The following is a 56,363-nucleotide window of genomic DNA, read 5'->3' as shown; positions in this document are numbered from 1 at the left end:
CTTGCTGCTGGGCGCGACCACGAAGACCGTGGCCAGCCCGTGCTTCTCGGCGTGCTCGCGCCACAGCGCGGACTCCTGGACCGGCAGGTCGGGCAGGATGCACCCGGCGCCCCCCGCCTCCGCCAGCTCGGCGGTGAACCGCTCCACGCCGTAGCGGTCGATCGGGTTCCAGTACGTCATGACGAGGATCGGCGCGCCCGTGGCCGCGTGCGCCTCGCGCACCGTGCGCATCACGTCGGCGATGCGCACCCCGCCGCGCAGGGCGATGTCGTCGGCGGTCTGGATGACCGGGCCGTCCAGGACGGGGTCGCTGTGCGGCAGCCCCACCTCGACGACGTCCGCGCCGCCCTCGATCGCCGCCTTGACCGCCTCGATGCCGCCGTCCACGGTCGGGAACCCGGCCGGGAGGTAGGCGATCAGGGCGGCGCGGCCCTCCTCCTTCGCCGCGGCGAGGGTGTCGCTCAGCAGCCGCACGTTCCCGCTCACTTGGCGTCCCCCTCGATCTCGGCGGTGCCGGAGGCGTTCTCCTCGACCTCGGCGTCCGTGTCGTACAGCCCGAAGTAGCGGGCCGCGGTGTCCATGTCCTTGTCGCCGCGCCCGGACAGGTTGACGACGATCAGCCCGTCCTTGCCCAGCTCCTTGCCGACCTCCAGGGCGCCGGCCAGGGCGTGCGCGGACTCGATGGCCGGGATGATGCCCTCGGTGCGCGACAGCAGGCGCAGGGCCTGCATGGCGGCGTCGTCGGTGACCGCGCGGTACTCGCCGCGGCCGCTGTCCTTGAGGTAGGCGTGCTCGGGGCCGATGCCCGGGTAGTCAAGGCCCGCGGAGATCGAGTACGGCTCGGTGATCTGCCCCTCGTCGTCCTGGAGGACGTAGGAGCGGGAGCCGTGCAGGATGCCGGGCTCGCCGGCGGTGAGGGTGGCGGCGTGCTCGCCGGTCTCGATGCCGTGTCCGGCGGGCTCGCAGCCGATCAGACGGACGTCCTCGTCGGGGATGAAGGCGTGGAACAGGCCGATGGCGTTGGAGCCGCCGCCGACGCAGGCGATCGCGGCGTCGGGCAGCCGGCCGGCCTGCTCCAGGAGCTGGCGGCGGGCCTCGACGCCGATGACGCGGTGGAAGTCGCGGACCATCGCCGGGAAGGGGTGCGGTCCGGCGACGGTGCCGAACAGGTAGTGGGTGCGGTCGACGTTGGCGACCCAGTCGCGGAACGCCTCGTTGATGGCGTCCTTGAGGGTGCGGCTGCCGGACTTCACGGCCACGACCTCGGCGCCGAGCATGCGCATCCGGGCCACGTTCAGGGCCTGGCGCCGGGTGTCGATCTCGCCCATGTAGATCGTGCACTCGAGGCCGAACAGGGCGCAGGCGGTGGCGGTGGCCACGCCGTGCTGTCCCGCGCCGGTCTCGGCGATGACGCGGGTCTTGCCCATGCGCTTGGTGAGCAGGGCCTGGCCGAGCACGTTGTTGATCTTGTGCGAGCCGGTGTGGTTGAGGTCCTCGCGCTTGAGGAAGATCCTGGCGCCGCCGGCGTGCCCGGCGAAGCGGGGGACCTCGGTGAGGGCGCTGGGACGGCCCGTGTAGTGCGCCAGGAGGTCGTCGAGCTCGCGGGCGAACTCGGGGTCGGCCTTGGCCTTGTCGTACTCGACGGCGACCTCGTCGACGGCGGCGACGAGGGCCTCGGGGATGAACTTGCCGCCGAAGGCGCCGAAGTAGCCCCCCGTGGAGGGGACTTGGCCCTCCGGGTCGGGGATGAAGAAGGTGCTGGGCATGCGTGTACCTCACGGTGAGTGTGTTGGACGACACTGAGCGCCGTGGGGGCGGGGTGTTCGGGCCCGTGCGGGCTCGTCGTGGTTGAGCGCGCGGTTCCCCGCGCCCCTTCCGGGGCGGGGGTCGTCAGGCCCGTGCGGATCCGTTGTGGCGTGTCGCGCTCACGCGGCGGAGCCGCGGATCAGCAGAGTCCCGCGCCCCTGTCGGGGCGCCGCTGCCATCGCCTGCCGTTCACCTGGCCGGGTTCGTCGCCGATGACGTAACGGACCCTGCGGCCGTGGACCCGGCGGGCCGGGGCGCGGCAGCCGCGGGGCCGGCAGCCTCGTGCGAGTCGGGAGAGCGTCATCGGGGGTCAGCCTAGCGAGGTCTCAGCGGCCGTGCCGGAGGGCCGGGTGCTCGCCCGCGGCCACCAGGTCGGCGACCGCCGTCTTCGGGTCCTTGCCGGTCACCAGGGACTCGCCGACCAGGACGGCGTCCGCCCCGGCGTTGGCGTAGGCGATCAGGTCGTGCGGACCGCGCACGCCGGACTCGGCGACCCTCACGAGGTGCGCCGGGATCTCGGGGGCGACCCGCTCGAAGGTGCCGCGGTCGACCTCGAGGGTCTTGAGGTTGCGCGCGTTGACGCCGATGACCTTGGCGCCGGCGTCGACCGCCCGCTCCACCTCGTCCTCGTCGTGCACCTCGACCAGCGGGGTGAGGCCGATGGACTCGGCGCGCTCGATGAGCGACTCCAGGGCGGACTGCTCCAGGGCGGCCACGATCAGCAGCGCCAGGTCGGCGCCGTACGCGCGGGCCTCCCAGAGCTGGTACGACGTGACGATGAAGTCCTTGCGCAGCACGGGGATGTCCACCCGGGCGCGGACGGCCTCCAGGTCGGCCAGCGAACCGCCGAAGCGGCGCTGCTCGGTGAGGACGGAGATGACGGCGGCGCCGCCCGCCTCGTAGTCGGCGGCGAGGCCGGCCGGGTCGGCGATCGCGGCGAGCGCGCCCTTGGACGGGCTGGAGCGCTTGACCTCGCAGATCACCTTGACGCCGTCACCGCGCAGGGCGGCCACGCCGTCCTTGGCTGCGGGGGCCTTGGCCGCGCGCTCCTTGAGCTCGTCGAGGCTGACGCGCGCCTGCCGCTCCGCCAGGTCGGCACGGACTCCGTCGATGATCTCGTCGAGCACACTCACGCGAGCGGCCCCCTTCCTGACGGTCGGGCTTGGCTGGTCCCTGCGATGGTATCCGGAGCAGGGCGAATGCCCCGCATCCGGCTGTTGCGACGTCCAGTACCTGGACGATCACCACTCGTTCACGGGTGCAGCCAGCCGCCGAACGGCGTGTTCCGCAGCACCGTGAAGGCCAGCAGCAGCCCGCCCGCCGACCACAGCACCGCGGGCGGCGGGTCGAGGCGCATCGGCCGACCGCGCGCCGCGCGGATCACCCAGAGGGTCCACAGCACGGCGAAGGCGGCGTAGCCGAGGACGGCGGGGGCGTTGGCCTGGAGGGCGGCGGCCAGGTCGCCGTGGGCGACGGCGTGGGCGCTGCGCAGTCCGCCGCAGCCGGGGCAGTACAGGCCGGTGAGGCCGAGCAGCGGGCAGACCGGGTAGTGCCCGGGTTCGTTGGGGTCGACGGCGGCGACGTAGGCGAAGGCCGCGGCCACGGCGGCGAGCAGGCCGGCGGGGGCGGCCAGCCGGGCCGCCCGGCCGGGGACCGTGTGGGGGCTCGGGGCGTTCACGGGAGGCATTGTCCCCCGGACACACCGCGGGGGCGGCTCCGGCTCACGGCCGGCCGCCGCCCCCGTACGGAGTGGTCCGCGGGGCTCAGCCCTGGGCGCGGGCCGGCTCGCGGTCGCCGGTGGTCCGGTGCACCGGGTGGTCGCTCTTCGGCTGGCCCAGGCCCATCGAGCGCATGACGGCGCCGACTAGGCCGCCGAGGAGGACGACGCCCATGCCGGCCCAGAAGCCCACGGGCTGGTCCATCACCATGAACGCGCCCGCGGCGCAGAAACCGATGAAGGCGATGATGACACCGGTCCAGGCGGCCGGGGTGTGACCGTGGCTGCTGCCCGCCATTGCTTGCTCCTCGTTGCCGTGTGCGTGGGTGAGCGGGACGCTCGTCCCCATTGTCCCGCACACGCCGGACCGCCGTGCGCCGGGGTCGGCCGTGGGCGGGTTGCGCGGCTCAGGCGCCGGTGGGGTCCTCACCTCGGTCGAGGGCCTTCCAGAGCTCCTCGGGACGGTCCGGGTCGGCGGGGGCGGCCACCCGGCGCGGACGGGGGGCGCCGCCCCGCTCGTAACGGCCGGACATGGCGGGCCACAGGCGTCCGTAGCGCAGCGCGAGCAGTCCGGCCACCAGCAGCAGCAGCCCGCCGACGGCGGCGACGTACGGCCAGGCGGTGTGGGAGAGGGCGCCGACGGTCGCGGAGGCGTCCCCGGAGGCCTGCGCTGCCTTCTCGTCGAGGGCGGTGGAGTCGGACGCGCCGAGCAGCGCGGCGGCGACCGTGCCGGCCCCGGCGAGGGCGAGCACGGAGGAGACGGCGAGCCGCCCGGCACGGCGCACGGCGAAGACGGCGACCAGGGCGGCGAGCCCGACGACGGCCAGGGCGGCGGGCACACCGGTGACGTCACTGCCGGTGGCGGTCAGCGGGAACGCGCCGCCGGCCACCGTCGCGGTGCCCTCCGACCACTCCTGCCGGGTGGCGAGCAGGGCCACGGCCGCGCCGAGGGCGCCGCTCAGCAGGGCGGCGGCGAGGCTCGTGCGGCCGGTCCGGGAGGGGCCGGCGGGCTCGGAACGGGGGCTGGGTACGGCAGTCACGCCCTCCACTATGGCCCGGATCCCGGGCCACGCGGCATCCGGGGGGCTGTGTCAGCCGTCACCCAGCCGGTTCGCGGTGTGGACGGCGCGCAGCACGGCGGCCGCCTTGTTGCGGCACTCGGTGTCCTCGGCGACCGGGTCGGAGTCGGCCACGACCCCCGCCCCGGCCTGCACGTACGCGGTGCCGTCGCGCAGCAGGGCGGTGCGGATGGCGATGGCCGTGTCGGAGTCCCCGGCGAAGTCGAGGTAGCCGACGCAGCCGCCGTACAGGCCGCGCCGGGAGGGCTCGAGCTCGTCGATGATCCGCATCGCGCGGGGCTTGGGCGCGCCGGAGAGGGTGCCGGCCGGGAAGCAGGCGGTGAGCACGTCGAAAGCGGTGCGGTCGGCGGCGACCCGTCCGGTGACCGTCGAGACGATGTGCATGACGTGCGAGTAGCGTTCGATCGACATGAAGTCGACGACCTCGACGGAGCCGGGTTCGCAGACCCGGCCGAGGTCGTTGCGGCCGAGGTCGACGAGCATCAGGTGCTCGGCGCGCTCCTTGGGGTCGGCGAGCAGCTCGTCGGCGAGCGCCTGGTCCTCCTGCGGGGTGGCGCCGCGGTGCCGGGTGCCTGCGATGGGGTGCACCATCGCCTGCCCGTCCTCGACCTTGACCAGCGCCTCGGGGGACGAGCCGGCCACGTCGAAGCCGTCGAACCGGAACAGGTACATGTACGGCGACGGGTTGGTGGCGCGCAGCACCCGGTAGACGTCCAGGGCGCTCGCCGTGCAGGGCGTCTCGAACCGCTGGGAGGGGACGACCTGGAAGGCCTCCCCGGCGCGGATGCGCTCCTTGACGTCCTCCACGGCCGCCTGGTAGTCGGGGCCGCCCCACAGCGCGGTGTACTCGGGCAGCTCGGACGGCGGCAGCACGGCCGGGGGCTGGGCGACCGGGCGGGCGAGGTCGGCCTCCATGGCGTCGAGGCGGGCCACGGCGTCCGCGTAGGCCTCGTCGACACCGGTCTCCAGGTCGTTGTGGTTGATCGCGTTGGCGATCAGCCAGACGGCGCCCTCCCAGTGGTCCATGACGGCGAGGTCGCTGGTGAGCAGCATGGTCAGCTCGGGCAGCCTCAGGTCGTCCCGTTCGCCGGGGCCGATCTTCTCCAGGCGCCGCACGATGTCGTAGCCGAGGTAGCCGACCATGCCGCCGGTGAAGGGCGGCAGGCCGAGGTCCTGGGCGAGGTCGCGGGGGGTGTGCAGGGCCTCGAGGGTGGCGCGCAGCGCGGCGAGCGGGTCGCCGTCGACGGGCACGCCGACGGGCGGGGTGCCCTCCCAGTGGGCCTGCCCGCCGCGCTCGGTGAGGGTGGCGGCGGACCGGACGCCGACGAAGGAGTACCGGGACCAGGACCTGCCGTTCTCGGCGGACTCCAGCAGGAAGGTGCCGGGGCGCTCGGCGGCGAGCTTGCGGTAGAGCGCGACCGGGGTGTCGCCGTCGGCGAGGAGCTTGCGGGTGACCGGGATGACCCGGCGGTCGGCGGCGAGCTTGCGGAACGTCTCGAGGTCCATGGCGGCAGACCTTACTGATCTTCGGCGGGGGCGTCCGCCACCGCCAGAACGTCGGCGTCGAAGCAGGTGCGGTCGCCGGTGTGGCATGCGGCGCCCACCTGGTCGACCTTCACCAGCACCGTGTCGGCGTCACAGTCCAGCGCGACCGACTTCACCCACTGGAAGTGGCCCGAGGTGTCGCCCTTGACCCAGTACTCCTGGCGGCTGCGCGACCAGTAGGTGCAGCGGCCGGTGGTGAGGGTGCGGTGCAGCGCCTCGTCGTCCATCCAGCCCAGCATCAGCACCTCTCCGGTGTCGTACTGCTGGGCGATCGCGGGCAGGAGTCCGTCCGGGGTGCGCTTGAGGCGCGCGGCGATCTCCGGGTCGAGGCGGCTGGGCGGCGCGCCGTGGCGCGCAGCGCCTCCTTGAGGGGCGGCGGCCGGGCGACGGGCGGGCGTGGTCATGGGGACCATTGTGCCGCGCGCCCCCGGCCCCCTTGCGCCGTCGTCCACTGTCCGGACGTGACGGCCCGCCGTAGGCTGGCTGGCATGTCGACCCATGCCAAGCGTGAACGACTCCTCCTGGCCGACCTGCTGGAGACCGCGGGGCCGGAGGCGCCCACCCTGTGCGAGGGCTGGACCACCCGGGACCTGGCCGCGCACGTGGTGGTGCGTGAGCGCCGTCCGGACGCGGCGGGCGGCATGCTGGTGAAGCAGCTGGCGTCGCGTCTGGAGCGGGTGACGGCCGAGTTCCTGGCGAAGCCGTACGACGAGCTGGTCCGGCTGATCCGCACGGGCCCGCCGCGGTTCTCCCCCTTCTCGCTCAAGCAGGTCGACGAGATGTCGAACGTGATCGAGTTCTACGTCCACGCCGAGGACGTCCGCCGGGCGCAGCCGGACTGGACGCCGCGCGAGCTGGACCCGGTGTTCCAGGACGCCCTGTGGTCACGGCTGGAGCGTTCCGCCCGGCTGATGGGCCGCGGGGTGCCGACCGGTCTGGTGCTGCGCCGTCCGGACGGGCAGACGACGGTGGCGCGCCGCGGTGCGCCGGTGGTGACGGTGACCGGGGAGCCGTCCGAGCTGGTGGTGTTCGCGTACGGCCGGCAGGGCGCCGCGAAGGTGGAGCTGGACGGCGACGAGAACGCCGTCGCCCAGCTGCGCGCCACCAAGCAGCTCGGCATCTGACCGGCTCCGGAAAGGCACGGCTCGTGATCAAGGTCGCCATGACGAGTGTGTACGTCGAGGACGTGGCGAAGGCGCACGCCTTCTACACCCGTGTCCTCGGCTTCGAGACCCGCACCCATGTGGACCCGGGCGGGGGCTCGCCGTTCGTCACCGTGGGGGCGCGCGAGGGCGCCCAGCCCGAGCTGGAGCTGCTGCTCGAGCCGGGCGACGGGCCGATCGCGGAGCCCTACCGCCGCTCGGTGCGGGAGGCGGGGCTGCCGGCGATCGTGTTCTCGGTGGACGACCTGCGCGCGGAGTTCGAGCGGCTGCGCGGGGAGGGCGTCCACTTCGTGCGGGAGCCGGAGAAGCAGGGCCCGGTGCTGACCGCTCTGCTGGACGACACGGTCGGCAATCTGATCCAGCTCACGCAGCCGCTCGGCTGAGGCTCACCGCACCGGGTGGCCGGCGTCCCTGAGGGTCTGCTTGACCTCGCCGATGCGCAGGTCGCCGAAGTGGAACACCGAGGCGGCCAGTACCGCGTCCGCGCCGGCGGCGACCGCCGGCGGGAAGTCGGCGAGCCTGCCGGCGCCGCCGGAGGCGATCACCGGGACCGTGACGTGCTTGCGCACGGCGGCGATCATCTCCAGGTCGTAACCGTCCTTGGTGCCGTCGGCGTCCATGGAGTTCAGCAGGATCTCGCCGGCGCCCAGCTCGGCGGCGCGGTGCGCCCACTCGACGGCGTCGATGCCGGTGCCGCGGCGGCCGCCGTGCGTGGTGACCTCGAAGGTCCCGCCCTCGGTGCGCCGGGCGTCGACCGAGAGGACGAGCACCTGGCGGCCGAACCGCTCGGCGATCTCCCGGATGAGGTCGGGCCGGGCGATGGCGGCGGTGTTCACACCGACCTTGTCGGCGCCGGCCCGCAGCAGCTTGTCGACGTCCTCGGCGGTGCGCACGCCGCCGCCCACGGTGAGCGGGATGAACACCTGCTCGGCGGTGCGGCGGACCACGTCGTAGGTGGTCTCGCGGTTGCCGGAGGACGCGGTGATGTCCAGGAACGTCAGCTCGTCGGCGCCCTCGGCGTCGTACACCTTCGCCATCTCGACGGGGTCGCCCGCGTCGCGCAGGTTCTGGAAGTTGACGCCCTTGACGACCCGGCCGCCGTCCACGTCCAGGCAGGGGATGACTCGGACCGCCAGGGTCATGAATCCACGGCTCCTCTGAATGCTTCGAGTTCCACTGACACCAGTACGCGCGAGTCGACGAAGCCCTCGACCACCAGCAGCGTGGTGACCGGTCGGACCGCGTCGAACAGCTCCTTGTGCGCACGGCAGGCCGCGTCGACGTCCCGCGCGTGGGCGAGATGGATGCGGGTGCGGATCACGGACGCGGCGTCGAGCCCGAACTCGGCGACCGCCTCCAGCGCGTTGGTGAAGGCCACCTTGGCCTGTTCGTACGGGTCGCCCTCCCCGTACAGCACGTCGCCCCGGAACGCGGTGGTGCCCGCGACCAGGACGAGGCCGCCGGCCGCCACGGCGCGCGCGGAGCCGAGGGTCTCCTCCCAGGGGTTCCCGCTCTGCACGCGCCGCACGGCTTCCGATGTCATCGGGACACAGCCTCCAGGGCCTCTTCCAGGGTGAACGCCTTGGCGTACAGGGCCTTGCCGACGATGGCGCCCTCGACGCCCAGCGGGACCAGCTCGGCGATCGCCCGCAGGTCGTCCAGCGAGGACACCCCGCCGGAGGCGACGACCGGGCGGTCGGTGGCGGCGCAGACGTTCTTCAGCAGCTCCAGGTTGGGGCCCTGGAGGGTGCCGTCCTTGGCGATGTCGGTGACGACGTAGCGGGCGCAGCCCTCCTTGTTGAGACGGTCCAGCGTCTCGTAGAGGTCGCCGCCGTCACGGGTCCAGCCGCGGCCGCGCAGGGTGGTGCCGCGCACGTCGAGGCCGACGGCGATCTTGTCGCCGTGCTCGGCGATGACCTTGGCGACCCATTCGGGGGTCTCCAGGGCGGCCGTGCCGAGGTTGACGCGGGTGCAGCCGGTGGCGAGGGCGGCGGCGAGGGTGTCGTCGTCGCGGATGCCGCCGGACAGCTCCACCTTGATGTCCATCGCCTTGGTGACCTCCGCGATCAGCTCGCGGTTGTCGCCGGTGCCGAACGCGGCGTCCAGGTCGACCAGGTGCAGCCACTCGGCGCCGGAGCGCTGCCAGGCGAGCGCGGCCTCCAGCGGCGAGCCGTACGAGGTCTCGGTGCCGGACTCTCCGTGCACGAGGCGGACGGCCTGGCCGTCGCGGACGTCGACGGCGGGGAGGAGTTCGAGGGTGGCCATGTCTCTACAGGGTTCCGATCCAGTTGGTGAGGAGCTGGGCGCCGGCGTCGCCGGACTTCTCGGGGTGGAACTGGGTGGCCCACAGGGAGCCGTTCTCCACGGCGGCCACGAACGGCTTGCCGTGGGTGGTCCAGGTGACGAGCGGAGGCTCCATGGCCGCGTTCGTCACCTCGAACGACCAGTCGTGGACGGCGTAGGAGTGCACGAAGTAGAAACGCGCGTCCTCGTCCAGTCCCGCGAACAGCCGGGAGCCCTCGGGGGCGTCCACGGTGTTCCAGCCCATGTGGGGGACGACGTCGGCCTGGAGCGGCTCGACGGAGCCGGGCCACTCGTCGAGGCCCTCCGCCTCGACGCCGTGCTCGATGCCGCGGGCGAAGAGGATCTGCATGCCGACGCAGATGCCCATGACGGGGCGTCCGCCGGCCAGGCGGCGGTCGACGATCCAGTCGCCGCGGGCCTCCTTGAGGCCCTTCATACAGGCGGCGAAGGCGCCGACGCCGGGCACCAGCAGCCCGTCGGCGTTCATCGCCTTGTCGAAGTCGCGGGTGATCTCGACGTCTGCCCCGGCGCGCGCGAGGGCGCGCTCGGCGGAGCGGACGTTGCCGAAGCCGTAGTCGAAGACCACGACCTTCCTGGTGGTGCTCACGGTCTCACACCTCCATCTGCAGCAGACCCGTGACGATGCACAGCGCGGCGCCGAGGGACATCAGCGTGATCAGGCTCGTGGGCATCTTCTGCTTGACGAAGGAGATGATCCCTCCGACGAAGAACAGACCGACGACGATCAGGACGGTGGACAGTCCGTTCACCGTGTCCCTCCGTTCGCTTCTCCGCCCACGCGGCGCAGAGGAGCTGCCATCGTCGTCGTCCGCGGCCCGGCGGCCGCGCGTGCGTCGCTCACAGCGCACCCTTCGTGGAGGGCAGGATGCCGGCCGCGCGCGGGTCGCGCTCGGACGCGTAGCGCAGGGCCCGGGCGAGGGCCTTGAACTGGCACTCCACGATGTGGTGGGCGTTGCGCCCGTAGGGCACGTGCACGTGGAGGGCGATCTGCGCCTGGGCGACGAAGGACTCCAGGATGTGCCGGGTCATCGTCACGTCGTACTCGCCGATCATCGGCGCCATGTTCTCGGGCTCGGTGTGCACGAGGTACGGGCGGCCGGAGAGGTCGACGGTGACCTGGGCGAGGGACTCGTCCAGCGGCACCGTGCAGTTGCCGAAGCGGTAGATGCCGACCTTGTCGCCGAGCGCCTGCTTGAAGGCGGCGCCGAGCGCGAGGGCGGTGTCCTCGATGGTGTGGTGGGAGTCGATGTGCAGGTCGCCCTCGGTCTTCACGGTGAGGTCGAACAGGCCGTGCCGGCCGAGCTGGTCGAGCATGTGGTCGTAGAAGCCGACCCCGGTGGAAATCTCGGTCTTCCCGGTGCCGTCGAGGTCGATCTCGACGAGCACGGAGGTTTCCTTGGTGGTGCGTTCCACGCGTCCTACGCGGGTCATGCGCTGTGCTCCTTCTTGATCTCACGTACCGCGTCGAGGAACGCGTCGTTCTCGGCCGGGGTGCCCGCGGTGACCCGCAGCCATCCCGGTACGCCGTTGTCCCGGACCAGGACGCCCCGGTCGAGGATCCGCCGCCACACGGCGTGGGAGTCCTGGAAGCGGCCGAACTGGACGAAGTTGGCGTCGGAGTCGGTCACCTCGTAGCCCAGGGAGCGCAGTTCGGCGACCAGCCGGTCCCGCTCCGCCTTCAGCTGCTCGACGTAGCCGAGCAGGGTGTCGGTGTGCTCCAGGGCGGCCAGCGCGGTCGCCTGGGTGACCGCCGACAGGTGGTACGGAAGACGCACCAGCTGGACCGCGTCGACGACCGCGGGGTGCGCGGCGAGGTAGCCGAGGCGCAGTCCGGCGGCACCGAACGCCTTGGACATGGTGCGGGAGATCACCAGGTGGGGGCGTCCGTCGAGCAGCGGCAGCAGCGAGTCGCCGTGGCTGAACTCCACGTACGCCTCGTCGACGACCACGACGGACGGCCGCGCGGCCTGCGCGGCGTCGTACAGGGCGCGCACCGTGTCGGCCGGGACCGCGTTGCCGGTGGGGTTGTTGGGGGTGGTCACGAAGACGACGTCGGGCCGGTGCTCGGCGATCGCCTTCTCGGCGGCGGGCAGGTCCAGGGAGAAGTCCTCACCGCGCGGGCCGGAGATCCAGCGGGTGCCGGTGCCGCGCGCGATCAGCGCGTGCATCGAGTACGACGGCTCGAAGCCGAGCGCGCTGCGGCCGGGTCCGCCGAAGGTCTGCAGCAGCTGCTGGATGACCTCGTTGGAGCCGTTGGCCGCCCACACGTTCTCCAGGGCGACCGGGTGGCCTGCGGTCTTCGTCAGGTACTCGGCCAGCCTGGTGCGCAGCTCGACCGCGTCCCGGTCGGGGTAGCGGTTGAGGTGCCGGGCGGCCTCGCGGACCCGCTCGGCGATCCGCTCGACCAGCGGCTCGGGCAGCGGGTAGGGGTTCTCGTTGGTGTTGAGCCGTACGGGGACGTCCAGCTGGGGCGCGCCGTAGGGGGACTTGCCGCGCAGTTCGTCCCGTACGGGAAGGTCGTCGATGCTCACGTCGCTCACTTGCTCTCCGGCACCTTCCAGCCGAACCTGGCCTTGATCGCCGCGCCGTGCGCGGGCAGGTCCTCCGCCTCCGCCAGCGTGACCACGTGGTGCGCGACCTCGGCGAGGGCGTCCTCCGTGTAGTCGACGATGTGGATGCCGCGCAGGAAGGACTGCACGGACAGGCCCGAGGAGTGGCAGGCGCAGCCGCCGGTGGGCAGCACGTGGTTGGAGCCGGCCGCGTAGTCACCGAGGGAGACCGGGGACCAGGGGCCGATGAAGATCGCGCCGGCGTTGCGCACCCGCTCGGCGACCGCGGCGGCGTCGGCGGTCTGGATCTCCAGGTGCTCGGCGCCGTAGGCGTCGACGACCCGCAGGCCCTCCTCGACTCCGTCGACCAGCACGATCGCGGACTGCTTGCCGCCGAGGGCGGGCGCGATCCGGTCCTCGACGTGCTTGCTGGCCTCGACCTGCGGCTTCAGCTCCTTCTCGACCGCGTCCGCGAGGTCCGTGGAGTCGGTGACCAGGACGGCGGCGGCCAGCGGGTCGTGCTCGGCCTGGCTGATCAGGTCGGCGGCGACGTGCACCGGGTCGGCCGTGGAGTCCGCGAGGATCGCGATCTCGGTCGGGCCGGCCTCGGCGTCGATGCCGATCTTCCCGGTGAAGTGGCGCTTGGCGGCGGCGACCCAGATGTTGCCGGGGCCGGTGACCATGTTGGCGGGCGGGCAGGACTCGGTGCCGTACGCGAACATCGCGACGGCGGTGGCGCCGCCGGCCGCGTACACCTCGTCGACGCCGAGCAGGGCGCAGGCGGCGAGGATGGTCGGGTGCGGCAGGCCGCCGAACTCGGCCTGGGCGGGCGAGGCGAGCGCGATCGAGGGGACGCCGGCCTCCTGGGCGGGCACCGCGTTCATGATCACGGAGGACGGGTAGACGGACCGGCCGCCCGGCGCGTACAGGCCGACGCGGTCGACCGGCACCCACTTCTCGGTGACCGTGCCGCCCGGCACGACCTGGGTGGTGTGGGTGGTGCGGCGCTGTGCGCGGTGGACGAGGCGGGCCCGGCGGATCGACTCCTCCAGGGCGGCGCGCACGGCCGGGTCGAGCTGCTCCAGCGCGCGCTCCAGCGCGGCGGCGGGCACCCGGACCTGGTCGAGCTTCACACCGTCGAAGCGCTCGGCGAAGTCGATCAGCGCCGCGTCGCCACGATGATGCACGTCCTCGCAGATGGGCCGCACCTTCTCCAGGGCGGCCGCGACGTCGAAGTCGGCACGGGGCAGCAGGTCACGCAGGGCGGGGCCCTCGGGGAGGGCGCCGCCGCGCAGGTCGATTCGCGAGATCACGTGGTCAATTCTCTCAGACCCGCCCCGGGGGACGTCCGCCCGTTCCAATGGCTGATACATCACGGTTGTCGTGACGGTCCGCACCCGTTTTCAACATCTTCTTCACTTTCCGTGTTCAGCGCGTCACCGTACCGGGCATGAACGGCTGTACGACGCGATGAACCGGTGAGTAATGAGGAGGAGGGGAGTTCCGTGGCCGAGGGGGCGGGACCGCAGGGCGGTGAGCCGCCGGAGGACCTGACCGCCGCGGAGGCGGGGATGTGGCAGGCCTTCCGCAACGGCAGCGTGTACGACCTGAGCTGCGGCGACGCGCTGGTCGACGATCCGCACGGAGGCCACCCCTGGGGTCCCGAGCGCACGGTGCGGGCCCGGGTGGTGTGCTGGCTGCTGCTGGACGGCCCGCCCGCGCTGGCCGGCCGCGTTCCCTCGCTGAAGCTCGTCGGGGTGCGGATCAGCGGCCCGCTGGACCTGGCCGGGGGCACGATCGTGCCGTACGTGGAGATGCGCGGCTGCCGTTTCGAGCGGGACGTGCTGCTGCCGGAGGCGCGGTTCACCACGGTGCGGCTGGTCGACTGCTCCATACCCCGGCTGGAGGCCGCCCGGCTGGCGACGGAGGGCGACCTCCATCTGCCGCGCTGCCGCTTCCTGGGCGGCATACGGCTCACCGACGCCCGCATCGGCACGGACCTGCTGCTGAACCAGGCGGTCGTGCACCGGGACCGCAGCGGCCGCTCCATGGCGGCGGACGGGATGAGCGTCGGCCAGGACCTGCAGGCGGAGATGCTGGAGTCGTACGGCGAGCTGAGCCTGCGCGGCGCGACCGTCGGCGTGTCGCTGAGCCTGCGCGGCGCCCGGCTGGTCAACCCGCACGCCCGGCTCGCGCTGAACGCGCCGCAGCTGACCGTGGAGCGCTCGCTGTACCTGACCCCGGCCGGGGTGGGGGCGCACGCCCGCAGCGGCATGACGCCCGCGCGTGGCACGCGCATCCAGCGGTTCGAGTGCGAGGGCGGGATCCGGCTGGACGACGGGCGGTTCGGGGACGCGGTCGACTTCGAGGGGGCCGAGTTCACCCTCACCGACGAGCAGGAGCTGTCGCTGCGCCGGGTGCAGACGCCGGAGCTGCGGTTCCTCGGGCAGCGGCCGGCGCGCGGGCGGGTGGTGCTGTCGGGGGCGCGGGTGGTGAACCTGATGGACCGGGCGGACAGCTGGCCGGGCCCGGGACGGCTGCACATGGGCGGCTTCACGTACGAGAACCTGGTGCCGCGCGGCCCGTTCCCGCTGGCGCTGCGGCTGCGCTGGGTGGACGCGGCGAGCGCCGAGTACACCCCGGAGCCGTACGAGCGGCTGGCGGCGGTGCTGCGGGAGAGCGGGGCGGACGAGGACGCCCGAGAGGTGCTGCTGGCCAAGCAGCGGCGGCGCCGCGAGAGCCTGCCGCTCGCCGCGAAGCTGTGGGGGTACGCGCAGGACTGGACGGTCGCCTACGGATACCGCCCGGGCCGGGCGGCGGTGTGGATGGCGGTGCTGTGGGCGGCCGGCTCGGTGGCCTTCGCGCGGGCGGACCATCCGCCGCTGAAGGCGGGCGAGCACCCGGACTGGAACCCGGCGCTGTTCGCGCTGGACCTGCTGCTCCCGGTGATCGACCTGGGCCAGGTGGGCTTCTGGCAACTGCGCGGCGGCTGGCAGTGGCTGTCGACGGCGTTCATCCTCCTGGGCTGGATCCTGGCGACGACGGTGGCGGCGGGCGCGACGCGCACACTTCGGCGCACATGAGGTGAGCGCCCTCAGAGGCGCGGGGAAGTGCGCGACGTCCTGCCGGGCACCGGGTGTGTGTCCGACATGCGTGCGACAGGTGTGGCCGAGGAGGCCGGTGCAGCCCCCGGAGCCCACCGTTTTTACCGGCCCTTGACCGGACCCCGTACAACTTTCCGCAAGTTGCGCGTGGGGGCTGGCGCCTCCGTGACCTGCGGTCTTTCAATGGTCGACACCATGGCTCTGCTGCACGCGTTCACCCGTACGTCCCGTGCCCGGGACAAGCGGACGGGCACCCCGCTGCCCCCCGCTCAGGCCGCGCTGCCCGCCGACGACGAGGTGCTCCTCGACGTGCCGGACGAGGCTCTCGGCCGGGCGCTGGTCGGAGCCGCCGCCGGCGACCACACCCCCGCGGCCGAACTGCTCGTCGCCACCCGCCGCCAGGCCGCCTGGGAGCACCGCGACCGCTATGTGCGCCGGCTCGCCGCGTTCGCGCGGTCGCGGCCCGAGTGGCTGGACGCCTGGCGGGCCCGCGCCCCGCGCGATGCGGACGCGCTGCTGGTGGACGCCCAGCGTGCGGTGGACCGGGTCTGGGACTCGCCGGCCCGCGCCGAGCTGCTGCGTGAGGTGAGCCCGCTGATCACCGCGGCCGCCCGCGCCGACCACCGCGACCCGGTGCCCTGGCGACTGGCGCTGGACCACGCGCGCGGCGCGCGGGCCGGTCACACGTACTTCGAGGAGCTGTGGGAGGCGGCGGTGCGCCGCGCCCCGCACCACCACGGCTGCCATGTGGCGGCCCTGCGCTACCTGGCGTCCTCCTGGCACGGCTCGCACCGCGAGTGCTTCGACTTCGCGGACACGGCCGCGCAGGACGCGCCGGAGGGTTCGCTCACCCAGGCGCTGCCGCTGCGGGCGGCGTTCGGCTACCTCACCGACGGCTGCGGCCCGGCGGTCGAGCGGGCACGGCTGGACGCGGCCGCCGACCGGGCGGCCGCCCTGTCCGCGCGGCTGCCGTCGGCCCAGCCGTGGCCGGCCGAGCTGCGCAACCTCCTCGCCCACGTCCTGGTCCGGCTCGGGCGCAGGCGGGACGCCCTTGAGCAGTTCCGGCTGACCGGTCCGTACGCCACCTCGTTCCCCTGGGACCGGGACGCCGACGACCCGCTCGGGCGGTTCCTGGAGGTCCGTCAGGAGGTGCTGCGGGCGGTCGCGTCGGGCGCCGACACGACCGGAACGGACGCCTTCGGCGCCGGGCCGGGGCGTCCGGTGAGCGAACGGCGCGGACGTTTGGAGCCCGGCGGCCATTAGGCTCTTGGGTCGTGACCACCGTCCGGCTTCCGCTCTTCCCCCTGAACACGGTGCTGTTCCCGGGGCTCGTGCTCCCGCTCAACGTCTTCGAGGAGCGTTATCGCGCCATGATGCGCGAGCTGCTCAAGACCCCGGAGGACGAGCCACGGCAGTTCGCCGTGGTGGCGATCCGGGACGGCCACGAGGTGGCGCCGAGCGCCCCGGGGCTGCCCGATCCCACGGCCGTGCCGGAGCGGGGCCCTGCGGCCGGCTTCGGCGCGGACCCGCTGCGCGCGTTCCACAAGGTGGGGTGCGTGGCCGACGCGGCGACGATCCGGGAGCGGCCCGACGGCACCTTCGAGGTGCTGGCGACCGGCACGACCCGGGTGCGGCTGCTGTCGGTGGACGCCTCAGGACCCTTCCTCACGGCCGAGCTGGAGCCGCTGGAGGAGGACCCGGGCGAGGAGGCGGAGCGGCTGGCGGAGGGCGTGCTGCGGGCGTTCCGGCAGTACCAGAAGCGGCTGGCGGGCGCGCGGGAGCGGTCGTTGACCTCGGACGCGGAGCTGCCTGACGAGCCCAGTGTGGTGTCGTACCTGGTCGCCGCCGCGATGATGCTCGACACGCCGACGCGGCAGCGGCTGCTCCAGGCGCCGGACACCGCGTCCCGGCTGCGGGACGAACTGAAACTCCTGCGCACGGAGACGGCGATCATCCGTAGTCTTCCGTCGTTGCCCGCGTCGGAGCTGACGCGGACGCCGACGAGTCTGAACTGACGCTTGCGGAGCAGCGACCGGCATGGCCAAGAAGTCCAAGAAGCAGCAGTCCAACGGCACGCCCGCCACGGTGGCGCTCACCGCGGCCGGGGTGCCGTTCACGGTGCACTCCTACGACCACGACCCTTCCCACCCGAGCTACGGCGAGGAGGCGGCCGAGGCGATGGGCGTCTCCCCCGACCGTGTCTTCAAGACGCTGGTGGCGGACGTCGACGGCGCCCTGACCGTGGCGGTGGTCCCGGTCGCGGGCCAGCTCGACCTGAAGGCGCTGGCCTCGGCGGCCGGCGGCAAGCGGGCGTCCATGGCGGACCCGGCGCTGGCGGAGCGCACCACGGGGTACGTGCGGGGCGGCATCTCCCCGCTGGGCCAGCGCAAGAAGCTGCCGACGGTGCTGGACGAGTCGGCGACCCGCCACGAGACGATCTGCGTCTCGGCGGGCCGCCGCGGCCTGGAGGTGGAACTCGCCCCCGCCGACCTGGCGACCCTGACGTCGGCGGTCCTGGCCCCGATCGGGCGGGGGTAGCGGGGGCCCGCTGACGCGGGACCCGCCGGCCACCGCCCGGCCGCGACACGCCCCTCGGCCCGGTCGACGAGACACCCGGCCCAGCGCGACGGTCCCGCGCCGTACGACGGCGCCCGCTCATCCCCGAACGCGCCGGTCCCCCCGCGACAGCACCCACGCCGATGGCCGGCCGCGACCCACTCCCCACACCGGACCCGCACAACGCGCCCAGCCCCGCCCGGCAGCCACCGAGGACCGGTCGACAAGACACCCGGCCCCCGCGGCCGGGCCTGAGCCGTACGACGGCGCCCCCTCATCCCCGAACGCGCCGGTCCCCCCGCGACAGCACCCACGCCGAGGACCGGCCGCGACCCACTCCCCACACCGGACCCGCACAACGCGCCCAGCCCCGCACGGCAGCCACCGAAACCCGCCGTCGACGACCTGGTCGGGCCGCGGCCGGGTGCGGTCCGCGGGCCCTCCTGCCCGGGCGCGATGCTCGTCCGCTCCGCCGGCGTCGGCCACCCGCCGCGCCGCGACGGCGTCACGAGCACCCGTCCGCGCCACGGGCCGACGACCGGCCGGGGATGCCCCGGGGACGAGGGCCGGGTTGGCGCCGTGGGTCCCGGCGAGGCCTGTTCCGTACCTCGACGGTCCTCGCGCCCTCGGCCATGTACGGAAGGCATGTCGAAGCGGACGCGCAAGCGCAGGTGGCGGATCAGGAAGCGGCGGGCCAACCACGGACGGCGCCCGGCCTGACGGGGGTGTGGCGCCGGGCGGCCGGCGCCCTTACCGGGGCTGCTGCCCGCCCGGCGCCGGCCACTCCTCCGGGTCGCGCGGGCCGAACAGCGCCGTCAGGCCCAGGTGGAACACCAGCGCCGCGAACGGCCACGCCAGCAGCGCGCCCTTCGCGTTCAGCTTCAGCGGGGCGTCGAACGTGACGCCCTTCCCCACGCTCTTCGCCTGCGCGATCACGTCCTGCGAGGGGCCCAGCCACACCCCGAGCCGCCAGGCCAGCACCGAGCCGAGCAGGCCGCCGACCGCCAGTGCCACCACCAGCGGGACGCCGCCACGCCGGCGGAAGAGGAAGACCGCCAGGGCGCTCAGCGCGCCGCAGCCCAGGGCGACGAGCGTGAACGTGCCGTCCACGCCGATGCTCTGCTCGCCCTCGGAGTCCTTGAGGTAGACCACCCAGGCGTCACCGGACGCGTCGCCGACCAGCGGCACGCGCGGCGCGAGCCACCACCAGAGCACCCCGAGCAGCACCCCGCCGAGGGCCACCGCCACGGCCACCACGGCCGCCTCACGGATCTCCTTCGCCATCCCGGGGCCGTCCTCGTCGTGCCACCAGCCGTGCCGCGGGTACACGGCGTGGCCGGGCTTCCCGTCGTAGCGGTGCGAACCGCCGGCGGGGGCGTCGGCGGGCGGCTGCCACGGATCGTGCGCGGAGGGGTCGTGCGGTGGCGGGGGTGTCAGAGGTGCGCTCACCCTGCCATCGTGCCAGGCGTGGCTGTGGGCCGCGTCACCGGACGGCGGCCCTGCGGTACGCCCAGGTCGCCACGGCCAGCGAGATCACCCCGACCACGCCGCACACGGCGAGGTCGCCGAGGACGTGGGCCCAGTCGGGGTGCGGGGCGAAGGTGCGCGCGAAGGCCTCGACGCCGTACGTCGACGGCAGCAGGTCACGGGCGAGACGGACCGCCTCCGGCATCCGCTCCGGCGGCAGCACGCCGAGCAGCAGCGCCGCCGACATGCCGAGCTGACCGAGGAGGGTGGCCAGTTCGGGCCGGGGCGCCAGCAGTCCGAGGGCCGCGCCGAGACCGGCGAGCGCGGCGCCCGCGAGGGGGATCACCGCCGCGAGGATCCACAGATGGGCGAGCGGCAGCCCGAACAGGGCGCAGCCGACGACGGCGGTCACGACGGTGCCGGGGACGGTGAACGACGCGTAGGCGCCGGCCGCGCCCAGCACCACGGCCGCGGGCGGCACGGGGAGGGTGGCGTAGTGGTCGAGTCCGCCGCTGGCGCGGAGCTGGCCGAAGTACTGCGCGAGCAGGTTCAGCGCGACGAAGGCGACGACCAGCACCGACGATCCGGCCACCACGGCGCGCGCCTCGCCGCCGCCGTCCACGACCCCGCGCATCAGGATCATGATGCCGACGGACTGGAAGGTCGCCACGAACAGCAGGGGGATCCGCGCCACCCGGGCCCGGGACAGCTGCGCCCGGTACACGGCCGCCAGGGACGGCCACAGCCGTGCCCGGGGGCCGAGCGGAGCGGGTCCCGGCGCGGCGGCCTCCTCCGCGGTCAGGACGCCGGCCGGCAGGGCACCGGCGGGTACGACACTCACGTCGTGCTGCTCCCCTTCGCTCGGAGATCCGTCCGGAGCCGCTCCGGAGGTCGCCCCGTTCCGTACGGATGACACGGCCCGTGTGCTCACGCCTTCACCAGTCCCTGTCGCACGGCGCCGCCCAGCGCCAGGTACACGTCCTCCAGGCTCGGTGTGGCCAGCGTGAAGTCGTCGAGGGCCGCGAACGCGGCGCCGCCGGTGACGGTGGCGACGACCGTGCGGGCCTCCTCGGGCGCCAGCCGCAGGGTCCAGCGCCGGCCGGACTCGACGGCCCGGTCGCGCAGCGCGGTCACCTCGGGCACGTGCAGCGGCGCGGCCTCCCGCCACACCAGCTCCACCCGGACCTCCCCGGCGACCTGTTCCTTCAGGCCGTTCGGGGTGTCGCAGGCGATGACCCGGCCGCGGTCGAGCACGGCGACCCGGTCGAGCACGGTCTCGGCCTCGATGACGTTGTGGGTGACCAGGAGCACCGTGGTGCCGTGCTCCGCGCGCCGCCGGTCGACGGCGGACCACACGGCGCGCCGGGCGACGGGGTCCATCCCGGTGGTGGGCTCGTCCAGCACCAGCAGGGGCCGCTCCCCCACCAGCACGGCGGCGAAGCAGGCGAGCCGGCGCTGGCCGCCGGAGAGCTTGCGCAGCGGGCGGGAGGCGAGGGCGGCGAGCCCCAGCTCGTCGAGCACGTCGTCCCGTTCGGCGCGGGCCTGCCGGGCGTCGAGCCCGCGCAGCCGGCCGGTGGTCTCGGCGGCCAGGGACACGGTCAGCTCGTCGAGGGCGCTGGACTCCTGCCCGAGGTAGGCGAGGATGCGGGAGGCCCGCTCGGGGTGGCGGACGATGTCGTGACCGAGGATCTCGACGCTGCCGCTGTCGGGCCGCATCAGGCCGGTCATCTGCCGGACGAGGGTGGACTTGCCGGCGCCGTTCGGCCCGAGCAGGCCGAAGATCTCACCGTGCCGGATGTCGAGCGCCACGTCGTCGGTGGCCCGCACCTCGGGCGTCGCCGGCACCCCGCGCCGCCCGCGCACCGCCGGATAGGTCTTGGTCAGCCCGCGCACCGCACACACGACGTCACCACCGTGCCGATGTGCCTGTGCCGCGCGCGTACTCACAAGGGACGAGCCTACGGGGTCGCCGCCGTCCCCCCGCTCCCGGGTCACCCTTCCGCCCGGCCCCGTCCGGGGGGACGCACCAGACACCGGGGGATGGATCGGCACCTGCGACGGCGTACGGAGCCCAGGATCCTGGCCCGCTACGCGCCCGCGGGCACGCGTGGCTCAGCCTGACCGGAGTCCCGAGCGCCTGAGCAGGTACCTGCGGGTGCGTAGTGGCTGGTCGCGCAGTTCCCCGCGCCCCTTCGGGGCGCGGTCACCGCGGCACCTTCAGGGGCGCGGGGAACTGCGCGACCAGCCCACGACGGCTTCCGCCGTGCCCACGAGCCTCGGCCCCACCGATACAGGGGCGCGGGGAACTGCGCGACCAGCCCACGACGGCCGCGCCCCTACCCACCGGCGCCAGCCCAGGCAGGGGCGCGGGGAACTGCGCGAGCAACCCACGACGGCCTCCGCCGTGCCCACGAGCCTCGGCCCCACCGATACAGGGGCGCGGGGAACCGCGCAGACGGGTGCCATGACCGCCCCCGGCTGTGAAGCCGGCGCGGCTCTACTCCCCCGTGGAGGCCCGCTCCGTCCCCGTCCGGGTGTCCAGCTCACGCCAGAACCCCGCCCGGATGGCGTAACGATCGCGCTCGTCGATCTGGTCGTCCTTGTGCGCGAGCAGCCCGAACCGCGCCGCGTACCGCAGCAGCTCACCGTCGATGCGGTGCGGGATCCGCGGATACATCGCGGACAGCTTCCGCACATGGCTCTGGTCGCCCAGCCGCTCGACCCACCGCCGGGCGAAGACCTGCCCCACCTCGAAAGGGTCACCGCCCACGGTGGTGATGTCCTCCTCACGGTCGGCCCACCGCTGCTCCGCCGTGGTCAGCTGGGCCAGTGTCGGCATGGACGCGGCCTCCGGCGGCTCGGCGACCGGCCGGTCCACCCAGCCCTTGTCGGAGGACCAGCGCAGGGTCGCGGAGACGGGCTGCTGCGGCTGGTGCAGGCCGGGGTGGCGCAGCGCGGCCAGGTCCTTCGGGGTGGGGACGCCCTTCGCCGCGGGCGCGCGCTCCACGCTCCCGTTGTGTGCGGCGGCCGGATGGCGCGGCTCGGCCGGGGCACGCTCGGCGGCCGGGGCGAGGGCGGAGTCGGGCAGCGGCGCGGAGAGGATCGCGGCGATCTCGGGCCGGGTCGCGGGCGGCGGCGCGCACACCCCGCCGGTCTCCTTGGCGCGCACGGCCTGCGTGATCCATGCCCGGTCCAGGACCCGGCGTTCGTCGGCCTCGGCGACCAGGTCCTCGGACTGGTTGTAGTCGCCGTCGGCGGCCTGCACGGCCCACAGATGCACGGCGACCCCGTGCTCCTTGGCGGCCATCATGCCCGGCAGCAGGTCGCCGTCGCCGGTGACGAGGACGATGTCGGAGCAGGCGCGGTTGCGGGCGAGCTCGGTCAGCTCGGCGTGCATCGCCGCGTCCACGCCCTTCTGCGCCCAGCGCCCGTCGCTGCGGGTCAGTGCGCCGAGCCGGACGGTGACCCGGGGCATCACGCGCAGCCGGCGGTGCTCGGGCTGCGGCACGCGGTCGGGGGCGCCGTCGAACCAGTAGATGCGCAGCAGCGGCCGGCGCGTGTCGTTCTCGGCGCGGTCACGCAGTCCCTGGATCAGGGCGGCGTGGTCCACGGTGATACGGGACCGCGAGGGCTCCCCGGCGAGGAGACTCGCGGCGGCCCCCAGCAGATACCCGGCGTCCACCAGGACGATGCAGCGGTCCACGCGATCCACCCTCTTTCCGGGAGGTTTGGCTTCGGGCTTCCTTCGAGTCTGCCCGACCCCGCCGGTCTTAACGGCCCGAACTCGATCTTCGGCGTGGCGTTTCCACACTTCCTCCCCCGACCGCCCCACTACACACGGTAATTGTCCGACATGCGTGGGTTATCGGCTTATGTGAATCTGAATTCGGCCCTGGCCCCTAGTCCCCACAGGAGGCAACACCATGGCCAAGAACAAGAACCGTGACCGTAAGCAGCCCCAGGCCGAGCGCGCCTCGCGCGCCGCGCAGACGTCCACCATGGAGACCCCGGACGAGCAGCGCACCACGCAGGTGGTGCCCGGCGAGGTCGGCCGCGGCAAGGGCCGGCAGAAGCGTTTCGGCCACAACTGACACCGGTGTGAAGGGCCGTTGCGGCCCGGCCGCACAGGAAGAGGGGCGCACCCGTCACGGGTGCGCCCCTCCGGCGCGTCGGGGGCCGGTGTCTAACCGGCGAGGCAGGACGGGCCGAGCAGCACCTTCAGGTCGCCGAACAGGGCCGGGTCGGGCTTGACCCGGTGCCGGTCGAGCCGCAGCACCGTCGTCCTGGTCGGGCCCTGGAGCTTGATGCGGACCTCGCTGTCGCCCTTGTGGTGCGTGAGGATCTCGCCGAGCCTGCTGACCAGGGGCGGGGTGACACGGGTGGCCGGGATGGTCAGCACCACCGGCGCGTTGGTGCCCGCGTTGGACAGGTCGGGGACCATCAGCTCCATGGCGACCAGCCGGGGCACGTCCTCCCGCTTGTCGAGCCGGCCCTTGACGAACACCACGGCGTCCTCGACCAGTTGCGTCGAGACGAGCTGGTAGGTCGCCGGGAAGAACATGCACTCGATGGAGCCCGCGAGGTCCTCCACGGTGGCGATCGCCCAGGCGTTGCCCTGCTTGGTCATCTTGCGCTGGAGGCCGGAGATGATGCCGCCGATGGTGACCACCGCGCCGTCGCCGAAGTCACCGCCAGTGAGCTGCGAGATGCCCGCGTCGGCCTTGTCGGACAGCACGTGCTCCAGGCCGAACAGCGGGTGGTCGGAGACGTACAGGCCGAGCATCTCGCGCTCCTGCGCGAGCAGGTAGGTCTTGTCCCACTCCTCGTCGGTGAACTGCACGTCCAGGCCGAAGCCGGGCTCGTCGCTCTGCTCCTCGCCCATGCCGCCGAAGAGGTCGAACTGTCCCTCGGCCTCCTTGCGCTTCACCGCCACCACGTTGTCGATCATCGGCTCGTACTGTGCGGTGAGGCCCTTGCGGGTGTGGCCCAGGGAGTCGAAGGCGCCGGCCTTGATCAGCGACTCGGTGGTGCGCTTGTTGCAGACGACCGCGTCGACCTTGTCGAGGTAGTCCGGGAAGGACGTGTACTTCCCCTTGGCCTTGCGGCACTTGATGATCGACTCCACCACGTTGGTGCCGACGTTGCGCACCGCGGAGAGGCCGAAGAGGATCACGTCGTCGCCCTGCGCGGCGAAGTTCGACTCGGACTCGTTGACGTTCGGCGGGAGCACGCGGATGCCCATGCGGCGGCACTCGTTGAGGTAGACCGCGGACTTGTCCTTGTCGTCCTTCACCGAGGTGAGCAGCGCCGCCATGTACTCGGCGGGATGGTTGGCCTTGAGGTAGGCGGTCCAGTAGGAGACCAGTCCGTACGCGGCGGAGTGCGCCTTGTTGAAGGCATAGCCGGCGAACGGCACCAGCACGTCCCACAGCGCCTGGATCGCCTCGTCGCTGTAGCCGTTCTTGCGGGCGCCGGCCTGGAAGATGACGAAGTTCTTCTCCAGTTCCTCCGGCTTCTTCTTGCCCATCACGCGGCGGAGGATGTCGGCCTCGCCGAGCGAGTAGCCGGCGATGATCTGGGCGGCCTTCTGCACCTGCTCCTGATAGACGATCAGGCCGTAGGTGACGTCCAGGACCTCCCTGAGCGGCTCCTCCAGCTCGGGGTGGATCGGGGTGATCTCCTGCTGGCCGTTCTTGCGCAGGGCGTAGTTGGTGTGCGAGTTCATGCCCATCGGGCCCGGCCGGTACAGGGCCGAGACGGCGGAGATGTCCTCGAAGTTGTCCGGCTTCATGAGCCGGAGCAGGGAGCGCATGGGGCCGCCGTCGAACTGGAACACGCCGAGGGTGTCGCCGCGCTGGAGCAGTTCGAAGGTCGTGGGGTCGTCCAGGGGCAGCGACAGCAGGTCGATGTCGATGCCCTTGTTGGCCTTCACCATCTTGACGGCGTCGTCCATGATGGTGAGGTTGCGCAGGCCCAGGAAGTCCATCTTCAGCAGGCCGAGCGACTCGCAGCTCGGGTAGTCCCACTGCGTGATGGTCACGCCGTCGGTGTGCCGGACCCAGACCGGGACGTGGTCGGTGATGGTCTCGCTGGACATGATCACGCCGGCCGCGTGCACGCCCATCTGCCGCACCAGGCCCTCGACGCCCTTGGCGGTGTCGATGACCTTCTTCACGTCCGGCTCGTTCTCGTACATCGACCGGACCTCGCCGGCCTCCGAGTAGCGGGGGTGGTTCGGGTCGGTGATGCCGGACAGCGGAATGCCCTTGCCGAGGACGTCGGCGGGCATGGCCTTGGTGATGCGGTCGCCCATCGCGTACGGGTAGCCCAGCACGCGCGCGGAGTCCTTGATGGCGTTCTTCGCCTTGATGGTGCCGTACGTGCCGATCATGGCGACCTTGTCGGCGCCGTACTTCTCGGTCACGTAGCGGATCACCTCGACGCGCCGGCGCTCGTCGAAGTCGATGTCGACGTCGGGCATCGAGATGCGCTCGGGGTTGAGGAACCGCTCGAAGATCAGGCCGTGCGGGATGGGGTCGAGGTCGGTGATGCCGAGGGCGTAGGCGACGATCGAGCCGGCCGCGGAGCCTCGGCCGGGGCCGACCGCGATGCCCTGCTTCTTGGCCCACATGATGAAGTCGGCGACCACGAGGAAGTAGCCCGGGAAGCCCATCGAGATGATCGTGTCCATCTCGTACTCGACCTGCTTCATGCGGTCGTCCGGGATGCCGTCGGGGAAGCGGCGGTTCATGCCGCGCATGACTTCCTCGCGGAACCAGGAGACCTCGGTGTACCCCTCCGGGATGTCGAACTTGGGCATCAGGTCACGCTTGACGAACATGCCCGTGGTGTCGACCATCTCGGCGATCAGCCGGGTGTTGGCGCACCCCTGCTGCCAGGCGTCCGAGGAGTCGATGGCGTACATCTCGTCCGTGGACTTCAGGTAGTAGCCGGTGCCGTCGAACTTGAAGCGGTCCGGGTCGGAGAGGTTCTTGCCGGTCTGGATGCACAGCAGCGCGTCGTGCGCCGCGGCCTCGTGCGCGTAGGTGTAGTGCGAGTCGTTGGTGACCAGGGGCGGGATGCCGAGCTTCCTGCCGATCTCCAGCAGGCCGTCGCGGACCCGGTGCTCGATGTCGATGCCGTGGTCCATCAGCTCTAGGAAGTACCGGTCCTTGCCGAAGATGTCCTGGTAGTCGGCGGCCGCCTTGAGCGCCTCGTCGAAGTGGCCGAGGCGCAGCCGGGTCTGGACCTCTCCGGAGGGGCAGCCGGTGGAGGCGACGATGCCCTCCGACCACTTGGCGATGGTCTCCTTGTCCATCCGGGGCCACTTCTGCAGCCAGCCCTCGGCGTAGGCGTCGGAGGAGAGCCGGAAGAGGTTGTGCAGACCGGTGCTGTTCACCGCCCACATCGTCTTGTGGGTGTAACCGCCGGAGCCGGAGACGTCGTCCCGCTTCTGGTGCGGCTGGCCCCACTGGATCTTGCGCTTGTTGCGCCGGGACTCGGGGGCGACGTACGCCTCGATCCCGATGATCGGGGTGACGCCGGCCTTCTGCGCGGAGTGGAAGAAGTCGTACGCCCCGTGCAGGTTGCCGTGGTCGGACATGGCGATGTGCGTCATGCCCATCTCGTTGCAGGCGTTGAACATGTCCTTCAGCCGCGCGGCACCGTCCAGCAGCGAGTACTGGGTGTGGACGTGCAGGTGCGTGAACGGCGGCTTCGACACGGTGCGGCCTCCAGGGAGATCTCATCGGCAGCGGGTGGACGGGTCCCGGGGGACAGCTCGGAAGTCTATGCCCCGGCACCGACACCCGGAGCCCTTCCCCGCGTACCTTCGGGCGGGGCGCCGGGCACTCCCGCGCACCTCCGCACGTTAGGCAGGCGACGGCACGGCCGTTCCCGAGATCCCGCACCAGGAGGCACTCAGCGATGTCGGTCCCGCAGCTCAGCGACGAGCACCGCGGCGAGGAGATCCTCGCCGTCCTCGACACCGCCTTCGGCGAGCTCCTGGCCGCCGACCCGGCCGCGTTCCGGGTGAAGTTCCGGAAGATGGCGGCGTCGGCGTTCGCGTTCTACCGCGGCACCGCGAGCCTCTTCTACCACGACCTGTCCGCCGAGCACGCCGGGCCCGGCGGCGCCGCGCACAGCGGGCCGTACCTGGACGAGCGCACCTCGCGCGTGTGGATCCACGGCGATCTGCACGCGGAGAACTTCGGCACGTACATGGACGCGGGCGGCCGCCTGGTGTTCAACGTCAACGACTTCGACGAGGCGTACGTCGGCCCCTTCCTGTGGGACCTGAAGCGCTTCGCGGCGTCGATGGCCCTGATCGGCTACGCCAAGGCGCTCAGCGACGAGCAGATCACCGGCATGGTGTCGGTGTACGCGGCTGCCTACCGGGAGCGGATCCGCGCCCTGGCGACGGGCGCGAAGAGGGACGAGGTGCCGCCGTTCACCCTGGACACCGCGCAGGGCCCGCTGCTGGACGTGCTGCGGGACGCCCGGTCGCTGACGCGCTTCGGGCTGCTGGACTCGATGACCGAGATCCGCGACTTCGAGCGCCGCTTCGCGCCCGGCGGCGGCGCGATCGAGCTGGACGCGGCCACCCGGTACAAGGTGCTCGCGGCCTTCGACGGCTATCTGGAGACGCTGCCGGACTCCTCGCTGGCCCGCCCGGACTCCTACCGTGTGAAGGACGTCGTGGGCCGCCGGGGCATCGGCATCGGCTCGGCCGGGCTGCCGTCGTACAACATCCTGCTGGAGGGGCACAGCGACGCCCTGGAGAACGACGTCGTGATCTACGTCAAGCAGGCGCAGACCCCCGCCGTCTCCCGGCACATCACGGACCCGGCGGTGCGCGAGTACTTCCTGCACGAGGGGCACCGCACGGTGATCTCCCAGCGCGCCCTCCAGGCGCACGCCGACCCGTGGCTGGGGTGGACCGAGCTGGACGGCGCCGGGCAGCTGGTCGCCGAGGTCTCGCCGTACGCGGTGGACCTGGACTGGAGCGACCTCGACGACCCGGAGGAGATGGCGCTGGTGGTCGCCGACCTGGGCCGGGCGACGGCGGCGATGCACGCGGCGGCGGACGACACCTCAGGCGAGTCCCTGGTGCCGTTCTCCACGGAGCGGGCCATCGACGCGGCGATCGCGGCCGACGAGGACACGCTGGTGCCGCTGCTGGTGGACTTCGCCCACGACTACGGGGCGCGGGCCCGCCGGGACCACCAGATCTTCCTCGACCTGTTCCGCAACGGCCGGATTCCGGGGCTGTAACCTTCCGCCCATTCACAGGCCCCCTTTAGGGATCCCTTAACGGAGCACGTGCCACACTCGTAGCCGCCATGGACATATCCGGACCCCAGCTCAGAGCCGTTCGCGCGGCGCTGTTCACGGCTGTCGTCGTGACGCTCAGCACCGCGTCGCACGTGCTGCTGTCCGGGGCCCCGCTGCCGCTGAACACGGTGGCCGCGGTCGGTGCCGCCGTGTTCGGCCTGGCCTACGCGCTCGCGGGGCGGGAGCGTTCCTTCGGGCGCATCGCCGCCCTGCTGATCCCGCTGGAGCTGGCCGCCGACACGGTCTTCACCACCGGCCAGCACGTCTGTTACGGCCGCATGGGCGGCCCGGTGGCCGGTCCGCTGCGTTCCGTCGGGTTCGACGTGCTGTGCGGCGACGGCACCGGTGTGGGCGCGCCGCTGGCCCGGGTCACCGGGCACGCCGCTCAGGGCGGCGACCGGGTGGCGGCGGTGCTGGCCGAGGCCGGCCCGGCGACCGCGTGGCTGCTTCTGGGCGCGCACATCGGGGTCGGCCTGTTCGCCGCCGCCTGGCTGCGCCGCGGGGAGCGGGCACTGGCCCAGCTGCTGGGCGCGGTCGCGGCGACAGCGGTCCGTCCGCTGCTGCTCGCCGTCGCGGTGGTCACCGTGCGCCGGGCACCGAGGACGGGCCGGCCGGTGAGCATGCCGCACCGTGCGGCCGTGGCGCGCACCCTGCTCCTCGCGCACTCCCTGGGACGGCGCGGGCCGCCGTGCTCCCTCGCCGCCTGAGGCGGATCACGCCCCGGCGGTCGCCCGAGCACCAGCAGTCCCCCCGTACGAACTCCGCACACGACCGTGTGCGTCCCCTGTGGAGACATCATCATGAGCAAGCGGAACAGCCAGGCGGCCAAGATGGCGGCGCGCGAGCGTCTGCGCCAGGAGCGCGAGCGCCAGGCCAAGAAGGCGAAGGTCAGGCGGCAGCTGATCGTCGCCGCGTCGGTGGTCGGCGTGCTGGCCGCGGCCGGCGGCATCGGCTACGCGGTGGTCCAGGCGAACAAGCCGGACCACTGGGAGGCGGCGAAGGACGCCAAGCTGGTCAAGCCGGCGAACACCAGCGGCAAGGACGGCACGACCGTCGTCATCGGCAAGGCCGACGCGAAGAAGACCCTCGAGGTGTACGAGGACCCGCGCTGCCCGATCTGCGCCTCCTTCGAGCAGGCTGTCGGCGAGACGATCGAGAAGGACGTCGCGGACGGCAAGTACAAGGTGCAGTTCATAGGCGCCTCGTTCCTGGACCGCAACCTCACCGGCGAGGGCTCGAAGAACGCGCTGAGCGCCCTGGGCGCCGCTCTGGACGTCAGCCCCGAGGCGTTCCTCGCGTACAAGTCGGCCCTCTACTCCTCGGAGTTCCACCCGGAGGAGACGGACGACAAGTTCAAGGACGACGCCTACCTGATCAAGATCGCCGACACGGTGGACGCCCTGAAGAACAACAAGGAGTTCCAGGCGGCCGTGAAGGACGGCACCTACGACCGCTGGGCGCTGGAGATGTCGGACAAGTTCGACAGCAGCGACGTCCAGGGCACGCCGACGGTGAAGATGGACGGCAAGAAGCTGACCGGCTCCGACGGGCAGAACGCGCCCATGACGGCGGCCGAGTTCACCACGGCGGTCGACAAGGCGCTGAAGGGCTGACGCGGCCTGCCGACGCCCCGCTGACGCGTGGTTGAAGAGCGGGCGAACTTTCCCGGGTTCGCCCGCTCCGGCGACTACACGCAGCATGTACACGTCAGTAACCTGTGCGGCTGTGACCAGTCGACACGGAAGAACCGAGAGCGCCGTCTCCGCCACCGCGGACACCGCCTCCCTCACCCCGCGCCGCCGCACCGTCGTCAAGGCGGCCGCCGCCACCGCGGCGCTGGCCGGACCGCTCGCCGCCGCGCTGCCCGCCCGCGCCGCCCGGTCCGCCCCCGCCTTCCTGCACGGCGTCGCCTCCGGCGACCCGCTGCCGGACGGCGTGCTGCTGTGGACCCGCGTGACGCCCACCCCGGACGCCCTCCCGGGCTCAGGCGCCGGACCCGACACCGAGGTGCGCTGGACCGTCGCCCGCGACCGGGCGTTCACCGACGTCGTCGCCCAGGGAACGGTCCTCGCCACCGCCGCCTCCGACCACACCGTCAAGGCGGACGTCCGCGGTCTGCGGCCCGCCACCGACTACTGGTTCCGCTTCTCCGCCGGCGGAGCCGACTCCCCCGCGGCCCGCACCCGCACCGCGCCCGCCGCCGACGCCTCCGTGGCGGGGCTGCGCCTCGGGGTGGTCTCCTGCGCCAACTGGGAGGCCGGCCACTTCGCCGCGTACCGCCATCTCGCGGCCCGCGGCGACCTCGACGCCTGGCTGCACCTCGGCGACTACATCTACGAGTACGGCTCCGGCGACTACGGCACCCGCGGCACGGTCGTCCGCCCGCACTCCCCCGCCCACGAGATCGTCACCCTCGCCGACTACCGCACCCGGCACGCCCGCTACAAGACCGACCCGGACCTCCAGGCACTGCACGCCACCGCCCCGGTCGTCGCCATGTGGGACGACCACGAGTTCGCCAACGACACCTGGTCCGGGGGCGCGGAGAACCACACCGAGGGCGCGGAGGGCTCCTGGGCCGCCCGGCAGGCCGCCGCCAAGCAGGCGTACTTCGAGTGGATGCCGGTCCGCCCGGCGGTCGAGGGCACCACCTACCGACGGCTGCGCTTCGGCAAGCTGGCCGACCTGTCGCTGCTGGACCTGCGCTCCTTCCGCTCGCAGCAGGTCTCGCTCGGCGACGGCGACGTCGACGACCCCGGCCGCACCCTCACCGGCCGCGCCCAGCTCGACTGGCTGAAGGCGGGCCTGTCGGCGTCCGACACCACCTGGCGGCTGGTGGGCACCTCGGTGATGATCTCGCCGTTCGCGCTGGGCTCGCTGCCCGCGACCCTGCTGAAGCCGCTCGCGAAGCTGCTCGGCCTGCCGCAGGAGGGCCTCGCCCTCAACACCGACCAGTGGGACGGCTACACCGCCGACCGCCGCGAGCTGCTGGCCCATCTCCGGGGCAACGCCATCCGCAACACCGTGTTCCTCACCGGCGACATCCACATGGCGTGGGCGAACGACGTACCCGTGAACGCCGGGACCTACCCGCTGTCCGCGTCCGCCGCCACGGAGTTCGTGGTCACGTCGGTCACCTCCGACAACCTCGACGACATCCTCAAGGTCGGCGAGGGCACCGTCGACGCGGTCGCCTCCCCGCTGATCCGGGCCGCCAACCGGCACGTGCACTGGGTGGACACCGACCGGCACGGCTTCGGGGTGCTGGACCTCACGGCGGAGCGGGCGCAGATGGACTACTACGTGCTGTCCGACCGCACCGAGGCGGGCGCCACCGCGGCCTGGGCCCGCTCCTACCGCACGCGCAGCGGCACGCAGAGGATCGAGCGGGCCGCCGCCCCCGTCTGATCACCCGCGGCACAAGGGACGCGGAGTCGGCGGACCAGACGGATCAGACGGATCAGACGGATCAGTCTGCGGTCTCCTCCAGCGAGTCGAGGAAGCCGAGCGCCACCCGCCAGGTGGCCTCGGCGGCCTCCTCGTCGAAGTCGGGCAGGTCGGGATCGGTGTAGAGGTGTCCGGCGCCCGCGTACCGGTAGACCTCCACGTCGGCTCCGGCCCGGCCCATCCCCAGGTACCAGGCGGTCAGCCAGTCGTCGGTCTCGAACGGGTCCGGCTCGGCGACGTGCAGCTGCACCGGCAGTCCGTCGGCCGCGGCGTTCTCCGCGATGTCGGAGGTGCCGTGCAGGAGCAGCAGCCCTCTGGCCTTCTCGTCGCCGAGGGCCAGCGTCTGCGCCACCGAGGCGCCGAAGGAGAACCCCGCGTACACCAGGCCTCGCTCCGAGTACGGCGCCGCCGCCAGGACGGCCCGCTTCAGCAGCTCGTCCTTGCCCACCTCGTCCTTGTGCTCCATGCCCTCCTCGACGGTGTCGAACGTGCGGCCCTCGAAAAGGTCCGGCGTCCACACCTCGTGTCCGGCCGCGCGCAGCCGGTCCGCGGCCCGGTGCACCGCGGGGCGCAGTCCGTAGGTCGAGTGAAAGAGCATGATGTTCATGGAGCCCATGGTGCCAGCCGGGTGTGACCGGCCTCGCGCGCGGCACTACCCGGAACCGGACGGAAGTCACATGTTCATGCCGGAGCAGGCCGGTTAGGTTCGGGGGCATGGATGACGTGCTGCGCCCGCTGATCGTGGTCGGCGGCTCGGTGGTGCTGGGCCTGCTCCTGGGCTGGGCCACCGACCGGCTGCTGCGGAAGGCCGACCGACGCCACCACGAGACACCGCTGTGGGGCCTGCTGCGCCGGGCCCGTGTCCCGTACCAGCTGCTGCTCTGCGCGGTCCTGCTCAGAGCCTCCTACGACGAGGCACGACTGCTGACCTCGCACGACGTCGCCGTCGGCCGGGGCCTGACCCTGGTGCTGATCGGGTCGGCCGCCTGGCTGACCATCCGGATCGCCGCCGCCGTCGTGGAGACCTCCTACACCCGGTACGCCAGCAACCACCGGGAGCGCGACCCGGCCCGGGTGCGCCGGGTGCGCACCCAGGTGACCCTGATCCGCCGCGTGGTGTCGGCGGCGGTCGGCGTGGTCGCGGTGGCCGCGATGCTGCTGACGTTCCCCGCGATGCGCGCGGCCGGCGCCTCGCTGCTGGCCTCGGCGGGCATCCTCGGCATCGTCGCCGGTGTCGCCGCCCAGTCGACGCTGAGCAACATGTTCGCCGGGCTGCAGATCGCGTTCGGCGACATGGTGCGCATCGGCGACACCGTCGTGGTGGACGGCGAGTGGGGCACGGTCGAGGAGATCACCCTCACCTTCCTGACCGTGCGCACCTGGGACGAGCGCCGGATCACCATGCCGGTGTCGTACTTCACCTCCAAGCCGTTCGAGAACTGGTCGCGCGGAACCCCTCAGATGACCGGCACCGTCTTCTGGCACGTGGACCACAGCGCCCCGCTGGACGCCATGCGCGAGAAGCTGCGCGACATCCTGCGGGAGTGCCCGGAGTGGGACGGCCGCGCCTACAACCTGACCGTCACGGACAGCACCCCGAGCACCCTGGAGGTGCGGGCGCTGGTGACGGCGAAGGACGCGGACGACATCTGGACGGTCCGGGTCACGGTCCGCGAGCGGATGATGCGCTTCCTGGCCGACGAGCACCCCTACGCGCTGCCCCGGGTCAACACCGCCGACGCGGTGCTGCCGCCACGGAACGGCCTGGAGAGGCCGCCCGCCGACGGTCTGCCGACGGCGCGCCGGTTCCACACCCACCCGTCCCGGCAGGCGCGCTGAGCGACCCTCAGCAGCCGCGCTCGGCGCCGCCGTTCACCTGGACGATCTGCGAGGTGATGTGTCCGGCGCCGTGCGAGGCGAGCCAGTGCAGGGTCGCCGCGACGTCACCGGGCCGGCCGGCGCGCCTGTCCGACGTCTCGGCGATCAGCCGGGCCCGCCGTTCCTCGTCCAGGCCGTCGCCGCCGAAGAACGCCGTGTCCTCGATGTAGCCGGGCGCGACCACGTTCACGGTGATCCCGTGCGGCCCCAGCTCCCGGGCCAGGGCGTGGGCGTACGGGTGCAGACCGGCCTTGGCCGCCGCGTACGACACCCGTCCCGAGCCGCGCCTCGCGGCGATGGAGCTGAGGAACAGCACCCGGCCGCCGGGCACGGCGAGCCGGTGCCGCAGCGCCTCGGTGAGCAGCACGGCGGTCAGCACGTTGAGCCGGAAGTTGACCGTCCAGTCGCGGGCGACGGCGTCGAGCGGGTCGTCGCCGCCCACCGGCGGCTCCAGCAGCCCGTTGCCGCCCGCGCAGTGCACGAGCACGTCCACGGCGCCGAACTCGCGCCCCACGAATCCGGACACACCCCGCACGGCCTCGGGGTCGGCCAGATCGGCGGGGTAGGTCAGCGCGCCGGGCACCTCGGCCCGCTCCAGGACGTCACCGCGCCGCCCGACGAGCAGGACGCGGTCCCCGTCGGCGGCGAACGTCTGCGCGGTGGCGAGCCCGATGCCGGTGCCGCCGCCGCTGATCACAACATTGCGTGTCATGCCCCGACCCTACGGAGGGCGCGACGGCGGACGGCGGCAACGCGGCGGCGCTCAGCGCAGACTGCGCACGTCCAGATGACGCAGCACCCGGTCCACCACCTCGGGGTCGGCGCCCGGCTCGCTGCGCGCGGTGAGCACCTCGTGCCGGGCGGCGCTCAGCATCTCCTGCTCGATGCGCCGGATCCGCTTCAGCCGCTTGGAGCGCTGCCGGACCGCCTCGCGCCGCTCGTCGTCCGCGATGTCCGGGCTGATGCGCACGCCCATGTCGAAGGCCCGGCGCATCAGCTGCTCGGACAGGTCCTCGGGCAACTCCTCGACGTCCTCGATCTCCCGCAGCCGGCGCTTGGCCGCCTTCGCGGCCCGGACGGCGAGCCGGCGCTCCAGCTCCTTCTCCCGCCCGGTGTCGCCGCGCACCCCGAGCTTCCCCACCAGCCACGGCAGGGTGAGCCCCTGCACCAGGAGGGTGCCCAGCACCACGCCGAACGCCATGAAGACGATCTCTCCCCGGGCGGGGAAGTCGGCGCCCGAATCGGTCTCCAGCGGGATGGCGAGGGCCAGCGCGACGGACGCCACCCCGCGCATCCCGGACCACCACATCACCACGGTCTCGCGCCAGCTGACCGGGATTTCCTCGCCCACGTCCCGTGCGGTGTGCAGCCGCTTGGTCAGCCAGGTCGCCGGCAGCAGCCACGCCAGCCGCACGAACACGACCACCCCCACGACCGCCGCCGACCAGCCCAGCAGCTCGCCCCAGTGGCCGGCCGCCGTGTTGACCGCGTTGTGCAGCTCCAGGCCGACCAGGCCGAACGCCACCCCGGTGACCAGGGTGTCCACGATGTCCCAGAAGGTGTGCCCGGCCAGCCGTGCCATCACGTCGTCGGCGTCGGTGGCGTACTCCACCAGGAACAGCGCGCTGACCAGCACCCCGAGGACGCCCGAGCCGTGCAGCTCCTCGGCGAGGACGTACGCGGCGAACGGCACCAGCAGGGTCAGCGCGACCTGGAGGGTGGGGTCGCCGAGCAGGTCCATCGCCTTGTTGGTGGCCCAGCCGAGCACCAGTCCCACGGCGACCGCCACCACCGCCGACAGCACCAGGTCGAGCCCGGCCGCCCAGGGCGAGAAGGTGCCGCTCACGGCGGCGGCCACGGCCACGTGGTACAGCACGATCGCCGTGACGTCGTTGAAGAGGCCCTCGCCCTCCAGGATCGACACCAGCCGGCGGGGCAGCCCCAGCTTGCCGGCCACGGCGGTCGCCGCGACCGGGTCGGGCGGGGCGACCAGCGCGCCGAGGGCGACGGCGGCGGCCAGCGGCAGACCCGGCACGATCGCGTGGGCGACGGCGGCGACGCAGAAGGTGGTGACGAAGACCAGCGCCACGGCCAGCAGCAGGATCGGCCGGACGTTGGCCGCGAACTGGCGCCAGGAGGTGCGGCGCACGGCCGCGTAGAGCAGGGGCGGCAGCAGCAGCGGCAGGATCAGCTGGGGCGGGACGTCGACGTTCGGGACGAAGTTCAGCAGCGCCAGCACGATCCCGAAGACCGTCATCAGCACCGGCGCCGGCAGTCTCAGCCGCTCCCCCACGGGGACACTGACCACCGCCCCGAGCAACAGGGCGAACAGCAGGGCCAACTGATCCACGGTCACCGCTCCCGGAGGTCGGACGGGTCGGGCGGTCTCCAGCCTGCCACGCGCCGCGTGACCGGCGCGGGCACGCGGACCCGGCTAGAGGGCGCGCCGCATGGCCCGGTGCGGCATGCCCGCGTCCGGGAACTCCGGCCCGTAGGCCTCGTAGCCGAGCCGCTCGTAGAAGCCGAGGGCGTGGGTCTGCGCGTGCAGGTCGACGCCGGTGAGCCCGCGCTCCCGGGCCGCCTCCTCGACGGCCCGCACGAGGGCCGCGCCCACGCCGAGGCCGCGCGCCCGCTTCAGCACCGCGAGCCGGCCGAGGGAGCCGACCGCCGGGTCGCCGCCGTTCTTCGCCGCGGCGGCGGCGCCGTGCAGCAGCCGGGCCGTGCCGAGCGGGATGCCGTCGCCGGCGACCGCGAGCAGGTGCACGGCGTCCGCGTCGTGGGCGTCGTACTCGATGTCCTCGGGGACGCCCTGCTCGGCGACGAAGACCTCCTTGCGGACCGCGAAGCAGGCCTCGCGGTCGGCGGGGTCGCCGGCGACCCGGACCGTGACCGCCGGGCTCATGCGTACGTCTCCTCGCGGACCTGGTCGAGCGCCTGCTGGAGGTCGTCCGGGTAGTCGCAGGAGAACTCCACCCACTGTCCGTCGCCGGGGTGCTCGAAGCCGAGGCGCACGGCGTGCAGCCACTGCCGGGTCAGCTTCAGCCGCTTGGCGAGCGTGGGGTCGGCGCCGTAGGTGAGGTCGCCGACGCAGGGGTGACGGTGGGCGGCCATGTGCACCCGGATCTGGTGCGTGCGGCCGGTCTCCAGCTTCACGTCGAGCAGGGACGCCGCGCGGAACGCCTCGATCAGGTCGTAGTGCGTGACGGACGGCTTGCCCTCGGCGGTGACCGCCCACTTGTAGTCGTGGTGCGGGTGGCGGCCGATGGGGGCCTCGATGGTGCCGCTGGTCGGGTCGGGGTGGCCCTGGACGAGCGTGTGGTAGCGCTTGTCGACCGTGCGCTCCTTGAACTGGCGCTTCAGCGACGTGTACGCGTACTCGGACTTGGCGACCACCATCAGCCCGGAGGTGCCGACGTCGAGGCGGTGCACGATGCCCTGGCGCTCGGCGGCGCCGGAGGTCGAGACACGGAAGCCCGCGGCGGCCAGACCGCCGATCACGGTCGGTCCCGTCCAGCCCGGGGAGGGGTGGGCGGCGACGCCGACGGGCTTGACGATCACGACCACGTCGTCGTCGTCGTGCACGATCTCCATGCCCTCGACCGGCTCGGCGACAACCTGCACCGGGGCGGGCGCCTGCGGCATCTCCACCTCGAGCCAGGCGCCCCCGCTGACCCGCTCGGACTTCCCGACCACCGACCCGTCGACCGTGACCTTCCCCGCGGCGGCGAGCTCCGCCGCCTTGGTACGGGAGAAGCCGAACATGCGGGAGATGGCGGCGTCGACACGCTCGCCCTCCAGGCCGTCGGGCACGGGCAGGGTACGGATCTCGGGAATCGTGCTCACCCGTCGAGTATGCCGGACGGGCGGGTCACTCCCGCACGGGAGTGACGGGGCCCTCAGTCCCCGCGGTCCGTGCCGTCAGTCCTTGTGGACCGTGCCGTCAGGGTCGAGACCCCGGAAGGACAGCAGCACGATCAGGATGCCGCCGCACACGATGGCCGAGTCGGCCAGGTTGAACACGGCGAAGTGCTTGGGCGCGATGAAGTCGACGACCGCGCCCTCGAAGACGCCCGGCGAGCGGAAGATCCGGTCGGTGAGGTTGCCGAGGGCGCCGCCGAGGAGCAGGCCGAGCGCGATCGCCCAGGGCAGGCTGTAGAGCTTACGGGCCAGACGGAAGATCACCACGATCACCGCCGCCGCGATCACCGTGAAGATCACCGTGAACGCCTCGCCGAAGCCGAAGGCCGCGCCCGCGTTGCGGATCGCCTCGAAGCGCAGCCAGTCGCCGACGATCTCGATCGGCTCGTGGTGCTCCAGCTTGGCGACCACGATCATCTTGCTGATCAGGTCGAGGAGGTAGGCGAAGGCGGCGACGGCGAACAGCACGGCGATCCGCCGCCTGCCGCGGGGCCGCTCCGCCTCCTCCGTCGTACCGTCGGCGCCGGCCGGCTCCCCGCCGTCCCGGCCCCGCAGGTCCCGGTCCTGCCCGTTCCGGTCCGCGTCCGGGGTGTCCGGCGTACCGATGATGCGCTCCGCCTCTGCCACGTGAGTCCCTCAGCCTAGGTCCTTGACTGAGGACGAGGGTACGGCACGGCCTGCGAGGCCGCTCCTCAGTACCGGCGCTCCTGCTTCTGCTTGCACTCGACGCACAGGGTGGCCCTCGGGAAGGCCTGCATACGGGCCTTGCCGATGGGTTTGCCGCAGTTCTCGCACAGGCCGTAGGTGCCCGCGTCGAGCCGCTGGAGCGCCCGCTCGAACTGGTCGAGCATCTCGCGCGCGTTCGCCGCGAGGGCCAGTTCGTGCTCGCGCGTGATGTTCTTGGTGCCGGTGTCGGCGTCGTCGTCGCCCGCGCCGTCGCCGGAGTCCCGCATCAGACCGGCCAGCGACCGCTCGGAGGAGCTGATCTCCTCGCGCAGCCGCAGCACCTCCGACATCAGCTCGGTCCGCGCCTCCTCGACCTCTTCGCCGGTCCACGGCTCCTCGCCGGGACGCACCGCGAGCTCGCCCGGCTCCACGGCGTTGTGCCGGGCCTTGGGCACGGCGGTCGCCGCCGCCGCTGTGGCCGCCGGGCCAGGGGTCTTCTTCGCACCCACCGTCGTCACTCCCGTCTGCGCCGCGGCCTCGGCCGCGTCCGCGTCGTCGGCCGCGCTGTGCCCGGCCCCGTCCTGAGCGGACCCGCTGGTCCTGGCCTCACCGTTCCCCTCGGGGGCGCCCTGACGGACGCCCCCGCCGTGACCCGCGGCGGCCGCCTTTCCGACGGCTCCCCGTGCCGGCTTCCTGCCGGCGAGCTTCTTCGCGGTGGCCTTGCGGCCTCCGGCCTTCGCGGTGGCACCCTTCGACGCCGTCGTCCCGGACGCGGCCTCGGCCGCACCGGCCTTCGTCTCGGCGGCCTCGGCCGCCGCACCCTTCTTCGCCACCATGGCCGCGGGCCCCTTCACATATTGTGATCTTGCGCGCGAATCGTGCTGGGACGATAAATCGACCGGGGCCCTGCGGCAACGGGGCGCACCGCACGGTCACCTCGCCCCGCGCACGCCGCGCGGCGACCTGCATGCGTTGTGCCCAGCTACCCGCCGGGTATGCCGCCCGCACGGACGTCCCGGTATTCCGAACAGGCGTACCGGTCCATTCGGGGCATCGCCGGGCATACCGTCGCGGGAAATGCGGTCGGCCGCCCGCCCCGCCGCGCCGTACACTGGGCGGAGCGAAAAGCGTGGATGGGGACGAGTAGCGGCGTACGCAGCCCAGAGCGACCCGGGGACGGTGTGAGCCCGGGGGTGAGCGCGACGTGAAGATCACCCCGGAGCCGCCGGAAGAAAGCCGCAGCGAGGCCGCAGCGGCGAGTAGAACCGGCATCGCGACCCGAATGAGGGGGCTCACCGGAGCGTACGGCGCACCGGGGGGCCAAGGAGGGTGGTACCGCGGGAGCGCGCCGACGGCGGCGCAAGGACTTGAGCTCTCGTCCCTCCGGTCGGAAGGCAGCAAGTCCGCCGGAGGAAGCCCGCTGATGACAACGCCGACGTACCGCCCGGTACCCGCCCAGGTCGACCTGCCCGCGCTCGAGCACACGGTGCTCAGGTTCTGGGACGAGCAGAAGATCTTCGCCAAGAGCCTGGAGCAGTCCGAGGGCCGCCCCGAATGGGTCTTCTACGAGGGTCCGCCCACCGCCAACGGCATGCCCGGCGCCCACCACATCGAGGCCCGCGTCTTCAAGGACGTCTTCCCCCGCTTCCGCACCATGCGCGGCTACCACGTGGCCCGCAAGGCCGGCTGGGACTGCCACGGCCTCCCGGTGGAGCTGGCCGTGGAGAAGGAGCTGGGCTTCTCCGGCAAGCAGGACATCGAGGCGTACGGCATCGCCGAGTTCAACGCCAAGTGCCGTGAGTCGGTGACCCGGCACACGGACGCCTTCGCCGAGCTGACGACCCGCATGGGTTACTGGGTCGACCTCGACGAGGCGTACCGGACCATGGACCCGGAGTACGTCGAGTCGGTCTGGTGGTCGCTGAAGGAGATCTTCAACAAGGGCCTGCTGGTCCAGGACCACCGCGTCGCCCCCTGGTGCCCCCGCTGCGGCACCGGCCTGTCCGACCACGAGCTGGCGCAGGGCTACGAGACGGTCGTCGACCCGTCGGTCTACGTCCGCTTCCCGCTGACCTCCGGCCCGCTGGCCGGCGAGGCGGCCCTGCTGGTGTGGACGACCACGCCGTGGACCCTGGTGTCCAACACGGCGGTCGCCGCCCACCCCGAGGTGACCTACGTGGTGGCGACCAACGGCGAGGAGAAGCTGGTCGTCGCCGAGCCGCTGGTCGGGAAGGCGCTCGGCGAGGGCTGGGAGACCACCGGGCAGACCTTCACCGGGGCCGAGATGGAGCGCTGGACGTATCAGCGTCCCTTCGAGCTGGTGGAGTTCCCGGCGGAGGCCCACTACGTGGTCAACGCCGAGTACGTCACCACCGAGGACGGCACGGGTCTGGTCCACCAGTCCCCCGCCTTCGGTGAGGACGACCTCAGGGTCTGCCGCTCCTACGGCCTGCCCGTGGTCAACCCGGTCCGCCCCGACGGCACCTTCGAGGAGGACCTGCCGCTGGTCGGCGGGGTCTTCTTCAAGAAGGCCGACGAGCAGCTCACCGAGGACCTCCGGCAGCGCGGCCTGCTCTTCAAGCACCTGCCGTACGAGCACAGCTACCCCCACTGCTGGCGCTGCCACACCGCGCTCCTCTACTACGCGCAGCCGTCCTGGTACATCCGCACCACCGCCGTCAAGGACCGGCTGCTCGAGGAGAACGAGAACACCAACTGGTTCCCGGACACGGTCAAGCACGGCCGGTACGGCGACTGGCTGAACAACAACATCGACTGGGCGCTGTCCCGCAACCGCTACTGGGGCACGCCGCTGCCCATCTGGCGCTGCGAGGAGAACCACCTCACCTGCGTCGGCTCGCTCACCGAGCTGACGGAGCTGACCGGCACGGACCAGTCGGGGCTCGACCCGCACCGCCCGTACATCGACGAGGTCACCTTCGCCTGCCCGCAGGACGGATGCGGCGCCACGGCGACCCGCGTGCCCGAGGTCATCGACGCCTGGTACGACTCGGGCTCCATGCCGTTCGCGCAGTGGGGCTACCCGTACAAGAACAAGGAACTCTTCGAGTCCCGGTACCCCGCGCAGTTCATCTCCGAGGCCATCGACCAGACCCGCGGCTGGTTCTACACGCTGATGGCGGTCGGCACCCTCGTCTTCGACAAGTCGTCGTACGAGAACGTCGTGTGCCTCGGCCACATCCTCGCCGAGGACGGCCGCAAGATGTCCAAGCACCTGGGCAACATCCTGCAGCCGATCCCGCTGATGGACCAGCACGGCGCCGACGCGGTGCGCTGGTTCATGGCGGCCGGCGGTTCCCCGTGGGCGGCCCGCCGGGTCGGCCACGGCACCATCCAGGAGGTCGTCCGCAAGACGCTCCTCACGTACTGGAACACGGTCGCCTTCCAGGCCCTGTACGCCCGCACGTCCAACTGGGCGCCGAGCGAGGCCGACCCGGCCCCGGCCGACCGCCCGGTGCTGGACCGCTGGCTGCTGTCCGAACTGCACGCCCTCACCGACCAGGTGACCCAGGCGCTGGAGAACTACGACACCCAGCGGGCCGGCAAGCTGCTGTCCGCGTTCGTCGACGACCTCTCCAACTGGTACGTCCGCCGTTCCCGCCGCCGCTTCTGGCAGGGCGACAAGGCCGCGCTGCGCACCCTGCACGAGGTCGTGGAGACGGTGACCAAGCTCATGGCCCCGCTCACCCCGTTCATCACCGAGCGGGTGTGGCAGGACATGGTCGTCCCCGTCACGCCCGGCGCGCCGGAGTCGGTGCACCTGTCCTCGTGGCCGGAGGCGGACCTGTCCGCGGTCGACCCGGAGCTGTCCCGCCAGATGGCGCTGGTGCGCCGCCTGGTGGAGCTGGGCCGCGCCACGCGTGCCGAGTCGGGCGTCAAGACGCGTCAGCCGCTGCGGCGGGCGCTGATCGCGGCGGCCGGCTTCGACGCCCTCGGCCCGGAGCTGCACACGCAGATCACGGAGGAGCTGAACGTCGAGTCGCTGGCGCTGCTGTCCGAGGTGGGCGGCTCGCTGGTGGACACCACGGCCAAGGCCAACTTCCGCGCGCTGGGCAAGCGGTTCGGCAAGCGGGTCCAGGACGTGGCCAAGGCGGTCGCGAACGCGGACGCCGCGGCGCTGTCCGCGGCCCTGCGCGAGGGCACGGCCTCGGTGGAGGTCGACGGCGAGACGATCACCCTCTCCCCGGACGAGGTGATCATCACGGAAACGCCGCGCGAGGGCTGGTCGGTGGCGTCCGACGCGGGCGCCACGGTCGCCCTGGACCTGGAGATCACCGAGGAGCTGCGCCGCGCGGGCCTCGCCCGTGACGCGATCCGGCTGATCCAGGAGGCCCGCAAGAACAGCGGCCTGGACGTGGCCGACCGGATCGCCCTGCGCTGGACGTCGGACGACGCCGCCACGGCGGCCGCGCTGGCGGAGCACGCGGAGCTGATCGCCGACGAGGTGCTCGCCACGGACTTCGCCCGGGGCGAGGCGGACGACTCCTACGGCGCCCCGTTCACGGACGAGGGCCTGTCCCTGACGTTCCGTCTGCGCAAGGCGTAACCACCGTCACACGGCGAAGGCCCGTTCTCGCGGGGGAAGTTCTCCGGGAGAACGGGCCTTCGGCGTTGCGTGCGTCGGACATGTCCGCCGCATCCGAACAAACGGAGCGAACCGGTGGGAACCGGTGGGAACCGGTGGGAACCGGTGGGAACCGGTGGGAACACGCGTAGCACAAGGGCGGGGCCCCGGGTTGGTGAACCCGGGGCCCCGCCCTGAACGCTGCCGACTTCTACGCCGTACCTATGGCCACGGGGGCCGTCAGTTGTCGTCCTCGTCGATCAGGAAGCCACGCATCGGCGAGGGAGCCTGACCCATCGGCGAGGGGCCCTGCGGACGGACCGGAGCCATGGGCTGGGTCATCGCCGGCTGCATCTGCTGCTGACCGCCGTACGACGGGCCGGACTGGCCGCCGGGGCCGCCCATCTGGTTGCCGCCGTAGGACGGGGCACCCGCGCCGGCCGGGGCCATCGAGGGCGCCGGGGACGGCGGCAGGGACGGAGCGGCGCTCGCGGGCTGACGCGGCGGTGCGAGCGAGTCGTCCGCCTGGGTCTCCAGCTGACGCAGCTGCGACTCCAGGTAGGACTTCAGCCGCGTGCGGTACTCGCGCTCGAAGCCGCGCAGGTCCTCGACCTTGCGCTCCAGCGTGGCGCGGGCGGACTCCAGGGAGCCCATCGCGACGCGGTGCTTCTCCTGCGCGTCCCGCTCCAGGGCGTCGGCCTTGGCACGGGCGTCACGCTCGAGGCCCTCGGCACGCGAACGCGCCTCGCCCACGATCTTGTTGGCCTCGGAACGGGCCTCCGCGATCGCCTGGTCGGCGGTCTGCTGGGCCAGCGACAGGACGCGCGCGGCGCTGTCGCCACCGGGGCCTCCCTGACCGGGGAGACCGGGACCGCCCATGGGACCGCCCATCGGGCCGCCAGGACCCATCTGCCCCTGCATCGGGCCGCCCTGGCCCATCGGCCCGGGACCCTGGCCCATGGGGCCGGGACCCTGCGGGCCGCCCTGTCCGCCGGGGCCGGCGGGCAGCTGAGGGGCACCGCTCGGCAGCTGGGGCGGGCCACCCATGGGGCCGCCCATCTGCTGCTGCGGCGGGCCCGATATGCCGGCGGGCACCGGAGCGCCGGGACCTCGCATGCCCTGCTGGGGCATGCCGGGAGGCGGACCCTGCTGTTGCTGCTGGTCCTGCTGCTCCGGAGGCTTGCGCATGTTCTGCTGGTTCTGCGCCGCGGCGCGCGTGGCGGCGGCCAGCTTGGCGCGCAGGTCCTCGTTCTCGCGCAGCAGGCGCGTCAGTTCGGCTTCGACCTCGTCGAGGAAGGCATCGACCTCGTCCTCGTCATAGCCTTCTCGGAGGCGGACGGTCGTGAACTGCTTGTTCCGCACGTCCTCGGGGGTCAACGGCATCTCTTCACCTCAACGTAGTCATCGGCAGTCGGCAAGACCGTATCGTCCAGCCTCATCACACAAACCTCTGTGCGACGGAGATGAGGATCCAGACGATGATCATCAGGACGAAGAAGGACAGGTCGAGCGCCACGCCCCCGAGACGCAGCGGCGGGATGAACCGCCGCAGAAGCTTCAGCGGTGGATCGGTGACAGTGTAGGTGGCCTCCAGAACGACCACCATCGCCTTGCCGGGTTGCCATGAGCGGGCGAACTGGAACACGTAATCCATGACCAAACGGAAGATCAGCACGATGAGGAACACCATCAGCGCGATGTAGATCACCTGCGCGAACACGCCCATGGTCTGCTTTTCCCTCTCCCCTGTGCCGCTCTCGTCCGGTCCTGCGTCTCAGCTCTGGTTGAAGAACCCGCCCTCTGCGATGCGGGCCTTGTCCTCCGCCGTGACATCGACGTTAGCAGGCGACAACAGGAACACCTTCTGCGTCACCCGCTCGATACTGCCGTGAAGACCAAACACCAAACCTGCCGCAAAGTCGACAAGTCGCTTCGCGTCTGTGTCATCCATCTCAGTCAGATTCATGATCACCGGGGTGCCCTCACGGAAGTGTTCCCCGATGGTACGGGCCTCGTTGTAGGTCCGGGGGTGAAGCGTGGTGATCCGGTAAGGCTCTCGTTCCGACACGACCTTGGGCATGATCACCGGTGCGTTCTTCTCCAGGCTGGCGCGTTCTTGTGTGATGGATGCCACGGGCGCGATCCGCGCCGGACGTGGCGATTCCGCGGGCAGCGAAGCGGACCGGGACACCGGTTCGCGGGGCGCGGGCGGGTGGACGACTCGTACCTCTTCGTCCCTTTGTTGCTGATGTGTTCCGTGGGACTGGTGCGACGGCTCGTGCCGCCGGTGGTCCCGCTCCGGCTCCGGGTCGAGTTCCGGTTCGAAATCGTCGTCTGGGTCGAATCCGCGGCCGTCGTACCCATCGTCCTCCACGAGGCCGAGGTAGACCGCCATCTTGCGCATCGCGCCGGCCATGCTTCGAGTCCTCCGCTCTGTGGTGGATCCGCTGACGACCGCCAAGTGCCCGCGATCCACTGGGTCCTTGCTCCGCCGTTGGGCGGAAATGACCATATTTTCTGCTGTGGTCCGACTTCTTGGCGACGTTACCCGAGCCTGGGGCGGACTCCGAGTACCGCACTGCCGACGCGCACATGTGTCGCTCCGGCGGCCACGGCCTGTTCGAGGTCCGCACTCATCCCTGCCGACACCATGTTCGCAGCCGGATGGGTCCGGCGCAGGTCGGTCGACAAATCCATCAACCGCTCGAACGCCGCCTGTTGACGGCCGGCGTACTCCCCGGTGAGCGGCGCGACGGTCATCAGGCCGTCCAGCCGCAGCCCTTCGGCGCCGGCCACCAGATCGGCCAGCTCCGCCACACCGGAGGGCGCCACGCCGCCGCGCTCGCCCCGGCCGTCGACGCCGGCGTCGAGCGCCACCTGGATGAGGCAGCCGACCTCGCGCCCGGCCCGGACGGCCTCCTTGGAGAGCGCCGACACAAGACGGGCACGGTCGACAGACTGCACGACATCGGCATAACCGACCACCGAACGCACCTTGTTGGTCTGAAGTTGACCGACGAAATGCCATACAAGGGGCAGATCCGCGCAGGCCGCCGCCTTCGGGGCGGCGTCCTGGTCGCGGTTCTCGGCGACGTGCCGCACGCCGAGTCCGGAGAGAATGCGCACGTCGCTCGCGGGCCACGTCTTGGTGACCACGATCAGCGTCACCTCGTCGCGTCCGCGACCGGCCGCGTCGCACGCGGCGGCGATCCGCTCCTCCACTCTCGCCAGGTTCGCGGCGAGTTCGTCCTTACGGTCCGTCATGTCCTCGGGTCCAGCCACACATAACTCGCGAGCCGCCCGGTGGTGCGGTCGCGACGGTACGAGAAGTGATCGTCCGACTCCCGTGTGCACACGGGCGAGCGCCCGGCGCCAGAGACGCCCAGCCGCTCGAGTTGCGCGTGCACACCCGCGACGACGTCGACCGCCGGGGTGCCCCAGCTCGTCTCCGCGCCGGCCGCCGGTTCGACGGCGGCCACGTCGGCACGCATGTCCTCCGGCACCTCGTAACACCGGCCGCACACCGCGGGCCCGGTGCGCGCGACGATCCGGGCGGGGTCGGCGCCGAGTCGGGTCATGGCCCGTACGGCGGCCGGGACGATCCCGGCGACCAGTCCGGGCCGGCCCGCGTGCGCCGCGGCGGCGACCCCCGCGACGGGGTCGGCCAGCAGCACGGGCACGCAGTCGGCGGTGAGCACGGCGAGGACGAGTCCGCGCCGCGCGGTGACGACCGCGTCCACCTCGGGCACCGGGCGGTCGCCCCACGGCTCGTCGACGACGACCGCGTCGGCCCCGTGCACCTGGTTCATCCAGACCACGCGGTCCGGTTCCACGCCGAGCGCCTTGGCGGCCAGTTCGCGGTTGGTCCGCACGTTCCCGGGGTCGTCGCCGACCGCGCCCCCGAGGTTGAGCTCCTCATACGGAGCGGCGCTCACCCCGCCCCACCGGTCGGTGAAGCCGAAGTGCGCGCCGCTCACGCTCTCGCGCTGTCCTATCACTTCAGGAAGTCCGGGACGTCCAGTTCCTCGGCCGCGCTGTCGTAGCTCCGGGACGGCGGGACGGGGGGCTGGACGGCCGGGACGTCGGCCACGGGCTCGGGGGCCGGGGCCGGCTCCGGGTCCTCCTTCGGCGTGACGCTGCCGAGCGAGCCGAAGGACGGGCGGCTCTCCGGGCGGCCCGCCGGGGCGGGCTCCTCGCGCTTGGCCGAGGAGGAGCCGAGGACGTTGTCCCGCTTGGCGGGCGGCTGGCCGCCGTCGAAGCCGGCGGCGATGACGGTGACCCGCACCTCGTCGCCGAGGGCGTCGTCGATCACGGCGCCGAAGATGATGTTGGCCTCCGGGTGGGCGGCCTCGCTGACCAGCTGGGCGGCCTCGTTGATCTCGAACAGTCCGAGGTCGGAGCCGCCGGAGATGGAGAGCAGCACGCCACGGGCGCCGTCGATGGACGCCTCCAGCAGCGGGGAGGAGATGGCCATCTCGGCGGCGGCCACCGCGCGGTCGTCGCCGCGGGCCGAGCCGATGCCCATGAGGGCCGAACCGGCCTCGGACATGACCGACTTGACGTCGGCGAAGTCGAGGTTGATGAGACCGGGGGTGGTGATGAGGTCGGTGATGCCCTGCACACCGGAGAGCAGGACCTGGTCGGCCGACTTGAAGGCGTCGAGAACCGACACCTGGCGGTCCGAGATGGACAGCAGCCGGTCGTTGGGGATCACGATGAGGGTGTCGACCTCTTCGCGCAGCTCCGCGATGCCGTCCTCGGCCTGGTTCGCGCGGCGCCGTCCCTCGAAGGTGAACGGGCGCGTGACCACGCCGATGGTGAGGGCACCGAGAGAACGGGCGATGTTGGCCACGACGGGCGCGCCGCCGGTGCCGGTGCCGCCGCCTTCACCGGCCGTCACGAAGACCATGTCGGCCCCCTTGAGGACCTCCTCGATCTCCTCGCGGTGGTCCTCGGCGGCCTTGCGGCCGACGGCCGGGTTCGCTCCGGCGCCGAGTCCGCGGGTGAGTTCACGGCCGACGTCGAGCTTGACGTCGGCGTCGCTCATCAACAGCGCCTGCGCGTCGGTGTTGATGGCGATGAACTCGACGCCCTTGAGACCGACCTCGATCATCCGGTTGATGGCATTGACACCACCGCCGCCGACACCGATGACTTTGATGACTGCGAGGTAGTTCTGCGGTGCTGCCACGTCGAAGGCCTCTCGCCTCGAGTTACGTGTCGCCGGGGCGCCGGAGCAACTGCTGCCCCCGCGATCCGACGACTGATGCCGAATGGGACGGTCCGTATCGCCGACCCGAACCCTAACGTTGAAGTTTAGGGTTACCAGTGTGTCTGTTCCCTGGAGTCTTCTGAACAGGACACTAAGTCGACACGTGGCGCACGTTCAACGAACACGCCGAACCTCCCGTTTTTCTTTTCACCCTATGTGATCAGCCGTGTCGCTGCCCAACCAGGGTGCTGGCCTGCGCGGATGTGCGTCAACTCCCTGATGACGCCGGGGCACTGGGGACGCTGACGTCGAAGTGCCGTGCGTCCGGCTCCGCTTTCATCAGCGCGGTAAGGGCACGCGCCTTCTGCGCCCCCTTCTCGCCGGATCCCCAGTCGACGGTACGGCCGTCCGTGAGCTCCAGCGAGATGGCGTCGTAGGAACGGACCTTGACGCTGCGCGTTTCCGGCGCGAGGGACTCGGGGACGGCACCGGCCACCCGTACCGCCTCGCGCACCAGACGGTCCTCGCCGAAACGCCGGAGGCTGGCCGCGGCGGATCCGGAACGGGAGAGATCCATTTCCAGCGCGGGCACCCCCTTGGGCGCTTTCTCGACGGTGGCGAACCGGACGCCGTCGTCGTCCACTTCGACGAACTTGCCGCCCTGGTGGACCAGGAGCACGGGGGTGCGTTCGACGACCCGGAGCTTGATCTCGTCGGGCCAGGAACGGACCACGTCGACGGTGTCGATGCGGGGCAGCGCCTCGGCGGCCCGCTTCTCGATGGCCCCGGTGTCGACCGAGACGAGCTGTTCCCCGAGCGGCACGTCGGCCGCCTCGCGGACCTGGTCCGGCGTCAGGACGTCGGTCCCGGACACCGAGACGCGTTCCACGCGGACCAGATCGGAGCCGTACAGCAGCCAGAAGGCGCCGCTGCCGAGGAACAGGAGGACGATCGCCGATGCGATGATCAGACGAAGGCGCCGTCGCCGTACGGCTCGTACGGGCGGCGGGCCGGACGACTCCCGCTTGCGTTCACCGCGCTCGGCGGTCGTCGATCCGGCCACGCTCCCTGCCTTCCGTCACATGCCTCTACCTGTGGGCACGGGCGGCGACCGCCTCGTACACCATGCCGACGAGCAGCTCGTCGGCGTCCCGGCGGCCGAACTCGCTGGCGGCGCGGGACATCTCGAACAGCCGGTGCGGGTCGGCGAGCACGGGCAGGACGTTCTGCTGCACCCACTCCGGGGTGAGGTCCGCGTCGTCGACCAGCAGTCCGCCGCCCGCCTTCACCACCGGCTGGGCGTTGAGCCGCTGTTCGCCGTTGCCGATGGGCAGCGGGACGTAGGCGGCCGGGAGTCCGACGGCGGAGAGCTCGGCGACGGTCATCGCGCCCGCGCGGCAGAGCATCATGTCCGCCGCCGCGTACGCGAGGTCCATCCGGTCCAGGTAACTTACCGGGATGTACGGGGGCATGCCCGGCATCTGCTGCACGTGCGGCAGTTCGTTCTTCGGACCGACCGCGTGCAGGATCTGGATGCCGGCCTGCTGCAGCCACGGGGCGACCTGCTGGACGACCTCGTTGAGCCGGCGGGCGCCCTGCGAGCCGCCCGAGACCAGCAGCGTCGGCAGGTTGGGGTCGAGCCCGAACGCGGCGCGCGCCTCGGGACGCACGGCGGCCCGGTCGAGGGTGGCGATGGTGTGCCGCAGCGGGATGCCGATGTAGCGCGAGTTGCGCAGCTTGCTGTCCGGGGTGGCGACGGCGACCTGGGCGGCGTACCGGGAGCCGATCTTGTTGGCCAGGCCCGGGCGGGCGTTGGCCTCGTGGATGACGATCGGCACGCCGAGGCGCTTGGCCGCGAGGTACCCGGGCAGGGCGACGTAGCCGCCGAAGCCGACGACGACGTCGGCCCGGGTGCGCTCCAGGATCTGCTCGGTCGCCTTGATGGTGCCGCGCAGCCGGCCCGGGACGGTGATCAGCTCGGGGGTCGGCTTGCGTGGCAGCGGGACGGCGGGGATCAGCGCCAGTTCGTACCCGCGCTCGGGTACGAGACGGGTCTCAAGGCCGCGCTCCGTGCCCAGGGCCGTGATGCCCACGGACGGATCCTGCCTGCGCAGCGCGTCCGCGAGGGCGAGCGCGGGCTCGATGTGGCCCGCGGTTCCTCCGCCGGCGAGTACGACATGCACCGAAATTCACCGCTCTCCGGACGAACGCGCCCCCGGGGCACGTCGTCGCATCGTGTTCCATCTATGGGGCCGCTGAGAACCCCTGATCCGCTTTCTACCAAAGCGGGGTTGCCGCATCGCAAGCGCCATCCGCGCAGCGGGGTCCTCACGCGCGAAGGCGATGAGCAGCCCGATGGCGAGCATGGTCGGCAGCAGGGCGGACCCGCCGTAGGAGAACAGCGGGAGCGGGACTCCGGCGATCGGCAGCAGACCGAGCACCGCACCGATGTTGATCACGGCCTGCGCCGTGATCCAGGTGGTCACGCCTCCCGCGGCATACCTGACGAAGGGGTCCTCCGTGCGTCCGGCCACGCGGATACCCGCATAGCCTAGAGCGGCGAACAGGGCGAGCACCGACAGCGTCCCCGCCAGGCCCAGTTCCTCACCGGTGACGGCGAAGATGAAGTCCGTGTGCGCTTCGGGTAGTTCACCCCATTTCTCCAGACTCGCTCCGAGTCCGGAGCCGAAGATCCCGCCGGAGGCCAGGGCGTAGATGCCGTGCACGGCCTGCCAGCAGTCGACCGGCCCGGTCTGCGGCTCGGTGGCGCCGAGGCAGGCGAGCCGGGCCATGCGGTTCTCGCTGGTGCGGATGAGGACGGCGCCGAGCAGCGCGGCGACCGCCAGCACCCCGGCGAACAGCCGGGTCGGGGCGCCCGCCAGCCACAGCAGGCCGAAGAGGATCGCGGTGAGGATGATGGCGGTGCCCATGTCGCCGCCGAGCATGATCAGCCCGAGCAGCATGAACGCGGCCGGCACCAGCGGCACCAGCATGTGCTTCCACTGGGCCAGCAGCCGCTTGTCCTGTTTGCGGGCGAGCAGGTCGGCGCCCCACAGCACCAGCGCCAGCTTGCCGAACTCGCTGGGCTGGAGCTGGAAACTGCCGCCGAGCGAGATCCAGTTCTGGTTGCCGTTGACCGCGACTCCTATCCCCGGCACCTGCACCAGGGCCATCAGGAAGACGGCCCCCGCGAGGATGGGGTAGGCGAGCGCCCGGTGCAGCTTCACCGGCATCCGGGACGCCACCAGCAGCAGCACGGCGCCGATCGCGGCGGCCAGCAGCTGCTTGCGGAAGAAGTACGAACCCGGCAGCGACATCTGCAGCGCCGTGATCTGGGAGGCCGAGTAGACCATCACAAGACCCAGCACGGTGATCAGCAGACTGCCGCCGAGGATGACGTAGTACGCGGTCAGCGGCCGGTCCCAGGCCCTGCGCGCCCGGGTCACCAGGGTGCGCAGGGGGTTCTCGCGCGGGGGGCGGGGCACGACGGGGCGCCGGGCGGCCCGCTGGACGGGCGGCCCGCCGGTACGGCTACTGGACATCACGACCTCCGCGGTACGCCGGCCAACAGGTCTCGGACGGTCCCACGCGTCCCTCCCAAGGTCGCCCGGCGCCGGGGCGGCCGGGGTCAGGCGCCGAGCTCGCGCACCGCCTGTGCGAACGCGTCACCGCGCTTGTTGTAGTTGGCGAACATGTCCATCGAGGCGCAGGCCGGGGCCAGCAGCACCGTGTCACCGGGGCGTGCCAGCCGCCGCGCCTCCCGGACGGCCTGGAGCATCGCCCCAGTGTCGGTCCGCTCGAGGTCCACGACGGGTACTTCCGGGGCGTGTCGCGCGAGGGCTTCGCGGATCAGGGCGCGGTCCCGGCCGATCAGCACGGCGCCGCGCAGCCGCCCGGCGGCCTCGGCGACGAGTTCGTCGAAGGTGGCGCCCTTGGCGAGCCCGCCTGCGATCCACACGACGGAGTCGTACGCGGCCAACGAGGCCTGCGCGGCATGCGTGTTGGTGGCCTTGGAGTCGTCGACGTAGGCCACGCCGTCCACGTCCGCCACGTGCGCGATGCGGTGGGCGTCCGGGGTGAAGTTCCGCAGGCCTTCCCGCACGGCGCTCGCGGGCACCCCGTAGGCGCGGGCGAGGGCCGCCGCGGCAAGGGCGTTGGCGATGTTGTGGGGGGCGGCCGGCTTCACGTCGGCGACCTCGGCGAGCTCCTGCGCGTTCTTCTGCCGGTTCTCCACGAAGGCGCGGTCGACCAGGAGGCCCTCGACGACGCCGAGTTGGGAGGGGCCGGGGGTGCCGAGGGTGAAGCCGATCGCGCGGCAGCCCTCCTCCACGTCGGCCTCGCGGACGAGGTCCTCCGTGGCCTTGTCGGCGGTGTTGTAGACGCAGGCGACGCGGTTGCCCTCGTAGATGCGGCCCTTGTCCTTCGCGTACGCCTCCATGGAGCCGTGCCAGTCGAGGTGGTCGGGCGCCAGGTTGAGGACGGCGGCGGAGTGGGCGCGCAGCGAGGGCGCCCAGTGGAGCTGGTAGCTGGACAGCTCCACGGCGAGCACGTCGTACTCCTCGTCGCCGAGGACCGCGTCGAGGAGGGAGACGCCGATGTTGCCGACGGCGGCGGTGCGCAGACCGGCCGCCTCCAGGATGGAGGCGAGCATCTGCACGGTGGTGGTCTTGCCGTTGGTGCCGGTGACCGCGAGCCAGTCCGCCGCCCCCGGCTTCCTGAGCCGCCAGGCGAGTTCGACGTCGCCCCACACCGGCACCCCGGCCGCGTCCGCCGCCGCGAAGAGCGGCTTGTCCGGCCTCCAGCCGGGGGCGGTGACGATGAGTTCGGTGCCGTCGGGCAGGGTGTCGCCGTCCCCGAGGCGGACGGTGACGCCGAGCGCCTCCAGTTCCGCGGCCTGCTCGCGGGCCCGGGCGTCGTCGCCGTCGTTGACGACGGTGACCTTCGCGCCGAGTCCGTGGAGCGCCTTGGCCGCCGGGACGCCGGAGACGCCGAGTCCCGCGACGGTGACGTGCTTGCCCTGCCAGTCGGTCACTTGTCCGCTGCCCATCCCGCGTAGAAGAGGCCGAGTCCGACGATCACACAGATGCCCTGGATGATCCAGAAGCGGACCACCACAAGGACCTCGGACCAGCCTTTGAGTTCGAAGTGGTGCTGGAGCGGCGCCATCCGGAAGACCCGCTTACCGGTGAGCCGGAACGAGCCGACCTGGATGACCACCGACATCGTGATGAGGACGAACAGGCCGCCGAGGATGGCGAGCAGCAGCTCGGTGCGGGAGCAGATCGCGAGACCCGCGAGCACGCCGCCGAGCGCCAGCGAACCGGTGTCGCCCATGAAGATCTTGGCCGGGGAGGTGTTCCACCACAGGAAGCCCAGGCAGGAACCCATCAGCGCGGATGCCACGACGGCGAGGTCGAGCGGGTCGCGCACCTCGTAGCAGGCGCCCGGGTTGGTCAGCGTGTCGCCGTTGGCGCAGGACTCCTGGAACTGCCAGACGCCGATGAAGGTGTAGGCGCCGAAGACGAGCACGGAGGCGCCGGTGGCCAGACCGTCCAGACCGTCGGTGAGGTTCACGCCGTTCGACATCGCGAGGATCATGAACAGCGCCCAGATCACGAACAGCACCGGGCCGATGGTCCAGCCGAAGTCCGTGATGAACGACAGCTTCGTGGAGGCGGGGGTCTGCCCGCGGGAGTCCGCGAACTGCAGCGACAGCACCGCGAAGGCGACGCCGACGATCAGCTGGCCGGCCATCTTCGCCTTGGCCCGCAGACCCAGCGAACGCCGCTTGACGATCTTGATGTAGTCGTCGAGGAAGCCGACGAGGCCCATGCCGACCATCAGGCCCAGCACCAGCACGCCGGAGTACCGCGGCGACTCGCCGCTGATCACCTTGGAGAGGAAGTAGGCGGCGACCGTCGACAGGATGAAGGCGATGCCGCCCATGGTGGGCGTACCGCGCTTGCTGGCGTGCTCGCGCGGGCCGTCGTCGCGGATGTACTGCCCGTATCCCTTGCGGGCGAGCAGCTTGATCAGCAGCGGTGTGCCGATCAGCGTCAGGAAGAGGCCAATGACTCCTGCGAACAGGACCTGATTCATCATCGGGCGGCGACCTCACCCTCGGCACCGGTCTCGAGCAGCGCCTGCGCCACGCTCTCGAGCCCGACCGAACGGGACGCCTTCACGAGTACGACATCCCCCGGGCGCAATTCGCTGCGCAACAGGTCGACCGCCGCCTGTGCGTCGGACACGTGCACCGACTCCTCACCCCACGAACCCTCGTTATATGCGCCCAGTTGCAGCCAGGCGGCTTCCCTGCCCCCGACCGCGACGAGCTTGCTGACGTTGAGCCGGACGGCGAGCCGTCCGACCGCGTCGTGCTCGGCGAGCGCCTCGTCCCCGAGCTCGGCCATCTTGCCGAGCACCGCCCACGTGCGTCCCCCTCTTGCCCGTGAGGCTTCGCCCATCGCCGCCAGCGCACGCAGCGCGGCCTTCATGGACTCGGGGTTCGCGTTGTAGGCGTCGTTGACGACCGTCACGCCGTCCGGTCGCTCGGTGACCTCCATGCGCCAGCGGGAGAGGGAGCCCGCCTCGGAGAGCGCGCGGGCGATCTCGTCTGCGGACATGCCCAACTCGTGGGCGACGGCGGCCGCGGCGAGCGCGTTCGACACGTGATGCTCACCGTACAGGCGCATGGTCACATCGCTTGCACCGGAGGGTGTGTGAAGCCTGAAGGAAGGCTGTCCGCTGTCCGTGAGTCGCACGTTCTCGGCGGAGACGTCCGCTTCGTCGGACTCTCCGAAAAGGATCACCTTCGCCTTCGTACGGGAGGCCATGGCGCGGACGTAGGGGTCGTCCGCGTTGAGGACCGCGACGCCCCCCTCCTCGGCCGGCGGCAGCGCCTCGACGAGTTCGCCCTTGGCCTGGGCGATCTGCTCACGGCCGCCGAACTCCCCGATGTGGGCGGAGCCGACGTTCAGCACGAGGCCGATCCTCGGCGGCGTCAGACCGGTGAGGTAGCGGATGTGGCCGATGCCGCGCGCGCCCATCTCCAGCACGAGGAACTTCGTCTCCTCGGTGGCGGTGAGCGCGGTCAGCGGCAGCCCGATCTCGTTGTTGAGGGAGCCGGGGGTGAAGACGGTCGGCGCCTTGCTCCGCAGCACCTGGGCGATGAGGTCCTTGGTGCTGGTCTTGCCGGCCGAGCCGGTGAGGGCGACGAGGGTGGCGCCGAGCCGGCGGACGACGTGCCGGGCGAGGGCGCCGAGGGCGGCCTGGACATCCTCCACGACGATCGCGGGGACCCCGACCGGCCGGGAGGCGAGCACGGCGACGGCGCCCGCCTCGACGACCTGGGCCGCGAAGTCGTGGCCGTCCACGCGCTCGCCGACGAAGGCGACGAAGAGGCTGCCCGGACCCGCCTCCCGCGAGTCCCGGACCACCTCGCCGGTGACCAGGACGGAGGGGTCCGGTATGTCGTGCGTCTGCCCGCCGACGACTTCTGCGATCTCGGCGAGGGAGAGGGCGATCACAAGTTCATCCCTGGGTCTTCTTGATGGCTTCGCGAAGCACCTGGCGGTCGTCGAACGGACGCACCACCCCGGCGATGTCCTGCCCCAGCTCGTGGCCCTTGCCGGCGACCAGCACGGTGTCGCCGGGCTCGGCCCGGGCGACGGCGGCGGCGATCGCGGCGGCCCGGTCCTCGAAGACCTGGACCTCGCCGCGCTCGTGGGCGGGCACCGAGGCCGCGCCCAGGAGCATCGCGGCGAGGATCGCCAGCGGGTCCTCGGAGCGGGGGTTGTCGGAGGTCAGTACGGCGGTGTCGGCGAGCCGCGCGGCGGCCGCGCCCATCGGCTCCCGCTTGGTGACGTCACGGTCGCCGCCGCAGCCGAGCACGACGTGCACCCGGCCCTCGGTGACCTTGCGCAGGGCGCGCAGCACCGACTCCACGGCGTCCGTCTTGTGGGCGTAGTCCACGACCGCCAGGTACGGCTGGCCCACGTCGACGCGCTCCAG

At 72.3% G+C, this 56,363-nt stretch carries 55 protein-coding genes (2 of these 55 only partly in view); 13 read left to right on the top strand and 42 right to left on the bottom strand.

The features are described 5' to 3' along the window. From trpA to hisI, 9 genes are all read right to left on the bottom strand, one after another. A protein-coding gene (gene trpA / locus ELQ39_RS24085; protein ID WP_225627027.1) for a tryptophan synthase subunit alpha crosses the window boundary here: on the bottom strand, positions 1 to 486 show its 5' portion. The gene continues 330 nt to the left of window position 1, outside the view; only the first 486 of its 816 coding nucleotides appear in the window; its start codon is at positions 484 to 486; the stop codon falls past the left edge of the window. Beyond that, positions 483 to 1,766 (bottom strand): tryptophan synthase subunit beta, encoded by a 1,284-nt coding sequence (gene trpB / locus ELQ39_RS24080; RefSeq protein ID WP_242593895.1) that lies wholly within the window; start codon positions 1,764 to 1,766, stop codon positions 483 to 485. The genes trpA and trpB overlap by 4 nt, the downstream gene beginning before the upstream one ends. Before the next feature lie 179 nt (positions 1,767 to 1,945). Further along, a complete protein-coding gene (gene trpM / locus ELQ39_RS32740) occupies positions 1,946 to 2,110 on the bottom strand; it encodes a tryptophan biosynthesis modulator TrpM (RefSeq protein WP_364174130.1) in 165 nt (54 codons plus the stop codon). Positions 2,111 to 2,132: 22 nt separating this feature from the next. After that, complete coding sequence (trpC, locus tag ELQ39_RS24075; RefSeq protein ID WP_190000075.1) at positions 2,133 to 2,939, bottom strand: indole-3-glycerol phosphate synthase TrpC; 807 nt, start codon at positions 2,937 to 2,939, stop codon at positions 2,133 to 2,135. 119 nt (positions 2,940 to 3,058) lie between these two features. Further along, positions 3,059 to 3,493, bottom strand: a complete 435-nt coding sequence (locus tag ELQ39_RS24070; protein WP_242593894.1) for a DUF2752 domain-containing protein — start codon at positions 3,491 to 3,493, stop codon at positions 3,059 to 3,061. A 76-nt stretch (positions 3,494 to 3,569) separates the two neighbouring features. Next, positions 3,570 to 3,821: an HGxxPAAW family protein gene (locus ELQ39_RS24065; protein WP_190000077.1), complete on the bottom strand. Its 252-nt coding sequence runs from the start codon at positions 3,819 to 3,821 to the stop codon at positions 3,570 to 3,572. Positions 3,822 to 3,930: 109 nt separating this feature from the next. Next, entirely contained in the window at positions 3,931 to 4,572 is a 642-nt protein-coding gene (locus tag ELQ39_RS24060) for a TIGR02234 family membrane protein (protein ID WP_242593893.1), read from the bottom strand. Between the two features lie 42 nt (positions 4,573 to 4,614). After that, positions 4,615 to 6,108, bottom strand: coding sequence for an anthranilate synthase component I (locus ELQ39_RS24055; RefSeq protein ID WP_225627024.1), 1,494 nt, complete (start codon positions 6,106 to 6,108; stop codon positions 4,615 to 4,617). Positions 6,109 to 6,119: 11 nt separating this feature from the next. Further along, positions 6,120 to 6,551: a phosphoribosyl-AMP cyclohydrolase gene (gene hisI, locus ELQ39_RS24050; RefSeq protein ID WP_225627023.1), complete on the bottom strand. Its 432-nt coding sequence runs from the start codon at positions 6,549 to 6,551 to the stop codon at positions 6,120 to 6,122. A gap of 84 nt (positions 6,552 to 6,635) precedes the next feature. Between hisI and ELQ39_RS24045 the strand changes: the two genes are divergently transcribed. Beyond that, entirely contained in the window at positions 6,636 to 7,271 is a 636-nt protein-coding gene (locus ELQ39_RS24045) for a TIGR03085 family metal-binding protein (RefSeq protein WP_225627022.1), read from the top strand. A 23-nt stretch (positions 7,272 to 7,294) separates the two neighbouring features. After that, positions 7,295 to 7,693, top strand: a complete 399-nt coding sequence (locus tag ELQ39_RS24040; RefSeq protein WP_190000081.1) for a VOC family protein — start codon at positions 7,295 to 7,297, stop codon at positions 7,691 to 7,693. 3 nt (positions 7,694 to 7,696) lie between these two features. On the opposite strand, the gene hisF is transcribed toward ELQ39_RS24040, so the two are convergent. From hisF to hisD, 8 genes are all read right to left on the bottom strand, one after another. After that, positions 7,697 to 8,452 (bottom strand): imidazole glycerol phosphate synthase subunit HisF, encoded by a 756-nt coding sequence (gene hisF / locus ELQ39_RS24035; protein WP_190000082.1) that lies wholly within the window; start codon positions 8,450 to 8,452, stop codon positions 7,697 to 7,699. Beyond that, a complete protein-coding gene (locus ELQ39_RS24030) occupies positions 8,449 to 8,853 on the bottom strand; it encodes a Rid family hydrolase (protein ID WP_190000083.1) in 405 nt (134 codons plus the stop codon). The genes hisF and ELQ39_RS24030 overlap by 4 nt, the downstream gene beginning before the upstream one ends. Further along, positions 8,850 to 9,575: a bifunctional 1-(5-phosphoribosyl)-5-((5-phosphoribosylamino)methylideneamino)imidazole-4-carboxamide isomerase/phosphoribosylanthranilate isomerase PriA gene (gene priA, locus ELQ39_RS24025; protein ID WP_225627021.1), complete on the bottom strand. Its 726-nt coding sequence runs from the start codon at positions 9,573 to 9,575 to the stop codon at positions 8,850 to 8,852. The genes ELQ39_RS24030 and priA overlap by 4 nt, the downstream gene beginning before the upstream one ends. A gap of 4 nt (positions 9,576 to 9,579) precedes the next feature. Continuing rightward, positions 9,580 to 10,221 (bottom strand): imidazole glycerol phosphate synthase subunit HisH, encoded by a 642-nt coding sequence (gene hisH / locus ELQ39_RS24020; RefSeq protein ID WP_190000086.1) that lies wholly within the window; start codon positions 10,219 to 10,221, stop codon positions 9,580 to 9,582. Between the two features lie 4 nt (positions 10,222 to 10,225). Beyond that, the gene (locus ELQ39_RS24015) at positions 10,226 to 10,384 is read right to left on the bottom strand and encodes a hypothetical protein (protein ID WP_190000088.1); all 159 of its coding nucleotides are present in this window, start codon (positions 10,382 to 10,384) and stop codon (positions 10,226 to 10,228) included. Positions 10,385 to 10,472: 88 nt separating this feature from the next. Then, positions 10,473 to 11,066: an imidazoleglycerol-phosphate dehydratase HisB gene (gene hisB, locus ELQ39_RS24010; protein WP_019525453.1), complete on the bottom strand. Its 594-nt coding sequence runs from the start codon at positions 11,064 to 11,066 to the stop codon at positions 10,473 to 10,475. After that, the gene (locus ELQ39_RS24005; protein ID WP_242593892.1) at positions 11,063 to 12,175 is read right to left on the bottom strand and encodes a histidinol-phosphate transaminase; all 1,113 of its coding nucleotides are present in this window, start codon (positions 12,173 to 12,175) and stop codon (positions 11,063 to 11,065) included. The genes hisB and ELQ39_RS24005 overlap by 4 nt, the downstream gene beginning before the upstream one ends. Continuing rightward, on the bottom strand, positions 12,172 to 13,497 hold the full coding sequence (gene hisD / locus ELQ39_RS24000) for a histidinol dehydrogenase (protein WP_190000093.1): 1,326 nt from the start codon (positions 13,495 to 13,497) through the stop codon (positions 12,172 to 12,174). The genes ELQ39_RS24005 and hisD overlap by 4 nt, the downstream gene beginning before the upstream one ends. Before the next feature lie 192 nt (positions 13,498 to 13,689). On the opposite strand from hisD, the gene ELQ39_RS23995 reads away from it, so the two are divergent. The 4 genes from ELQ39_RS23995 to ybaK all read left to right on the top strand — a co-directional run bounded on the left by ELQ39_RS23995 (position 13,690) and on the right by ybaK (position 17,826). Next, on the top strand, positions 13,690 to 15,267 hold the full coding sequence (locus ELQ39_RS23995) for an oxidoreductase (RefSeq protein ID WP_190000095.1): 1,578 nt from the start codon (positions 13,690 to 13,692) through the stop codon (positions 15,265 to 15,267). 204 nt (positions 15,268 to 15,471) lie between these two features. Further along, positions 15,472 to 16,551 carry a hypothetical protein gene (locus tag ELQ39_RS23990; protein ID WP_242593890.1) on the top strand — a complete coding sequence of 360 codons (1,080 nt, stop codon included), beginning with the start codon at positions 15,472 to 15,474 and terminating at the stop codon, positions 16,549 to 16,551. A gap of 11 nt (positions 16,552 to 16,562) precedes the next feature. Further along, the gene (locus ELQ39_RS23985; protein WP_242593889.1) at positions 16,563 to 17,303 is read left to right on the top strand and encodes an LON peptidase substrate-binding domain-containing protein; all 741 of its coding nucleotides are present in this window, start codon (positions 16,563 to 16,565) and stop codon (positions 17,301 to 17,303) included. A gap of 22 nt (positions 17,304 to 17,325) precedes the next feature. Next, entirely contained in the window at positions 17,326 to 17,826 is a 501-nt protein-coding gene (gene ybaK / locus ELQ39_RS23980) for a Cys-tRNA(Pro) deacylase (RefSeq protein ID WP_190000101.1), read from the top strand. Between the two features lie 768 nt (positions 17,827 to 18,594). Here ybaK and ELQ39_RS23975 read toward each other — a convergent pair. The 4 genes from ELQ39_RS23975 to ELQ39_RS23960 form a co-directional block, all read right to left on the bottom strand. Continuing rightward, positions 18,595 to 19,293 (bottom strand): AAA family ATPase, encoded by a 699-nt coding sequence (locus ELQ39_RS23975; protein WP_242593887.1) that lies wholly within the window; start codon positions 19,291 to 19,293, stop codon positions 18,595 to 18,597. 34 nt (positions 19,294 to 19,327) lie between these two features. After that, a complete protein-coding gene (locus ELQ39_RS23970; protein WP_190000105.1) occupies positions 19,328 to 20,152 on the bottom strand; it encodes an ABC transporter permease in 825 nt (274 codons plus the stop codon). An 86-nt stretch (positions 20,153 to 20,238) separates the two neighbouring features. Then, positions 20,239 to 21,213, bottom strand: coding sequence for an ABC transporter ATP-binding protein (locus ELQ39_RS23965; RefSeq protein ID WP_190000924.1), 975 nt, complete (start codon positions 21,211 to 21,213; stop codon positions 20,239 to 20,241). A gap of 595 nt (positions 21,214 to 21,808) precedes the next feature. Then, positions 21,809 to 23,014 carry an NYN domain-containing protein gene (locus ELQ39_RS23960; protein ID WP_242593885.1) on the bottom strand — a complete coding sequence of 402 codons (1,206 nt, stop codon included), beginning with the start codon at positions 23,012 to 23,014 and terminating at the stop codon, positions 21,809 to 21,811. A gap of 220 nt (positions 23,015 to 23,234) precedes the next feature. On the opposite strand from ELQ39_RS23960, the gene ELQ39_RS23955 reads away from it, so the two are divergent. Then, positions 23,235 to 23,402: a hypothetical protein gene (locus ELQ39_RS23955; protein WP_190000109.1), complete on the top strand. Its 168-nt coding sequence runs from the start codon at positions 23,235 to 23,237 to the stop codon at positions 23,400 to 23,402. 92 nt (positions 23,403 to 23,494) lie between these two features. On the opposite strand, the gene dnaE is transcribed toward ELQ39_RS23955, so the two are convergent. Beyond that, a complete protein-coding gene (gene dnaE, locus ELQ39_RS23950) occupies positions 23,495 to 27,034 on the bottom strand; it encodes a DNA polymerase III subunit alpha (RefSeq protein ID WP_190000111.1) in 3,540 nt (1,179 codons plus the stop codon). A gap of 203 nt (positions 27,035 to 27,237) precedes the next feature. On the opposite strand from dnaE, the gene ELQ39_RS23945 reads away from it, so the two are divergent. The 4 genes from ELQ39_RS23945 to ELQ39_RS23930 all read left to right on the top strand — a co-directional run bounded on the left by ELQ39_RS23945 (position 27,238) and on the right by ELQ39_RS23930 (position 32,052). Next, a complete protein-coding gene (locus ELQ39_RS23945) occupies positions 27,238 to 28,584 on the top strand; it encodes a DUF2252 domain-containing protein (protein WP_190000112.1) in 1,347 nt (448 codons plus the stop codon). Positions 28,585 to 28,652: 68 nt separating this feature from the next. After that, positions 28,653 to 29,351, top strand: a complete 699-nt coding sequence (locus ELQ39_RS23940) for a hypothetical protein (protein ID WP_225627016.1) — start codon at positions 28,653 to 28,655, stop codon at positions 29,349 to 29,351. Between the two features lie 93 nt (positions 29,352 to 29,444). After that, positions 29,445 to 30,257: a thioredoxin domain-containing protein gene (locus ELQ39_RS23935; RefSeq protein ID WP_190000116.1), complete on the top strand. Its 813-nt coding sequence runs from the start codon at positions 29,445 to 29,447 to the stop codon at positions 30,255 to 30,257. A gap of 112 nt (positions 30,258 to 30,369) precedes the next feature. Next, positions 30,370 to 32,052, top strand: coding sequence for an alkaline phosphatase D family protein (locus tag ELQ39_RS23930; RefSeq protein ID WP_225641340.1), 1,683 nt, complete (start codon positions 30,370 to 30,372; stop codon positions 32,050 to 32,052). A gap of 61 nt (positions 32,053 to 32,113) precedes the next feature. On the opposite strand, the gene ELQ39_RS23925 is transcribed toward ELQ39_RS23930, so the two are convergent. Further along, a complete protein-coding gene (locus ELQ39_RS23925; RefSeq protein ID WP_242593883.1) occupies positions 32,114 to 32,698 on the bottom strand; it encodes a dienelactone hydrolase family protein in 585 nt (194 codons plus the stop codon). Between the two features lie 107 nt (positions 32,699 to 32,805). On the opposite strand from ELQ39_RS23925, the gene ELQ39_RS23920 reads away from it, so the two are divergent. Further along, positions 32,806 to 33,930, top strand: a complete 1,125-nt coding sequence (locus ELQ39_RS23920) for a mechanosensitive ion channel family protein (RefSeq protein ID WP_242593881.1) — start codon at positions 32,806 to 32,808, stop codon at positions 33,928 to 33,930. A gap of 7 nt (positions 33,931 to 33,937) precedes the next feature. Here the strand turns inward: ELQ39_RS23920 and ELQ39_RS23915 are convergent, their stop codons facing one another. The 6 genes from ELQ39_RS23915 to ELQ39_RS23890 all read right to left on the bottom strand — a co-directional run bounded on the left by ELQ39_RS23915 (position 33,938) and on the right by ELQ39_RS23890 (position 39,389). Beyond that, positions 33,938 to 34,681, bottom strand: a complete 744-nt coding sequence (locus ELQ39_RS23915) for an SDR family NAD(P)-dependent oxidoreductase (protein WP_242593879.1) — start codon at positions 34,679 to 34,681, stop codon at positions 33,938 to 33,940. Positions 34,682 to 34,732: 51 nt separating this feature from the next. Beyond that, positions 34,733 to 36,325 carry a Na+/H+ antiporter gene (locus ELQ39_RS23910; protein ID WP_225627011.1) on the bottom strand — a complete coding sequence of 531 codons (1,593 nt, stop codon included), beginning with the start codon at positions 36,323 to 36,325 and terminating at the stop codon, positions 34,733 to 34,735. 78 nt (positions 36,326 to 36,403) lie between these two features. Beyond that, positions 36,404 to 36,871 (bottom strand): GNAT family N-acetyltransferase, encoded by a 468-nt coding sequence (locus ELQ39_RS23905; protein ID WP_242593877.1) that lies wholly within the window; start codon positions 36,869 to 36,871, stop codon positions 36,404 to 36,406. Next, entirely contained in the window at positions 36,868 to 37,812 is a 945-nt protein-coding gene (locus ELQ39_RS23900) for an RluA family pseudouridine synthase (RefSeq protein ID WP_242593875.1), read from the bottom strand. The genes ELQ39_RS23905 and ELQ39_RS23900 overlap by 4 nt, the downstream gene beginning before the upstream one ends. Positions 37,813 to 37,887: 75 nt before the next feature. Then, positions 37,888 to 38,514 (bottom strand): signal peptidase II, encoded by a 627-nt coding sequence (gene lspA / locus ELQ39_RS23895; RefSeq protein WP_242593873.1) that lies wholly within the window; start codon positions 38,512 to 38,514, stop codon positions 37,888 to 37,890. A 65-nt stretch (positions 38,515 to 38,579) separates the two neighbouring features. After that, complete coding sequence (locus ELQ39_RS23890) at positions 38,580 to 39,389, bottom strand: TraR/DksA family transcriptional regulator (RefSeq protein WP_242593871.1); 810 nt, start codon at positions 39,387 to 39,389, stop codon at positions 38,580 to 38,582. 587 nt (positions 39,390 to 39,976) lie between these two features. Between ELQ39_RS23890 and ileS the strand changes: the two genes are divergently transcribed. Then, positions 39,977 to 43,120: an isoleucine--tRNA ligase gene (gene ileS / locus ELQ39_RS23885; RefSeq protein WP_242593868.1), complete on the top strand. Its 3,144-nt coding sequence runs from the start codon at positions 39,977 to 39,979 to the stop codon at positions 43,118 to 43,120. Positions 43,121 to 43,378: 258 nt separating this feature from the next. Here ileS and ELQ39_RS23880 read toward each other — a convergent pair whose 3' ends face one another. The 13 genes from ELQ39_RS23880 to ELQ39_RS23820 all read right to left on the bottom strand — a co-directional run. Continuing rightward, the gene (locus tag ELQ39_RS23880; RefSeq protein WP_242593866.1) at positions 43,379 to 44,521 is read right to left on the bottom strand and encodes a DivIVA domain-containing protein; all 1,143 of its coding nucleotides are present in this window, start codon (positions 44,519 to 44,521) and stop codon (positions 43,379 to 43,381) included. A gap of 55 nt (positions 44,522 to 44,576) precedes the next feature. Then, on the bottom strand, positions 44,577 to 44,864 hold the full coding sequence (locus tag ELQ39_RS23875) for a YggT family protein (RefSeq protein ID WP_033273006.1): 288 nt from the start codon (positions 44,862 to 44,864) through the stop codon (positions 44,577 to 44,579). Positions 44,865 to 44,912: 48 nt separating this feature from the next. Then, positions 44,913 to 45,554 (bottom strand): cell division protein SepF, encoded by a 642-nt coding sequence (locus ELQ39_RS23870; RefSeq protein WP_190000132.1) that lies wholly within the window; start codon positions 45,552 to 45,554, stop codon positions 44,913 to 44,915. Between the two features lie 128 nt (positions 45,555 to 45,682). Beyond that, positions 45,683 to 46,402 (bottom strand): YggS family pyridoxal phosphate-dependent enzyme, encoded by a 720-nt coding sequence (locus ELQ39_RS23865; RefSeq protein ID WP_190000134.1) that lies wholly within the window; start codon positions 46,400 to 46,402, stop codon positions 45,683 to 45,685. Beyond that, positions 46,399 to 47,136 carry a peptidoglycan editing factor PgeF gene (pgeF, locus tag ELQ39_RS23860; protein ID WP_242593864.1) on the bottom strand — a complete coding sequence of 246 codons (738 nt, stop codon included), beginning with the start codon at positions 47,134 to 47,136 and terminating at the stop codon, positions 46,399 to 46,401. The genes ELQ39_RS23865 and pgeF overlap by 4 nt, the downstream gene beginning before the upstream one ends. Next, on the bottom strand, positions 47,133 to 48,329 hold the full coding sequence (gene ftsZ, locus ELQ39_RS23855) for a cell division protein FtsZ (RefSeq protein ID WP_225627006.1): 1,197 nt from the start codon (positions 48,327 to 48,329) through the stop codon (positions 47,133 to 47,135). The genes pgeF and ftsZ overlap by 4 nt, the downstream gene beginning before the upstream one ends. A 289-nt stretch (positions 48,330 to 48,618) precedes the next feature. After that, a complete protein-coding gene (locus ELQ39_RS23850; protein ID WP_242593862.1) occupies positions 48,619 to 49,413 on the bottom strand; it encodes a cell division protein FtsQ/DivIB in 795 nt (264 codons plus the stop codon). 25 nt (positions 49,414 to 49,438) lie between these two features. Beyond that, positions 49,439 to 50,533: an undecaprenyldiphospho-muramoylpentapeptide beta-N-acetylglucosaminyltransferase gene (murG, locus tag ELQ39_RS23845; protein ID WP_225627004.1), complete on the bottom strand. Its 1,095-nt coding sequence runs from the start codon at positions 50,531 to 50,533 to the stop codon at positions 49,439 to 49,441. Positions 50,534 to 50,539: 6 nt separating this feature from the next. Beyond that, a complete protein-coding gene (gene ftsW, locus ELQ39_RS23840) occupies positions 50,540 to 51,892 on the bottom strand; it encodes a putative lipid II flippase FtsW (RefSeq protein ID WP_242593860.1) in 1,353 nt (450 codons plus the stop codon). 86 nt (positions 51,893 to 51,978) lie between these two features. After that, positions 51,979 to 53,397, bottom strand: coding sequence for a UDP-N-acetylmuramoyl-L-alanine--D-glutamate ligase (gene murD, locus ELQ39_RS23835; RefSeq protein WP_225627003.1), 1,419 nt, complete (start codon positions 53,395 to 53,397; stop codon positions 51,979 to 51,981). Next, entirely contained in the window at positions 53,379 to 54,449 is a 1,071-nt protein-coding gene (gene mraY, locus ELQ39_RS23830) for a phospho-N-acetylmuramoyl-pentapeptide-transferase (protein ID WP_190000925.1), read from the bottom strand. Before mraY ends, murD begins: the two co-directional genes overlap by 19 nt. Further along, positions 54,449 to 55,879 carry a UDP-N-acetylmuramoyl-tripeptide--D-alanyl-D-alanine ligase gene (locus tag ELQ39_RS23825; RefSeq protein WP_242593858.1) on the bottom strand — a complete coding sequence of 477 codons (1,431 nt, stop codon included), beginning with the start codon at positions 55,877 to 55,879 and terminating at the stop codon, positions 54,449 to 54,451. The genes mraY and ELQ39_RS23825 overlap by 1 nt, the downstream gene beginning before the upstream one ends. A 4-nt stretch (positions 55,880 to 55,883) precedes the next feature. Beyond that, positions 55,884 to 56,363 carry the 3' end of a UDP-N-acetylmuramoyl-L-alanyl-D-glutamate--2,6-diaminopimelate ligase gene (locus ELQ39_RS23820; RefSeq protein WP_190000148.1) on the bottom strand. 1,041 nt of this gene lie beyond the right edge of the window, so only the last 480 of its 1,521 coding nucleotides appear in the window; the start codon falls outside the window, past its right edge; the stop codon is at positions 55,884 to 55,886.

Source organism: Streptomyces sp. GB4-14, from assembly GCF_022696125.1.
Classification (GTDB): domain Bacteria; phylum Actinomycetota; class Actinomycetes; order Streptomycetales; family Streptomycetaceae; genus Streptomyces; species Streptomyces werraensis.
This window is presented reverse-complemented; position numbering and strand designations above follow the sequence as displayed.

What these genes read in the sequence shown, in the direction of transcription:
- trpB (WP_242593895.1), bottom strand. Translation starts at nt 1,766, where the DNA reads ATGCCCAGCACCTTCTTCATCCCCGACCCGGAGGGCCAAGTCCCCTCC.
- trpM (WP_364174130.1), bottom strand. Translation starts at nt 2,110, where the DNA reads ATGACGCTCTCCCGACTCGCACGAGGCTGCCGGCCCCGCGGCTGCCGC.
- ELQ39_RS24070 (WP_242593894.1), bottom strand. Translation starts at nt 3,493, where the DNA reads ATGCCTCCCGTGAACGCCCCGAGCCCCCACACGGTCCCCGGCCGGGCG.
- ELQ39_RS24065 (WP_190000077.1), bottom strand. Translation starts at nt 3,821, where the DNA reads ATGGCGGGCAGCAGCCACGGTCACACCCCGGCCGCCTGGACCGGTGTC.
- ELQ39_RS24055 (WP_225627024.1), bottom strand. Translation starts at nt 6,108, where the DNA reads ATGGACCTCGAGACGTTCCGCAAGCTCGCCGCCGACCGCCGGGTCATC.
- hisI (WP_225627023.1), bottom strand. Translation starts at nt 6,551, where the DNA reads ATGACCACGCCCGCCCGTCGCCCGGCCGCCGCCCCTCAAGGAGGCGCT.
- ELQ39_RS24045 (WP_225627022.1), top strand. Translation starts at nt 6,636, where the DNA reads ATGTCGACCCATGCCAAGCGTGAACGACTCCTCCTGGCCGACCTGCTG.
- hisF (WP_190000082.1), bottom strand. Translation starts at nt 8,452, where the DNA reads ATGACCCTGGCGGTCCGAGTCATCCCCTGCCTGGACGTGGACGGCGGC.
- ELQ39_RS24030 (WP_190000083.1), bottom strand. Translation starts at nt 8,853, where the DNA reads ATGACATCGGAAGCCGTGCGGCGCGTGCAGAGCGGGAACCCCTGGGAG.
- priA (WP_225627021.1), bottom strand. Translation starts at nt 9,575, where the DNA reads ATGGCCACCCTCGAACTCCTCCCCGCCGTCGACGTCCGCGACGGCCAG.
- hisB (WP_019525453.1), bottom strand. Translation starts at nt 11,066, where the DNA reads ATGACCCGCGTAGGACGCGTGGAACGCACCACCAAGGAAACCTCCGTG.
- ELQ39_RS23990 (WP_242593890.1), top strand. Translation starts at nt 15,472, where the DNA reads ATGGTCGACACCATGGCTCTGCTGCACGCGTTCACCCGTACGTCCCGT.
- ybaK (WP_190000101.1), top strand. Translation starts at nt 17,326, where the DNA reads ATGGCCAAGAAGTCCAAGAAGCAGCAGTCCAACGGCACGCCCGCCACG.
- ELQ39_RS23955 (WP_190000109.1), top strand. Translation starts at nt 23,235, where the DNA reads ATGGCCAAGAACAAGAACCGTGACCGTAAGCAGCCCCAGGCCGAGCGC.
- ELQ39_RS23945 (WP_190000112.1), top strand. Translation starts at nt 27,238, where the DNA reads ATGTCGGTCCCGCAGCTCAGCGACGAGCACCGCGGCGAGGAGATCCTC.
- ELQ39_RS23940 (WP_225627016.1), top strand. Translation starts at nt 28,653, where the DNA reads ATGGACATATCCGGACCCCAGCTCAGAGCCGTTCGCGCGGCGCTGTTC.
- ELQ39_RS23935 (WP_190000116.1), top strand. Translation starts at nt 29,445, where the DNA reads ATGAGCAAGCGGAACAGCCAGGCGGCCAAGATGGCGGCGCGCGAGCGT.
- ELQ39_RS23925 (WP_242593883.1), bottom strand. Translation starts at nt 32,698, where the DNA reads ATGAACATCATGCTCTTTCACTCGACCTACGGACTGCGCCCCGCGGTG.
- ELQ39_RS23920 (WP_242593881.1), top strand. Translation starts at nt 32,806, where the DNA reads ATGGATGACGTGCTGCGCCCGCTGATCGTGGTCGGCGGCTCGGTGGTG.
- ELQ39_RS23915 (WP_242593879.1), bottom strand. Translation starts at nt 34,681, where the DNA reads ATGACACGCAATGTTGTGATCAGCGGCGGCGGCACCGGCATCGGGCTC.
- ELQ39_RS23905 (WP_242593877.1), bottom strand. Translation starts at nt 36,871, where the DNA reads ATGAGCCCGGCGGTCACGGTCCGGGTCGCCGGCGACCCCGCCGACCGC.
- ELQ39_RS23890 (WP_242593871.1), bottom strand. Translation starts at nt 39,389, where the DNA reads ATGGTGGCGAAGAAGGGTGCGGCGGCCGAGGCCGCCGAGACGAAGGCC.
- ileS (WP_242593868.1), top strand. Translation starts at nt 39,977, where the DNA reads ATGACAACGCCGACGTACCGCCCGGTACCCGCCCAGGTCGACCTGCCC.
- ELQ39_RS23880 (WP_242593866.1), bottom strand. Translation starts at nt 44,521, where the DNA reads ATGCCGTTGACCCCCGAGGACGTGCGGAACAAGCAGTTCACGACCGTC.
- ELQ39_RS23875 (WP_033273006.1), bottom strand. Translation starts at nt 44,864, where the DNA reads ATGGGCGTGTTCGCGCAGGTGATCTACATCGCGCTGATGGTGTTCCTC.
- ELQ39_RS23870 (WP_190000132.1), bottom strand. Translation starts at nt 45,554, where the DNA reads ATGGCCGGCGCGATGCGCAAGATGGCGGTCTACCTCGGCCTCGTGGAG.
- ELQ39_RS23865 (WP_190000134.1), bottom strand. Translation starts at nt 46,402, where the DNA reads ATGACGGACCGTAAGGACGAACTCGCCGCGAACCTGGCGAGAGTGGAG.
- ftsW (WP_242593860.1), bottom strand. Translation starts at nt 51,892, where the DNA reads ATGTCCAGTAGCCGTACCGGCGGGCCGCCCGTCCAGCGGGCCGCCCGG.
- murD (WP_225627003.1), bottom strand. Translation starts at nt 53,397, where the DNA reads ATGGGCAGCGGACAAGTGACCGACTGGCAGGGCAAGCACGTCACCGTC.
- mraY (WP_190000925.1), bottom strand. Translation starts at nt 54,449, where the DNA reads ATGAATCAGGTCCTGTTCGCAGGAGTCATTGGCCTCTTCCTGACGCTG.